The sequence below is a fragment of the Rhodococcus sp. NPDC019050 genome (genome assembly GCF_055664235.1).
Window position 1 is genome coordinate 230,687 of the sequence record NZ_JBVOON010000002.1, and the last position, 57,671, is coordinate 288,357.

At 68.2% G+C, this 57,671-nt stretch carries 53 protein-coding genes (2 of these 53 running past the window's edge); 26 read left to right on the forward strand and 27 right to left on the reverse strand.

The annotated features are described in order from the left end of the window. Both AC0B44_RS03670 and AC0B44_RS03675 read right to left on the reverse strand, forming a co-directional pair. Positions 1-332 carry the 5' portion of an alpha/beta fold hydrolase gene (locus AC0B44_RS03670; protein WP_471901567.1) on the reverse strand. 706 nt of this gene lie to the left of the window's left edge, so only the first 332 of its 1,038 coding nucleotides appear in the window; it begins with the start codon at positions 330-332; its stop codon lies off the left edge, out of view. 191 nt (positions 333-523) lie between these two features. After that, a complete protein-coding gene (locus tag AC0B44_RS03675) occupies positions 524-1,540 on the reverse strand; it encodes a proteasome assembly chaperone family protein (RefSeq protein WP_471901568.1) in 1,017 nt (338 codons plus the stop codon). Positions 1,541-1,918: 378 nt separating this feature from the next. On the opposite strand from AC0B44_RS03675, the gene AC0B44_RS03680 reads away from it, so the two are divergent. Together AC0B44_RS03680 and AC0B44_RS03685 are read left to right on the forward strand one after the other, a co-directional pair. Continuing rightward, positions 1,919-2,494, forward strand: coding sequence for a DUF5642 family protein (locus tag AC0B44_RS03680; RefSeq protein ID WP_471901569.1), 576 nt, complete (start codon positions 1,919-1,921; stop codon positions 2,492-2,494). A 147-nt stretch (positions 2,495-2,641) separates the two neighbouring features. Then, positions 2,642-3,769, forward strand: coding sequence for a DUF4192 domain-containing protein (locus AC0B44_RS03685; protein WP_471901570.1), 1,128 nt, complete (start codon positions 2,642-2,644; stop codon positions 3,767-3,769). 1 nt (position 3,770) lies between these two features. On the opposite strand, the gene galE is transcribed toward AC0B44_RS03685, so the two are convergent. Further along, complete coding sequence (gene galE / locus AC0B44_RS03690) at positions 3,771-4,769, reverse strand: UDP-glucose 4-epimerase GalE (RefSeq protein WP_471901571.1); 999 nt, start codon at positions 4,767-4,769, stop codon at positions 3,771-3,773. A 51-nt stretch (positions 4,770-4,820) separates the two neighbouring features. Next, positions 4,821-5,507 (reverse strand): metal-dependent transcriptional regulator, encoded by a 687-nt coding sequence (locus tag AC0B44_RS03695; protein ID WP_471901572.1) that lies wholly within the window; start codon positions 5,505-5,507, stop codon positions 4,821-4,823. Between the two features lie 104 nt (positions 5,508-5,611). On the opposite strand from AC0B44_RS03695, the gene AC0B44_RS03700 reads away from it, so the two are divergent. Then, a complete protein-coding gene (locus AC0B44_RS03700; RefSeq protein WP_471901573.1) occupies positions 5,612-6,883 on the forward strand; it encodes an acetoin utilization protein AcuC in 1,272 nt (423 codons plus the stop codon). 55 nt (positions 6,884-6,938) lie between these two features. Next, positions 6,939-9,623 carry a bifunctional acetate--CoA ligase family protein/GNAT family N-acetyltransferase gene (locus tag AC0B44_RS03705; protein WP_471901743.1) on the forward strand — a complete coding sequence of 895 codons (2,685 nt, stop codon included), beginning with the start codon at positions 6,939-6,941 and terminating at the stop codon, positions 9,621-9,623. A 106-nt stretch (positions 9,624-9,729) separates the two neighbouring features. On the opposite strand, the gene AC0B44_RS03710 is transcribed toward AC0B44_RS03705, so the two are convergent. The 3 genes from AC0B44_RS03710 to AC0B44_RS03720 form a co-directional block, all read right to left on the reverse strand. Beyond that, the gene (locus AC0B44_RS03710; RefSeq protein WP_471901574.1) at positions 9,730-10,692 is read right to left on the reverse strand and encodes a sigma-70 family RNA polymerase sigma factor; all 963 of its coding nucleotides are present in this window, start codon (positions 10,690-10,692) and stop codon (positions 9,730-9,732) included. 171 nt (positions 10,693-10,863) lie between these two features. Then, entirely contained in the window at positions 10,864-12,342 is a 1,479-nt protein-coding gene (locus tag AC0B44_RS03715) for a DUF7782 domain-containing protein (RefSeq protein ID WP_471901575.1), read from the reverse strand. A 27-nt stretch (positions 12,343-12,369) separates the two neighbouring features. Beyond that, positions 12,370-12,729, reverse strand: coding sequence for a DUF3099 domain-containing protein (locus AC0B44_RS03720; RefSeq protein ID WP_471901576.1), 360 nt, complete (start codon positions 12,727-12,729; stop codon positions 12,370-12,372). A gap of 73 nt (positions 12,730-12,802) precedes the next feature. On the opposite strand from AC0B44_RS03720, the gene AC0B44_RS03725 reads away from it, so the two are divergent. Then, on the forward strand, positions 12,803-13,039 hold the full coding sequence (locus AC0B44_RS03725; RefSeq protein WP_471901577.1) for a DUF3039 domain-containing protein: 237 nt from the start codon (positions 12,803-12,805) through the stop codon (positions 13,037-13,039). On the opposite strand, the gene AC0B44_RS03730 is transcribed toward AC0B44_RS03725, so the two are convergent. Continuing rightward, positions 13,012-14,343: a YihY/virulence factor BrkB family protein gene (locus AC0B44_RS03730; protein WP_471901578.1), complete on the reverse strand. Its 1,332-nt coding sequence runs from the start codon at positions 14,341-14,343 to the stop codon at positions 13,012-13,014. The genes AC0B44_RS03725 and AC0B44_RS03730 overlap by 28 nt on opposite strands. A gap of 231 nt (positions 14,344-14,574) precedes the next feature. On the opposite strand from AC0B44_RS03730, the gene AC0B44_RS03735 reads away from it, so the two are divergent. Next, the gene (locus AC0B44_RS03735) at positions 14,575-16,302 is read left to right on the forward strand and encodes a DEAD/DEAH box helicase (RefSeq protein WP_471901579.1); all 1,728 of its coding nucleotides are present in this window, start codon (positions 14,575-14,577) and stop codon (positions 16,300-16,302) included. 210 nt (positions 16,303-16,512) lie between these two features. Here AC0B44_RS03735 and AC0B44_RS03740 read toward each other — a convergent pair whose 3' ends face one another. Beyond that, positions 16,513-16,713, reverse strand: coding sequence for a DUF7455 domain-containing protein (locus tag AC0B44_RS03740; RefSeq protein WP_471901580.1), 201 nt, complete (start codon positions 16,711-16,713; stop codon positions 16,513-16,515). A 291-nt stretch (positions 16,714-17,004) separates the two neighbouring features. Between AC0B44_RS03740 and AC0B44_RS03745 the strand changes: the two genes are divergently transcribed. Then, positions 17,005-17,349 carry a DUF952 domain-containing protein gene (locus tag AC0B44_RS03745; RefSeq protein WP_471901581.1) on the forward strand — a complete coding sequence of 115 codons (345 nt, stop codon included), beginning with the start codon at positions 17,005-17,007 and terminating at the stop codon, positions 17,347-17,349. Between the two features lie 74 nt (positions 17,350-17,423). Here the strand turns inward: AC0B44_RS03745 and AC0B44_RS03750 are convergent, their stop codons facing one another. After that, a complete protein-coding gene (locus AC0B44_RS03750) occupies positions 17,424-18,755 on the reverse strand; it encodes a replication-associated recombination protein A (RefSeq protein ID WP_471901582.1) in 1,332 nt (443 codons plus the stop codon). Continuing rightward, positions 18,755-19,114, reverse strand: a complete 360-nt coding sequence (locus AC0B44_RS03755; RefSeq protein WP_471901583.1) for an MmcQ/YjbR family DNA-binding protein — start codon at positions 19,112-19,114, stop codon at positions 18,755-18,757. Before AC0B44_RS03755 ends, AC0B44_RS03750 begins: the two co-directional genes overlap by 1 nt. Before the next feature lie 79 nt (positions 19,115-19,193). Here AC0B44_RS03755 and AC0B44_RS03760 point away from each other — a divergent pair, with 79 nt between their 5' ends. Together AC0B44_RS03760 and AC0B44_RS03765 are read left to right on the forward strand one after the other, a co-directional pair. Then, a complete protein-coding gene (locus AC0B44_RS03760) occupies positions 19,194-19,367 on the forward strand; it encodes a hypothetical protein (protein WP_471901584.1) in 174 nt (57 codons plus the stop codon). A gap of 67 nt (positions 19,368-19,434) precedes the next feature. Continuing rightward, positions 19,435-20,331, forward strand: a complete 897-nt coding sequence (locus tag AC0B44_RS03765) for a zinc-binding dehydrogenase (RefSeq protein ID WP_471901585.1) — start codon at positions 19,435-19,437, stop codon at positions 20,329-20,331. A 100-nt stretch (positions 20,332-20,431) separates the two neighbouring features. Here AC0B44_RS03765 and AC0B44_RS03770 read toward each other — a convergent pair whose 3' ends face one another. Both AC0B44_RS03770 and ppgK read right to left on the reverse strand, forming a co-directional pair. Then, a complete protein-coding gene (locus tag AC0B44_RS03770; RefSeq protein ID WP_471901586.1) occupies positions 20,432-21,793 on the reverse strand; it encodes an RNA polymerase sigma factor in 1,362 nt (453 codons plus the stop codon). Between the two features lie 133 nt (positions 21,794-21,926). Next, entirely contained in the window at positions 21,927-22,721 is a 795-nt protein-coding gene (gene ppgK / locus AC0B44_RS03775) for a polyphosphate--glucose phosphotransferase (protein WP_471901587.1), read from the reverse strand. A 173-nt stretch (positions 22,722-22,894) separates the two neighbouring features. Between ppgK and AC0B44_RS03780 the strand changes: the two genes are divergently transcribed. Further along, positions 22,895-23,773, forward strand: coding sequence for an inositol monophosphatase family protein (locus AC0B44_RS03780; RefSeq protein WP_471901588.1), 879 nt, complete (start codon positions 22,895-22,897; stop codon positions 23,771-23,773). A gap of 89 nt (positions 23,774-23,862) precedes the next feature. On the opposite strand, the gene cei is transcribed toward AC0B44_RS03780, so the two are convergent. Continuing rightward, positions 23,863-24,546: an envelope integrity protein Cei gene (cei, locus tag AC0B44_RS03785; protein ID WP_471901589.1), complete on the reverse strand. Its 684-nt coding sequence runs from the start codon at positions 24,544-24,546 to the stop codon at positions 23,863-23,865. A 381-nt stretch (positions 24,547-24,927) separates the two neighbouring features. On the opposite strand from cei, the gene AC0B44_RS03790 reads away from it, so the two are divergent. Beyond that, positions 24,928-25,230 carry a DUF4193 domain-containing protein gene (locus tag AC0B44_RS03790; RefSeq protein ID WP_072698476.1) on the forward strand — a complete coding sequence of 101 codons (303 nt, stop codon included), beginning with the start codon at positions 24,928-24,930 and terminating at the stop codon, positions 25,228-25,230. 116 nt (positions 25,231-25,346) lie between these two features. Here AC0B44_RS03790 and AC0B44_RS03795 read toward each other — a convergent pair whose 3' ends face one another. Then, positions 25,347-25,781 carry a DUF3093 domain-containing protein gene (locus AC0B44_RS03795; RefSeq protein WP_471901744.1) on the reverse strand — a complete coding sequence of 145 codons (435 nt, stop codon included), beginning with the start codon at positions 25,779-25,781 and terminating at the stop codon, positions 25,347-25,349. A 149-nt stretch (positions 25,782-25,930) separates the two neighbouring features. On the opposite strand from AC0B44_RS03795, the gene dut reads away from it, so the two are divergent. After that, complete coding sequence (gene dut, locus AC0B44_RS03800; RefSeq protein ID WP_471901590.1) at positions 25,931-26,401, forward strand: dUTP diphosphatase; 471 nt, start codon at positions 25,931-25,933, stop codon at positions 26,399-26,401. Between the two features lies 1 nt (position 26,402). Then, complete coding sequence (locus tag AC0B44_RS03805; RefSeq protein WP_471901591.1) at positions 26,403-27,368, forward strand: DUF3710 domain-containing protein; 966 nt, start codon at positions 26,403-26,405, stop codon at positions 27,366-27,368. Here AC0B44_RS03805 and AC0B44_RS03810 read toward each other — a convergent pair. After that, a complete protein-coding gene (locus tag AC0B44_RS03810; RefSeq protein WP_471901592.1) occupies positions 27,365-28,129 on the reverse strand; it encodes an alpha/beta fold hydrolase in 765 nt (254 codons plus the stop codon). The genes AC0B44_RS03805 and AC0B44_RS03810 overlap by 4 nt on opposite strands. Positions 28,130-28,262: 133 nt before the next feature. Here AC0B44_RS03810 and AC0B44_RS03815 point away from each other — a divergent pair, with 133 nt between their 5' ends. Together AC0B44_RS03815 and AC0B44_RS03820 are read left to right on the forward strand one after the other, a co-directional pair. Continuing rightward, positions 28,263-28,640 (forward strand): OB-fold nucleic acid binding domain-containing protein, encoded by a 378-nt coding sequence (locus tag AC0B44_RS03815; RefSeq protein ID WP_471901593.1) that lies wholly within the window; start codon positions 28,263-28,265, stop codon positions 28,638-28,640. A gap of 85 nt (positions 28,641-28,725) precedes the next feature. After that, positions 28,726-29,424: a DUF3159 domain-containing protein gene (locus AC0B44_RS03820; protein WP_471901594.1), complete on the forward strand. Its 699-nt coding sequence runs from the start codon at positions 28,726-28,728 to the stop codon at positions 29,422-29,424. Between the two features lie 20 nt (positions 29,425-29,444). Here AC0B44_RS03820 and eutC read toward each other — a convergent pair whose 3' ends face one another. The 4 genes from eutC to AC0B44_RS03840 all read right to left on the reverse strand — a co-directional run bounded on the left by eutC (position 29,445) and on the right by AC0B44_RS03840 (position 33,123). After that, positions 29,445-30,218: an ethanolamine ammonia-lyase subunit EutC gene (gene eutC / locus AC0B44_RS03825; protein ID WP_471901595.1), complete on the reverse strand. Its 774-nt coding sequence runs from the start codon at positions 30,216-30,218 to the stop codon at positions 29,445-29,447. Next, on the reverse strand, positions 30,215-31,627 hold the full coding sequence (locus AC0B44_RS03830) for an ethanolamine ammonia-lyase subunit EutB (protein ID WP_471901596.1): 1,413 nt from the start codon (positions 31,625-31,627) through the stop codon (positions 30,215-30,217). The genes eutC and AC0B44_RS03830 overlap by 4 nt, the downstream gene beginning before the upstream one ends. 142 nt (positions 31,628-31,769) lie before the next feature. Then, positions 31,770-32,423 (reverse strand): potassium channel family protein, encoded by a 654-nt coding sequence (locus tag AC0B44_RS03835; protein WP_471901597.1) that lies wholly within the window; start codon positions 32,421-32,423, stop codon positions 31,770-31,772. Between the two features lie 34 nt (positions 32,424-32,457). Then, on the reverse strand, positions 32,458-33,123 hold the full coding sequence (locus tag AC0B44_RS03840) for a potassium channel family protein (RefSeq protein ID WP_471901598.1): 666 nt from the start codon (positions 33,121-33,123) through the stop codon (positions 32,458-32,460). Positions 33,124-33,305: 182 nt separating this feature from the next. Between AC0B44_RS03840 and AC0B44_RS03845 the strand changes: the two genes are divergently transcribed. From AC0B44_RS03845 to dxs, 5 genes are all read left to right on the forward strand, one after another. Next, positions 33,306-35,303, forward strand: coding sequence for an APC family permease (locus AC0B44_RS03845; RefSeq protein ID WP_471901599.1), 1,998 nt, complete (start codon positions 33,306-33,308; stop codon positions 35,301-35,303). Next, on the forward strand, positions 35,300-36,592 hold the full coding sequence (locus tag AC0B44_RS03850) for a class I SAM-dependent RNA methyltransferase (protein WP_471901600.1): 1,293 nt from the start codon (positions 35,300-35,302) through the stop codon (positions 36,590-36,592). The genes AC0B44_RS03845 and AC0B44_RS03850 overlap by 4 nt, the downstream gene beginning before the upstream one ends. Before the next feature lie 129 nt (positions 36,593-36,721). After that, positions 36,722-37,186, forward strand: coding sequence for a MarR family winged helix-turn-helix transcriptional regulator (locus AC0B44_RS03855; RefSeq protein WP_471901601.1), 465 nt, complete (start codon positions 36,722-36,724; stop codon positions 37,184-37,186). Beyond that, positions 37,183-38,790 (forward strand): MDR family MFS transporter, encoded by a 1,608-nt coding sequence (locus AC0B44_RS03860; protein WP_471901602.1) that lies wholly within the window; start codon positions 37,183-37,185, stop codon positions 38,788-38,790. Before AC0B44_RS03855 ends, AC0B44_RS03860 begins: the two co-directional genes overlap by 4 nt. A 157-nt stretch (positions 38,791-38,947) precedes the next feature. Beyond that, complete coding sequence (dxs, locus tag AC0B44_RS03865; protein WP_471901603.1) at positions 38,948-40,933, forward strand: 1-deoxy-D-xylulose-5-phosphate synthase; 1,986 nt, start codon at positions 38,948-38,950, stop codon at positions 40,931-40,933. A 13-nt stretch (positions 40,934-40,946) separates the two neighbouring features. Here the strand turns inward: dxs and AC0B44_RS03870 are convergent, their stop codons facing one another. From AC0B44_RS03870 to AC0B44_RS03880, 3 genes are all read right to left on the reverse strand, one after another. After that, positions 40,947-42,371: a sugar porter family MFS transporter gene (locus tag AC0B44_RS03870; RefSeq protein ID WP_471901745.1), complete on the reverse strand. Its 1,425-nt coding sequence runs from the start codon at positions 42,369-42,371 to the stop codon at positions 40,947-40,949. Between the two features lie 156 nt (positions 42,372-42,527). Then, the gene (locus tag AC0B44_RS03875) at positions 42,528-44,669 is read right to left on the reverse strand and encodes a 3-hydroxyacyl-CoA dehydrogenase NAD-binding domain-containing protein (RefSeq protein ID WP_471901604.1); all 2,142 of its coding nucleotides are present in this window, start codon (positions 44,667-44,669) and stop codon (positions 42,528-42,530) included. A gap of 2 nt (positions 44,670-44,671) precedes the next feature. After that, on the reverse strand, positions 44,672-45,892 hold the full coding sequence (locus AC0B44_RS03880) for a thiolase family protein (RefSeq protein WP_471901605.1): 1,221 nt from the start codon (positions 45,890-45,892) through the stop codon (positions 44,672-44,674). A gap of 354 nt (positions 45,893-46,246) precedes the next feature. Between AC0B44_RS03880 and AC0B44_RS03885 the strand changes: the two genes are divergently transcribed. Both AC0B44_RS03885 and AC0B44_RS03890 read left to right on the forward strand, forming a co-directional pair. Then, on the forward strand, positions 46,247-47,056 hold the full coding sequence (locus tag AC0B44_RS03885; protein ID WP_471901606.1) for an oxygenase MpaB family protein: 810 nt from the start codon (positions 46,247-46,249) through the stop codon (positions 47,054-47,056). Continuing rightward, the gene (locus AC0B44_RS03890; protein WP_471901607.1) at positions 47,053-48,063 is read left to right on the forward strand and encodes an alpha/beta hydrolase fold domain-containing protein; all 1,011 of its coding nucleotides are present in this window, start codon (positions 47,053-47,055) and stop codon (positions 48,061-48,063) included. Before AC0B44_RS03885 ends, AC0B44_RS03890 begins: the two co-directional genes overlap by 4 nt. Positions 48,064-48,099: 36 nt before the next feature. On the opposite strand, the gene AC0B44_RS03895 is transcribed toward AC0B44_RS03890, so the two are convergent. The 3 genes from AC0B44_RS03895 to AC0B44_RS03905 are packed head-to-tail and all read right to left on the reverse strand — an operon-like array spanning position 48,100 to position 51,510. Continuing rightward, positions 48,100-49,395: an HRDC domain-containing protein gene (locus AC0B44_RS03895; protein ID WP_471901608.1), complete on the reverse strand. Its 1,296-nt coding sequence runs from the start codon at positions 49,393-49,395 to the stop codon at positions 48,100-48,102. A gap of 58 nt (positions 49,396-49,453) precedes the next feature. Continuing rightward, on the reverse strand, positions 49,454-50,884 hold the full coding sequence (locus tag AC0B44_RS03900; protein WP_471901609.1) for a WS/DGAT/MGAT family O-acyltransferase: 1,431 nt from the start codon (positions 50,882-50,884) through the stop codon (positions 49,454-49,456). A 53-nt stretch (positions 50,885-50,937) separates the two neighbouring features. After that, entirely contained in the window at positions 50,938-51,510 is a 573-nt protein-coding gene (locus AC0B44_RS03905; RefSeq protein WP_471901610.1) for a DUF3000 domain-containing protein, read from the reverse strand. Between the two features lie 132 nt (positions 51,511-51,642). Between AC0B44_RS03905 and hemE the strand changes: the two genes are divergently transcribed. The 4 genes from hemE to AC0B44_RS03925 are packed head-to-tail and all read left to right on the forward strand — an operon-like array spanning position 51,643 to position 57,144. Then, entirely contained in the window at positions 51,643-52,740 is a 1,098-nt protein-coding gene (gene hemE, locus AC0B44_RS03910; protein WP_471901611.1) for a uroporphyrinogen decarboxylase, read from the forward strand. Then, positions 52,737-54,095, forward strand: coding sequence for a protoporphyrinogen oxidase (locus AC0B44_RS03915; RefSeq protein ID WP_471901612.1), 1,359 nt, complete (start codon positions 52,737-52,739; stop codon positions 54,093-54,095). Before hemE ends, AC0B44_RS03915 begins: the two co-directional genes overlap by 4 nt. 5 nt (positions 54,096-54,100) lie before the next feature. Then, on the forward strand, positions 54,101-54,796 hold the full coding sequence (gene hemQ / locus AC0B44_RS03920) for a hydrogen peroxide-dependent heme synthase (RefSeq protein ID WP_471901613.1): 696 nt from the start codon (positions 54,101-54,103) through the stop codon (positions 54,794-54,796). Positions 54,797-54,855: 59 nt separating this feature from the next. After that, complete coding sequence (locus AC0B44_RS03925; protein WP_471901746.1) at positions 54,856-57,144, forward strand: molybdopterin-dependent oxidoreductase; 2,289 nt, start codon at positions 54,856-54,858, stop codon at positions 57,142-57,144. 42 nt (positions 57,145-57,186) lie between these two features. Here AC0B44_RS03925 and AC0B44_RS03930 read toward each other — a convergent pair whose 3' ends face one another. Then, positions 57,187-57,671: the final stretch of an L-lactate dehydrogenase gene (locus AC0B44_RS03930; protein WP_471901614.1), read on the reverse strand. Its footprint extends 487 nt past the window's final position; only the last 485 of its 972 coding nucleotides appear in the window; the start codon falls outside the window, past its right edge; it ends in the stop codon at positions 57,187-57,189.

Sequence of the window (57,671 nt, forward strand, 5' to 3'; positions counted from 1 at the left end):
GAGTGCCCGACCACCGTGACCTTGTCGATTCCGAGCACCGACAACAGGTCGCGCATGCCGTTGGCGTAGGCAGCGACCGAGTAATCGGCTCGTGGCTTGTCGGAGCGACCGTGCCCGAGCAGGTCGGGGGCGATCACGGTGTACTTCTCCGCGAGGTGCGGGATCACCTCCTGCCAGGTCGACGAGTCGTCGCCGATCCCGTGGATGAGCAGCAGCGCAGGCCCGCTGCCGGCCATCCGGAAGGCGCGTCGGTACCCGTGGATCGTCCGGAAGACCATGCGCGGTTCCTTGTCGGGAACCGGCCGGAGCTTCCTCGAGCGCGCTATGGCCATGACCGTCTCCTACCGACATGGGGAGGCACCTACGCGCGGCCGTTTGCTCGACCGTGACGGCATCGCCACCCGGAGTCACTCTCGCATGCCGAGAGAGCGTACCGAGTGTAGGTGACTCGGAGGGACACGATCGTAACGGTCATGAAACGTCCCACCATGGACACGCCGCCTCGTGACATACCCCCGTACGGTCAGTCCGGCCGGTCGGTCTCGTCGTCGCCGCGCCCGTCGGTGTTCTCGTCGACCCCCTGGCCGGTGTCCTCGTCGACCCCCTGGTCGGTGTCCTCTTCGCCGCGCTGGTCGTATTCGGCGAGGAAGCGCTCGAACTCCGCACCGAGTTCCTCCCCGGTCGGAAGATTCTCGTCGGTGGGAAGGGGAGCGGTCTGCTGTTCCTGCGCGGCCACATAGCTGTCGTACTGCCGCTCGAGCGCCTGGACGACCGACTGCACTTCCTCGTTGCCCTCGATGTGCTCGTCGATCTGCTCACGGACCCGTGCCGCCGCCTCGTCGAGCGCGTGCAGCGGAATGTCCAGATTCCCGATCTCCGCGACGTGGGTGAGCAGCGTTTCCGCGGCGGCCGGGTAGTCCGTCTGAGCCAGGTAGTGGGGCACGTGCACCGAGAATCCGACCGACTCGTGTCCGTGCTGCGCCATCCGGAGTTCGAGCAGCGACGACGCGCCCGCGGGGATCTGCAGTTCACCGGACCAGCGATGGTGACCCGCGATGAGATCCTTGTTCGTCGAATGTGCGGTGACCGAGAGCGGCCGCGTGTGCGGGGTCGCCATCGGAATGGAATTGAGACCGATCGTGCGCCGGACGTTGAACTGCTCCGCGAGCAGACGTACCGCCGTGATGAACCGTTCCCACTTGAGGTCCGGTTCGCTGCCGGCAAGCAGCAGGAACGGGGTGCCGGCGTTGTCGATCAGGGCGTACAGATTCAGTTCGGGCGCCGCATAGTCGGAAAAGTGGTCCGACTTGAACGTCATCAGCGGGCGCCGGGACCGGTAGTCGATGAGATCGTCCACCGCGAAGGACGCCACGAGTTCGGTCTCGAGCGTCTCCCTCAGGTGCGTGGTGGCAAGCCGCACGGAGTGTCCGGCGTCCGCGAACCCCTCGAGGCCGTGAACGAGAACCGGACCCTGCCCGTCGGCGGTCATGAGTTGTGGAGCAGGAAACTCCAGCTCGTACATCCGGGACTGCTCGTCCATTGGGGAACCACTCCGATCACACTGCGCCGTCGTAGCCTTCCCGCCGGTGCAGCACCGGCGTGGCATGGTGGTGTCCGAGTCTAATTGAAGCGGCGGTGGCGATTTCCCGGGTCCGGGCCCGCTCGACTGTGGACGACGGAGGTTCAGGTGGCGAAGCGCGGCGCTCCACGACGCACGAGCACGCACGACCGCTGCCCGGTGCCGGTGGCCACGCGACGTCCGGTCGCCGCCGCGCTCCTCCTCGCGTGCGCATCGTTCCTGGCTGCAGCGTGTACGAGCACGGTTCCCGGCGTCGCTCGCCCGGTGGACTCGGCGCCCTCCGGGAGCCCACCCGCGACGGTGTCGCCGGGTCCCGGCCCATCGGCCGGAGGGGGTGCGGTGCCCGGGGCCCTGCTGTTGCCGGCCGATCGCTTCCCCGAGACCTACAGCGCCGTGATTCTGGAACCGCAGGCCGTCGCGCAGGCCGCGCCGGATCTCACCGGTATCCCAACCGGCGCCCGGGTCGACCCCGCGGGCTGTCTGCCGCCGTCACAGGACTACGGGCCGGCGGGTACTGCCATGGCGGTCGGCACCGACACCGCAGGCCGTGCCACGCTCAGCGTCGAAGTGGTGACCGCTGCGGCGACACTGGGGGAGTACCGCTCTCACGTCGCGGAATGTGGACGGGTCGAGGCCACCCATCGAGGTGCCACCGCGACCGTCACCACTGTGCTCGAGCCCGACCCTCCGGTCCTCGTCCCGGGTTCGGAGACGCTGGCCTTGTCGCGGACGGTCCGGTCCGGGCACGGCGGGGACCTGCTCACCCAGTCGATGATCACGCGCACGGCACAACTCGGCGACGTGCGTGTGCTGGTGACCTACATGACGTTCGAATCAGGTGCTCCGGACGTCGAAAACCTCGATCGCGCGTACGCGGACGCGGTGCGGTACGCGCTCGAAGGGCGCCCACGGTAGAGGCCGACGCCGACGCGCAGCCCGCCCTGCCCGGTGGGGCCGCGCGACGTTCGCGCAGTTGTCCACATCGGTCTCGGCGATCCCCAGACGGGACGATCCGGCGCCGCGCGGGCCGGTTCGGTCACCGCCTCGGGGGACGGTTCGGACATGACCACACCTACCTCGTCCTCGCGTCCGCTCCGCCTCACCGACATCGGAGATCTGATCGCGGCGGTGCCCGCGCTGCTCGGGTTCCGTCCCACGCGTTCCCTCGTCGTCCTGAGCCTGTCGCCCGCGACTGCGGGGCCCGGCGCGGGCGGGGCCGCCACGATCGGGGCGGTGATGCGCCACGACCTGTTGCTGGACGGACCGCGGCACACCGCGCCGGACCCGATGCACGACGCGTTCCGCCGATTCCGCGCCGTGTGTTCACGGGAGGGAGCGGACTCCGTGATCGCGCTGCTGGTCGACGACCGCCTCACCGACCCGCACGGACCCGACGCCGAGCGCGCCCACACGATCGTGGAGGAGTTCGCCGCATCTCTCGCCACCGCGGACATCACCCTCGGCGGCGCGCTGGCGGTCCCCGCCATCGATGCCGGGGCGATCTGGTTCGTTCCCGGTCGCGGGGAATGCGGAACAGTGCCCGACCCCGACACCTCCGTCGTGGCGGCCGCGCGGGTGTTCGACGGCAACCCGATCCGGCGGGCCCGCAGCGAACTCGTCGCCCTCCTCGAGCCCTACCCGGCAAAGTTCCGGGAGGAGGTGGCCGACTGCCTCGACGAGGCCGCCCATGCCCGGGACCTCGCATACGAGCGCGCCGAGCGGGCCGGGGGAGCGGAGTACGCCGACCGGACCGAACTGCAGACGCTTCTGTCGTTCGTCGCCGGAAGCGCCGACAGCGACGGGATGCTTCCCCGTGACTACGCCGAACTGGCCGTGATCCTTGCGAACCGGACGGTGCGTGACGCGGTGCTGGCGCTCGCGGCCGGACCTCTGGCGTGCGCCGCGGAACGCCTGTGGGTGGATCTTGCACGCGCCCTTCCCGATCCCGAGCGCGCCGATGCGGCCGCTCTGGTGGCGTTCGGTGCATACGTGCGCGGCGACGGGCCCTTCGCCGGAGTCGCGCTCAAGGCCGCGCTCGAATCCGATCCCCGGCACCGGCTTTCGGATCTGCTCGACCAGGCTCTGCAGGCGGGCTTGCGGCCCGAGTCCATCCGGGGACTCGCGGCGACCGGATACGAGATCGCCGCGAGACTCGGCGTCGAGTTACCGCACGACGGGTGTGCGGATTGAGTCAGCCGCGACGGGCCGCATGGGAACGTTCACCCAGACTCTGTGCGAAATCCCAGGCATCCGCGACGATCTCGTCGAGATCGGTGTGCTTGGGCGTCCATCCCAGTTCGTTCACGGCGCGGGCGCTCGACGCGATCAGCACCGCAGGATCGCCGGCGCGCCGCGGGGCGTCGACGGTCGGGATGGGCAGCCCGGTGACGCGTTCGCACGCGGCGATCACTTCCCGGACACTGAATCCTTCGCCGCTGCCGAGGTTGTAGATGCGATGGGTCCTCGGCTCCGATCGGGTGAGTGCCAGCACGTGCGCGTCGGCGAGATCCTTCACATGGATGTAGTCGCGCACCGCGGTGCCGTCCTTGGTGGGCCAGTCGGTGCCGAACACCGAGATGTGGTCGCGCTGTCCGAGCGCCACCTGCAGAACCAGGGGGATCAGGTGGGTCTCGACGGTGCGGTTCTCACCGGCCCCGCCGTACGCGCCGGCGACATTGAAGTACCGCAGGCTCGTCGCTGCCAGTCCGTGTGCGTGGGCATACGACGAGATGGCGTGGTCGATCGCCAGTTTCGACGCGCCGTACGGGTTGGTGGGCCGGGTCGGGGCATCCTCGACGATCGGTACCTCGTCGGGCTCGCCGTAGGTCGCGGCGGTGGACGAGAAGACGAGGCGCGGGGTGTGCGACCGGCGGATCGCCTCGAGCAACGTCAACGTGGTGACGACATTGCCCTGCCAGTACTTCTCGGGCTGTTCGACGGATTCCCCGACCAGCGACTGCGCTCCGAAGTGCAGTACGCCGTCGAAACGGGGACCGTCCTCGCCGGTGCCGAGCACGTCGGCCGCGACCGTCGCGATGTCGCCTTCGACGAATTCGGCGCCGGCGGGGACGGCGTCCGCGTTCCCCGTGGACAGGTCGTCGACGACGACCACCTCGTGGCCTTGTTCGAGCAGCACCGTGCTGCACACGCTGCCCACGTACCCGGCACCGCCGGTCACCAGAAGTCTCACGCTGGGAATCCCCTCTTCACAGGCCCACGCGGGCCTGCGAAGAGGTCTGCGTCAGACCTGCTTCACCTGCACTGCGTGGGCCATCTCGTCGGAAAGCTCGAAGCTGTCGTGCCCGGCCGTCGTGATGGTCACCGAGCCCGGGCGCGTCTCGACTGTAACGCGCGCGTCCGGAACCACTCCGGCCTCGCGGAGGCGGGCAATGACCTCCGGGTCGGACTGGACGTACTCGGCCAGTCGCCGCACGACCACCGCGGTCGGCTTCCCATTGGTGATCTCCGTCAGGCGGACCAGTTTCTCGTCGGGTGCCGCGTGCTTGTCCAGGCCGAGCTGTGCCAGGCCGGGAATCGGGTTTCCGTACGGGGAGGTCGTCGGGTTGTTGAGCACCTCGACCAGGCGCCGCTCGACCTCCTCGCTCATCACGTGCTCCCAGCGGCACGCCTCGGCATGCACGTTCTCCCAGTCGAGGCCGATGACATCGACGAGGAGACGTTCCGCGAGACGGTGTTTGCGCATCACAGAGACCGCGAGGTCGCGGCCTTTCTCGGTCAGCTGTAGGTGGCGGTCTCCGGCAACGCGCAGCAGGCCGTCCCGCTCCATGCGGGCGACCGTCTGGCTGACGGTGGGTCCACTCTGCTCGAGGCGTTCGGCGATGCGCGCACGCAACGGCACGACGCCTTCCTCTTCCAGATCGTAGATCGTCCGGAGATACATCTCCGTGGTATCGACCAGGTCCTTCACTCTCACACCCCTTCGTCTGCGCCGATTCTAACCGTGCGAATAGGGCGGTGGGGGCGCCCGCAGTTGCTCGCGCGTCCAGGCGGCGACCAGTAGCGTCTGTGTCCATGACCACTAGCTCCACCGCCGAGGGCGGTACGACACAACTGGGCGGCGATCGAGTGGTGGTGTGGAGCCCCGATTACCTCGATTATCGGTGGGGTCCGACACACCCCATGAACCCCACGCGTCTCGATCTCACCATGGCGCTGTCGAAGAGCCTCGGTCTACTCGAGGGTGTCGAGACCGTGCATCCCTCTCCGGCGGACGATGCCGACCTCCTGCGGATCCACACCCCGGCCTACCTCGACGCCGTCAAGCGAGCGGGTGCTGTCGAACCCGGCACCGATCCCGTCGCCGACGCACCCCACGGCCTCGGTACCGACGACAACCCCATCTTCCCGCGCATGCACGAAGCGAGTGCGACTCTCGCCGGCGGCACCCTCGCTGCCGCGCGGGAGATCGCGTCCGGACGCACCCGGCGCGCGGTGAGCATCGGGGGCGGCATGCACCACGCCATGTCCGACTGGGCTGCTGGGTTCTGTGTCTACAACGACGCCGCCATCGCCATTTCGTGGCTTCTCGACAACGGCTACGACCGCATCGCGTACGTGGACGTCGATGCGCACCACGGGGACGGTGTGCAGCACGCCTTCCTCGGCGACCCGCGGGTGCTGACGATCTCCCTGCATCAGCATCCGGCGACCTTATGGCCCAACACCGGTTGGTCGAGCGAGATCGGCGCGGGTGCGGCCGAGGGCACATCGATCAACATGCCTGTGCTTCCCGGAACCGTGGATTCGTTGTGGCTGAGGGCTTTTCATGCGATCGTGCCCGGCGCGCTCGCAGCGTTCCGCCCGCAGATCCTGATCAGCCAGTGCGGCGCCGACAGTCACCGCGAAGACCCGCTCGCCGATCTGTCCCTGACGGTGGACGGTCAGCGCGCGTCCTATCTCGCGATGCGCGACCTCGCGGACCGTCACTGCGAGGGCCGCTGGCTCGCCGTCGGGGGCGGTGGCTACGGGCTGGTCCGGGTCGTGCCAAGGGCGTGGACCCATCTCATCGCCGCGGCGCTCGACCGGGAAGTCGACCCCACCACCGCAGTGCCGGAGGAATGGCGCGAACGCGTCGGGGCCCTCGCTCCGGGCGTGGACCTGCCGACCGTCATGGGGGAGGATGCGGACGTGTCCTACCTCCCGTGGGACGGTCCCGGAGGTACCCCGGAAACCGGGGTAGCGTCGCTCGACCGGGCGCTCACCCGCATCGACTCGGCGATCGTCGCCACGCGCCGAGCAGCCTTCCCGCTGCTCGGCCTGGACCCGGAGGACCCGCGTGACTGAATCCCGGCAGGTACCGGCGGACTCGGATGTCGAGCCCGCGAAGACCGAAGCGGAGATCGCCGCCGATGCCGCACGCGAGCGCGCACTGGCCGTCGCCCGCGACTATCCGCGGCACTGGGTCGCCGACGTCCTCGCCTCCGACGGTGGGGTCGTGCACCTGCGCCCCATCGTTCCCGAGGACGCCGACCGCATCGTCGAGTTCCACGGCAAACTCTCGGAACGAACCCGCTATCTGCGCTACTTCGGGCCGTATCCCACGATTTCGAAGAAGGACCTGTTCCGGTTCACCGTCGTCGACCATCACACGCGTGTCGCCTTCGTCGCGCTGCTCGGGGACGAGATCATCGCGGTCGGCCGGTACGAGGGACTTCCGAGCGAGGGCGACGGTTTGTCTGCGGAAGTGGCGTTCACCGTCGCCGACGCACACCAGGGGCGTGGCCTGGGGCCGATCCTGCTCGAGCATCTGGCCGGCGCGGCGGCCGAGAACGGCCTGCACACCTTCGTCGCGGAGGTGCTCGCCGAGAACCGCCACATGATCACCGTGTTTCGCGAAGCGGGATACCAGGTCAGCCGCAGTTTCGAGGGCGGCGTCGTCCGACTCGAGTTCGCAATCGATCCCACCGAAGCTCTCGTCTCGGTGCGGAACGCCCGCGAACGCGCCGCCGAAGCGCGCAGCGTCCGCAACATCCTCGGACCGGGCAGCGTCGCGGTGATCGGCGCATCCACCGACAGTCGCAAGGTCGGCAACGCGGTCCTCGTGAACATGCTGCGGAGTGGGTTCACCGGACCGGTGTACCCGGTCAACGCGGAACACCGCTCCGTGCGCGGCGTGCGCGCCTACCCGACGGTGCGCGACATCCCGGACGAAGTGGACCTCGCCATCGCCGCGGTGCCGGCCGAGTCCATCGACGCGGTTCTCGACGACTGCCTCGCCAAAGGCGTCAAGGCCCTGCTGGTCGTGTCCTCGGGATTCGGTGAGACCGGGCCGGAGGGCCGAGACGCGGAACGTCGGCTCGCGCTGGCCGCCCGCTCCCACGGCATGCGCCTGATCGGACCCAATGCTCTCGGCGTCGCCAACAACGATCCGTCGATCCTGCTCAACGCGACCCTGGCACCCGTACTCCCGGCCCCCGGGAACGTCGGGTTCTTCTGCCAGTCGGGCGCCCTCGGTATCGCCATCCTCGACGAGGCCGCCAAGACCGGAGTGGGGTTGTCGTCGTTCGTTTCCGCCGGCAACCGCGCCGACCTGTCCGGCAACGACCTGCTGCAGTACTGGGACACCGATCCGGCGACCGAGGTGGTGTTGCTGTACCTCGAGAGCTTCGGCAACCCGCGGAAATTCTCGAGGATCGCCCGGCGGGTGGCGCGCAGCAAACCGATCGTGGCGGTCAAGAGCGGACGTCACGCCGTACCGCCCGCCCTCGCGGCGCGCACCGGCGAGATGGACGACAGCATGGTGCGCAGCCTGTTCGAGCAGGCCGGTGTCGTGCAGGTCGAATCGATTGCGCAACTGTTCGATTCGGCGCTGCTGTTCGGATATCAGCCACTTCCAGCCGGGCCGCGGGTCGCCGTGATCGGCAACTCCACCGCCCTCGGCGTGCTCGCGGTCGACGCGGCGCGAGGGGAAGGACTGGTGGCGCCGGAGTCGGTGGACCTCGGGCCGCAGGCGAGCCCGGACGAGTTCGCCGAGGCTGTGGCGCACGCCCTGGATTCGGCGAACATCGACGCGGTGATCGCGGTGTTCGTGCCCCCGGTCGCGGTCGACGTACAACCGTTCGCGAAGGCACTGCGGGACGCGGTCTCTGAATCTGAAAAGCCCGTCGTGACCACGTTCCTCGCCACTGAAGGCATCCCCGACGTTCTCGCCGTCCGGGATTCGGCCGGCAATCCCACCCGGGGATCGGTGCCGTCGTACCCGGGGCCGGAACGTGCGGCCAAGGCACTTGCGCGGGCGTGGCGGTACGCGAAGTGGCGCAGTCGTCCGCCGTCGCAGGTCGTGCGGCCGGCGGGGATCGATCCCGAACGCGCCCGCGCGCTCGTCCAGGGGTGGCTCGAGACCAGCCCCGAGGGCCGCTACCTCTCCGACACGGAGGCGGCGTTGCTGCTGTCCTGCTACGGCGTGCAGATCGCGGATTTCCGGGCGGTGACCACCGAGTCGGAAGCGGTCGCCGCAGCCAAGGAGATCGGTTTCCCGGTCGCGGTGAAGGCCACCGGTGCCCAGTGGCGGCACCGCCCCGACCTGACCGGCGTGCGACTGGATCTCGTCGACTCGGAATCGGTACGGATCGCGTATCGCGACCTCGCGGCGATCTCGGGTGAACCGCTTCTGCACGTGCAGAAAATGGCGGTCAAGGGGATCGGCTGCGCGATCCGCGTGCAGGACGATCCGTCGTTCGGTGCACTGATCTCGTTCGGTCTCGCCGGGGTCATCTCCGATCTGCTCGGCGACCGGGCATTCCGGGTGCTGCCGCTCACCGAGGACGAAGCGACCGAGCTGATCGACGCTCCCAAAGCTGCGCCGCTGCTCTCCGGGTACCGCAACGCGGCTCCGGTGAACAAGGCCGCCCTGGTGGACGTGGTGCAGCGGATCTCCGCTCTTGCCGACGATCTGCCCGAGGTGCGCGATCTCGTGTGCGAACCGCTTCTCGCATCCCCGGTGGGGGTGGAACTGACCGACGCGCATGTCCGCATCGGCCCGGAACCGCATCCACTCGATCTGGGTCCGCGCCGCCTCCGCTGACCGCGGGGGCGCAGGGGCTGCTCCGGGAAGGGGCAGCCCTACAGACAGGACGATCCCCGAGGACCCAGCCCGGTCCTCGGGGATCTTTCACCGCTGACGCGCCCGGTCAGCTGGCATATGCGCGAAGGCGATCTGCGCGTTCGCCCTCGCGAAGCTTGCCCATCACTTCGCGCTCGATCTGGCGGACCCGCTCGCGCGACAACCCGAACAGCTTGCCGATCTGATCGAGGGTGCGCGGCTGCCCGTCGTCGAGGCCGTACCGCAGGCGGATGACCTGCTGCTCACGTTCGTCGAGGGTGGACAGCACGGTCCGAACATCGCTGTGCAGGAGGCCCGCGATGACCGCATTCTCCGCCGAGGTGGCCTCGGCGTCCTCGATGAAGTCGCCCAGCGGGGCTTCCTCGTCGTTGCCGACCGGCATGTCGAGGCTCACCGGGTCGCGGCTGTGGTCGAGCAGATCGGCGATCTTCTCGACCGCGATGCCCGACTCGCTCGACAATTCGGCGTCGGTCGCTTCCCGGCCGAGCTGCTGGTGCAGTTCACGCTTGATCCGCGCCAGCTTGTTGACCTGCTCGACGAGGTGGACGGGGAGACGGATGGTGCGGCTCTGGTCGGCCATGCCACGGGTGATCGCCTGACGGATCCACCAGGTGGCGTAGGTCGAGAACTTGAAGCCCTTGGCGTAGTCGAACTTCTCCATGGCGCGGATCAGGCCGAGGTTGCCTTCCTGGATCAGGTCCAGCAGGGGCATCCCGCGCCCGGTGTAACGCTTCGCGAGCGAAACCACGAGACGGAGATTGGCTTCGAGCAGATGACTGCGGGCCTCCTGGCCTTCACGCACGACGATGGACAGGTCGCGCTTCTTCGCCGCGGTGAGACGCTTCTTGGTCTCGAGCACGTGCTTGGCATACAGGCCGGCCTCGATCCGCTTGGCAAGCTCCACCTCATCGGCTGCCGTCAGCAGTGCTGTCTTGCCGATGCCGTTCAGGTAGACGCGGACAAGATCAGCGGCGGGGCTCTGGCTGTCGATGTCCGAATCGACGCGAGCGGTTGTTGCGGGGCGTGCCATGACGTGCCTCCTCATCGGTGGTGTCTTACAGGGTTCAACGCCCGGAAGCCCGGTGATAGTTCCCGGAGGAGTGTGAGCGCCACCGCACTGACCTGCGTAAACCTGCCGCCGGTCCTGAGAAGTTGCTGAGAGATCGTCCGTGTGCTGCTCGGAGGGGTGCGCCGGCGCGGATCAGGCCGGTTCGACGAGACCGTGCCGGACCAAGCCCTGCACGAGCGCGACCGCCTGGGCCGTCAACTGCTCCTCGTCCTCGCCGTGCGCGGCGGCGAGCAGCGACACGAGGTCCTCCAACGGCAGGCCGTCGGCACGCAATCCGCCGAGGAGCGCTGCGGCGAGACTGTCGACTTCGTGCTGCCACCCCGGGCCGCTCCCACGGTGCACCCGCGTGACGGTCTCCTGCCAACCGTCCGCGCCCGGGAGGTACACCCGCTCGAGCGCCGTGTCGGGCCGCAGGGAGAACCGTGCCTCGAGCACGTTGTGGTTCCGGAGCCACTCCACGCGGCGGAAGTAGTCGACCGCTTCGTCTCCGAGTGCATCGGTGAAGGCGTGCCGGAGATCTTCGGCGAGTACATCCGAGGGGCTGTCCGTCCGCCGGAGGTAGACGAACCCGAAGCCGACGCCGTCGACTCCGTTGCGTTCGAAATGGTCGAGCCACCGTTCCGCCGTGGCCGCGCCCTCGGGGTCGCGCTCGTCGGCGTCACCGTCGCGCAGCCAGGTGCCCACGTACAGCGCCGGATCGGCGACGTCGCGCTGCACGATCCACGCGTCCACACCGTGCGCGGGCAGCCAGGAGGCGACGCGGGCGCGCCAGTCCTCGCCGTCGATGTGCACCCACGACGCGAGCATCGCGGCGGTTCCACCGGGGTTCAGATACCGCGCGGCCTCCGAGATCATCAGTTTGCTGGCGCCATCGAGGTCGAGTCCGGAGTCGCGGTAGCTGTGCTCGACACCGCCGGTGCTGACCACGAACGGCGGGTTCGCGACGATGCGGTCGAAGGTCCGTCCCGCCACCGGGTCGAACCACGATCCTTCGAGCAGTTCGAGGTCGACCTCGTTGAGCAGCGCGCCGGCGGCTGTGAGCGTCAGGCAACGCTCGGTGATGTCGGTGGCCGTCACCGTGTCCGCGTAGTCCGTTGCGCGGATCGCCTGGACGCCGCAGCCCGTGCCCAGGTCGAGCACCGAGCCGACGTGATCGGTGGGGGTGGCGTGCAGCAGCGACAGCGATGCCTGGCCGACGCCGAGGACGTGGTCGGGGCGGGTGACAGTGGGCCGGATCGAGCCGTCGAGGTCCGACAGGAGCCATCGGTTGCCCGTACCCGGATCGAAAGGACGCAGATCCAGTGCTGCACGGACCCCGTCACCGTCGCGTTCGAGAAGCCCCGCCCGGATCGCCTCGTCCGGCGAGACCGGCGCGAGCGCGCGAGCTACATCGTCCTCGGGGCAGGTGTCCTGGAGCAGGAACAGGCGCACGAGCAATCCGAGATCGCCCGCGCCGCGGGCCGCGCGCCGGGCCGGTACGGGTTCGCCGCGGCCGAATGCGGCATGCGCTTCGGGTCCGAGCAGTTCCCGCACGGACTCGAGGTCGTAGTGGCATCGGCGAAGCGCCGTGCGCACAGAAGGGCAGATCGACAGAAGCAGGTCGCGGTCCACCCGTGCATTCTCGCAGGGGGCCGACCGCTAACCGTCGATGACCCGGTGGTCGCGCGCCTCGATCGCGGGGTTGGTGTCATAGCGGCCGTCCCAGCGGCTCGGCTCGTCCTTGCTGCGCGGCGGCCGGTCGTTCGCGACCAGGACGGCAACCCACGGAAGCGGGATCGACAGACCGATGATCGCCATCGATATCCACGGATTCTGGAATACGCCGTACGCGATCGCCGCCAGGATGAGTGCGGGGATACGGAACGACATCAACGTGAGGTATTTGCGGACCCGCGCTCGGTGCTGGTCCTCGAGAGACGACGACGCCTCCGTGATCAGAACCGGGTTTTCGGGCGATCCGCTGTCGGGGGACCCACCGAAACCTGAAGTTCTTGCCATAGCCTCCACCTTCCCACGCCCGGTCCTCATATGCACACGCGCATCTCCGGTCGTCGTGCGGCATCATGGATGCGTGAGCACGGATACCAAGGAACGGCCGGATACCACCACCGACGAGACGACCGAAGACGATACTCCCAAGTTCTTCCACTACGTGAAGAAGGACAAGATCGCGGAAAGCGCGGTTATGGGGACTCAAGTCGTCGCGCTGTGCGGTGAGGTATTCCCGGTCACTCGATCGCCGAAGCCCGGTTCGCCGGTGTGCCCCGAGTGCAAGAAGGTCTACGAAGGCCTGCGCAAGGGCGAGTGAGCGTCGGGCACGGTCCCGGCAGCCGGATCCAGAGGCAGCAGATCGGCATCGTCGGCCGGGGGAGAGTGCTCTCCCCCGGCTTCTTCTGCATGTCCGGGCGTTTGTGAGGGAGGGGGTGCCGCGCCGTCCGAGCACTCCCGGTCGTGGCACTCCCGGTCGGGCTCCGTGCGCTCGTTCAGGCAAGTGATCGGGGCATCGACGTCCCGGGCGTCCGGCGGGCTGTGGCTGTCGATCGGGCACGCCTCCGGCTCCTGATCTCCCGGTCGCAGCAGGTCGGAGATCCGGATCGGGCTCGCCGTGGTGATCCGCCGCGTCAAGTTGGTGACCGCACCGAGTTCGGGCGACGGCTCTTGGTCGGCTTGCGCAGAGAGCCACTCCTTCCATTGCTCCATCCTCGTCGCCCTGGCCGGCCAGAACTCCTGGATGGTCGCGTTGAACTCTGCGCCCAGCACGACGGCGAAGCCCAGGAAGAACGTGAAGAGCAGGAACGCGATGGGCGCCGCCAGCGCGCCGTAGGTGTATCCGGTCGACGTGATGATCGTCAGGTACCAGCGGAGCCCGATACTCGCCGCGATGAAGAACGCTCCCGCGACCAGCGCACCCCCGAGCAACCGGTGCCAGGGCAGCGACTTCGGCAACGCCACCTTGTACAGCGTGGTGAGGCCGACCAGCAGCAGAAGCCCCACCCCGGGGTAGTAGAACGTGTCGACGATCGTCGACCCGAGGTTGTACCAGGAATCGGGCAGCAACCGGCCGATCATCGTCGGCCCGAGAGCGACCAACGGCAGTGTGAACACCGCGAGGATGAGGAACATCACGTAGAGCAGCAACCCGAAGATGCGCTGCCAGATCGGGTTGCGGTGGTTCTGCTGATGATGGGCTTCTACGATCGAGTCGACGAAAGTCGAGATCGCCGAAGAACCGGCCCATAACGAGAGCAGGAACCCGACCGACATCACGTCGGCGCGGCCACGGTTGAGTACGTCCTCCACCGTGGGCTGGATGATCTGGTCCACGACGCTGTCGCTGAACGCTGTTCGGGTGAACGTGACGATCTTGGACGTGATGATGTCGACGGTGTCCGGTCCGAACCATCCGCCCACGTATCCGAGGCTGCCGAGGAGTCCGAGCAGCAGCGGCGGCAACGACAGCGTCTGCCAGAAGGCCGCCGTCGCCGCCTTGCTGAAGATGGAATGGGACCACGCCATCGACAAGGTGTGCCACACGACCTGCCCACTCCGGCGTACCGCGTGCCGTGCGCGGCCGCGGGAGTTCGACGAGGCGGATCGGGTTGTGTCGTTCATCTACTTCCAGCATTCCCGACGACAAGGTGTTGTGCGTGCTGCCGGGCGGGTTGGGTGCAGGGAAAGTCTGCCACGATCCGTCCCGGGGTGATCTTCGGCGCGCGGTTCGTGGCCGGGATCGGTGCGCCGAGACGTTAGGCTTCAGGACGGTCGACGTCCGGTCGAGGCGAAAAAGTCGTGGCACCGGCGGAGGTCGATCAGAGCTATGCGGACAAGGAGCACGAGAAACCGGTGAGCATCGAAACCGTCGGACAAGCTACGACCTCCGCCCCCGGGGGACAGCTTCGCGCCTGGCAGCGTCGCGCCCTGACGAAGTACCTAGCGACCAAGCCCCGTGACTTCCTCGCGGTGGCAACCCCGGGCGCGGGTAAGACGACCTTCGCGCTGCGTGTGGCATCGGAACTGCTTCGCGACCGCACCGTCGACCAGATCACGGTTGTCGCGCCGACCGAGCACCTCAAGCACCAGTGGGCAGCGGGCGCCGCCCGCGTCGGCATCGCCCTGGACTCCAACTTCTCGAACTCGACCGGCCAGACCTCGAGCGATTTCCAGGGTGTCGTCGTGACGTACGCACAGGTGGCGTCGCACCCGTTCAAGCATCGGGTGCGCACCGAAGCGCGCCGGACTCTGGTGATCCTCGACGAGATCCACCACGGCGGTGACGCAAAAAGCTGGGGCGAAGGCATCCGGGAGGCGTTCGGCGACGCGACCCGGCGGCTCGCACTGACCGGTACGCCGTTCCGCAGTGACGACAGCGCCATTCCGTTCGTCACATACGAACCGAACGGCGACGGGCTCATGCAGTCCAAGGCCGACCATTCCTACGGCTACGCCGATGCCCTCGCGGACGGCGTGGTGCGGCCGGTGGTCTTCCTCGCGTACTCGGGTGAGGCTCGATGGCGCACCAACGCGGGGGAGGAGTTCACCGCCCGCCTCGGTGAGCCGTTGAGCGCCGAACAGACGGCAAGGGCCTGGCGCACCGCACTCGACCCGGACGGCGACTGGATCCCCGCCGTCCTGCGCGCGGCGAACACCCGGCTCGAACAACTGCGCTCCGGCGGTATGCCCGACGCGGGCGGACTGGTCATCGCGACCGATCAGACCGTTGCCCGCGCCTACGCGCGGACACTCGAAGTCCTCACCGGCGAAGCGCCGGCCGTCGTCCTGTCCGACGATCCCACCGCGTCGAAGCGGATCTCGGAGTTCAGCGCCAGCACCCAGCGCTGGATGGTCGCCGTGCGCATGGTGTCCGAAGGCGTCGACGTCCCGCGCCTCGCGGTGGGGGTGTACGCGACGAGCGCGTCCACACCGCTGTACTTCGCGCAGGCGATCGGACGGTTCGTGCGTGCACGGCGCAAAGGCGAGACCGCAAGTGTCTTCCTCCCGTCGGTTCCGGTCCTGCTCGACCTCGCCAGCCAGCTCGAGGCGCAACGCGACCACATCCTCGGCAAACCGCACCGCGTCAAGGAGGGGTTCGACGACGAACTGCTCGCCGACGCGAACCGCCGCAAGGACGAGCCCGGGGAGGACGAGAAGGCGTTCCAGTCGCTCGGCGCCGACGCCGAACTCGACCAGGTCATCTACGACGGTTCCTCGTTCGGCACTGCGACGTTCTCCGGCAGCGACGAAGAAGCCGACTATCTCGGCCTGCCCGGTCTGCTCGACGCGGACCAGATGCGGGCGCTCCTGCGGCAACGTCAGGAACAGCAACTCGACAAGCCGAAGCAGGCACCCGCGCACGAACCGCCGCCGCAGGTCGCGGAGCGGGTCGCGACCGCCGATTCCCTGGCGCAGCTACGGCGCGAGCTGAATTCCCTCGTGGCGGTGGTCCACCACCGCACGGGTAAGCCGCACGGTGTCATCCACGGGGATCTCCGCCGGCAGTGCGGGGGCCCACCCACCGCGATGGCCACCGTCGAGCAGTTGCGTGATCGGATCGCGATCCTGCGAAGCTGGTGACAAACGAGAAGCGGGGGCGCCCACAGCAGGTGGGGGCCCCCGCGGGGGCGGGGGGGGGGGGGGGGCGCCCGGCGGGTCCCACACGCGGGGGGGGGTAGGGCTCCGCGGGCCCCCCCCCCCCCCGCCCGCCCCCCCCCCCCCCCCCCCCCCCCCCCCCCCCCCCCCCCCCCCCGCTTCCGGGTCGGGTGCCGTGTGGCTCCTGACGGAGGGTCACACGGTCGCGTCGGATTCTTCCTCGCTGGCAATCGTCGCTCCGAGTTCGCGGAGACGATCGGCGTGCTCGTTGGCGTGGTGGCCACAGAACAACAACTCGCCACCGGCCGGAAGTACGGCGCGGACACGAGCGGCAGCGTTGCACCGATCGCAGCGATCTGCAGCGGTCAACTTCGGGCTGGTCAACGTACCGGGCATGACTCCTCCAAACTGGCTACCGCTGAAATCGGGTGCCTGGGGTCTGGTCCGCCGCGCCGGGGGTAGCGCGGTGGATCTACTCTGACAGACGTTTCGGGTCGATGGGTTGTTCCCCCGGGTGCCCAATGGTGGTGCGGTTCACGCATGGACCTGCGAAAAGGGCTCCGACGTGGCGCTTTGTCCCAGGTTGTGTTCGCTGACAGCGCAGCGCGCGTGAGCGAGTCCACCCGGGGTAGGGCGGCCGGGAGCGGTTGCGGTGCGCACCGAGGCGGCTACGGCGAGAATGATCCGATGACCGACACCCTCCTGCACATCTGTTCGCGCGACGAGTGGAGCCGGGCTCGCGAGGCCGGGGCAGTGCGGCCGCCATCGCTGAGCGAGACCGGATTCGTGCACCTGTCGACGCCGGGCCAGGTACATCTTCCCGCCAACCGGTTGTTCACCGGGCGGACCGACCTGGTGCTGCTGCACGTGGACCCGTTCACCCTCACCGACCCGGTGCGTTATGAGCCGGGTGTCCCCGGAGACCCGGAGTCGATGCGGTTCCCGCACCTGTACGGGCCGCTGCCGGTCGCGGCGGTCGTCGCGGTCTCCGACTATCGGCCCGGCACGGACGGTCTGTTCGCGCCCCTGTGAACGGCCCGCTCGCGGTAGTTGCCCTCGGTGAGACAGCGCAGCTCGAGAGACGAGATCGGTCACGGTGGAAAAGCTCAGTCGGTGGGAGAAATCGGGGTGGCGTCGTCCTCAGAGGTGGAGGACGCGGCGCGTAGCTGCGCCCACTGGTTCAGTCGTTCGGTGACGGCGCGTTCGTATCCGCCGGTGGTGGGTTCGTAGAACGTCTCGCGGGGCATGTCGTCGGGAAAATAGTTCGCGCCGGAGAAGCCGGTGTCCGTGTCGGGGTCGTACCGGTAGCCCTTGCCGTAGCCGAGGTTCTTCATCAGCCGTGTCGGGGCGTTGAGAATGTGCGCGGGCGGCATGAGCGAACCGGTGCGCTTCGCGGCGGCCCGCGCCGTGTCGAAGCCCCGGTACACGCCGATCGACTTCGGTGCCGTGGCGAGATACAGCACCGCCTGGGCGATCGCCAGCTCCCCTTCCGGGGAACCCAAGCGTTCGTACACATCCCATGCGGCCAGAGCCTGCTGGACTGCGTGGGGGTCGGCCATCCCGATGTCTTCGTTAGCGAATCGAGTGATGCGGCGTGCGATGAACAGCGGGTCCTCGCCGCCGTCGAGCATCCTGGCGAGCCAATAGAGCGCTGCGTCCGGGTCGGAACCGCGCATCGACTTGTGCAGGGCGGATATGAGGTTGTAGTGGCCCTCCTGCGACTTGTCGTACAGGGGTGCGCGTTTCTGCACCGCGGCCGCGAGTGCGGCTGTGTCGACAGGGGCGGGGAGGTTTCGGATCTGCTCGATCATGTTGAGCAGGTACCGGCCGTCGCCGTCGGCCATCGCGATGAGCGACCGGCGGGCGTCGTCGTCGAGCGGGAGCGGTGCGCCGAGGAGTTCCTCGGCGCGGCCGATGAGGGTGTCGAGTGCTGCCTCGTCGAGGCGTTTGAGGACGAAGACCTGGCAGCGGGACAGGAGTGCGCCGTTGAGTTCGAAGCTGGGGTTCTCCGTGGTCGCGCCCACGAGGATGACGGTGCCGTCTTCGACGTAGGGCAGGAACGAATCCTGCTGGGCGCGGTTGAACCGGTGGATCTCGTCCACGAACAGCAGGGTCCCCCGCCCGATGTCCCGTCGCTGCTTCGCCGCCAGGAAGACCTTCCGGAGGTCGGCGACCCCCGAGAACGTCGCCGACAGCGGTTCGAACACGAGATCGGTCTGCTCGGCGAGGAGCCGGGCGATGGTCGTCTTCCCGCATCCGGGTGGTCCCCACAGCACCATCGACACCAGCCGGCGCTCGTCGATCATGTGCCCGATCGGGGCATCGGCTGCCAGGAGGTGGTCTTGGCCGACGACCTCGGTGAGGGTGCGCGGCCGCAACCGGTCGGCCAACGGCCGAGAAGTGTCGTCCGGTTCGAAGAGCGACGATTGCCCGCTCATCACGGATGCTCTCTCGTGGTGTGGTCGCCGGCGAGCTCATAGGAGTCGAGCACGAGCTTCTCGACCAGCTCGGCCGTGATGCCGGGGCCGGGTCCGATCGAGATCCAGTGGTGCTTGTCGAGGTAGTGCCCCGTCGTGATGGTGTCGTGCGTGCGGCGCAGCGCGTCACCGCGGTGCGGGTCGGCTTTCACGGTGATGATCTGCAGGTCGGCGTCGTCCTCGGTGACGATGAGGAACACCTTCTTCCCGACCTTCCACACGTCCAGATACGGCGTGAACGGACGCCCGTGAGTGACGTCCTCCAGCGACGCCGCCGTATCGCGGGCGATCTGCTGCAGGCGTGACCCCGTGAGCGTCACCGGGTGTCCTGCCCGAAGGTTTCTCTCACGCCCTGCCTCACTCTCCGGACGGATCAACCATTGCGCGTACTGCGCACTGATGTACGCATTAGGGTACCTACCAGTAGTCCGCACCATCGGCACCACGAGCCCCATCCTCGACGAGATCAGCCTCTACATGCTCGACCGGGTCCTCCCGGCCGGAACCGCGCTCACCGTCAACGCACACGAAGGTGCATCACCATGCCTGACACCATGCGCGCAATCCGCCTGACCGCCCCGTCGACACCGACGGGCTCACCGTCAGCGAGGTCCCCGTCCCCGAGGTCCGAACGGGATGGGTGCGTATCCGCGTTAGGGCGTTCGGGGTCAACGAGTCCGAGGTCACCAGCCGCAAGGGCGAATCCAGCCCCGACTTCACTTTCCCCAGGATTTTGGGCATCGAAGCCGTGGGCGTCGTCGATGCCGTCGGCGACGGCGTCGACCTGGCTCCCGGGCAGAAGGTCGCCACCATGATGGGCGGCCTCGGCCGAAGTATCGACGGCAGCTACGCCGAATACACCCTCGTCGACGCGGCGAACGTGATCCCGTTCGACACCGACCTGGGATGGGACGTCGTCGGCGCACTCCCGGAGATGCTGCAAACCGCGCACGGCTCGATCACCACCGGGCTGGGGTTGAAGTCCGGCCGGACCGTGCTCATCCACGGCGGAACGTCCACCGTGGGGCTGACGGCCGTCGCGATCGCGCACCACCTCGGCGCCACGGTCATCGCCACGACCCGGAACCCTTCCAGGGCCGAGCTCCTCACCCGTGTCGGCGCCGACCACGCCCTCGTGGACGACGACACCCTCCCGGACGCGATCCGCGCGATCGCACCGGAGGGAATCGACGCAGCACTCGAGTTCGTGAGCGCCACCTCACTGCCGGATGTGCTCTCCCCCACCCGCGCCGGCGGCACCGTCTGCTTCGTCGGCGCGCTCAGCGGCGCCTGGACCATCCCCGACTTCGACCCGTTCACCATCCACAACGGAGTGCGCCTCACCAGCTATGCCGGTGAAGCCAGCGACCTCCCCGCCGAGGCGCTGGACCAGTACCTGCGCGCCATCGAAGCCGGCACCATGAACGTCGTCGTCGCCGAAGCCTACGGAGGGCTCGAGAAGGTCGCCGACGCACACCGCAACGTGGAGTCCCGTCACCAGCCCGGAAAGTACGTCATCGTCCTCCCCGAGGCATGAGGCAGCGCCGGGTCACGGGAGGGAGCATGTCCCCGAGCGTAGATACAACTGTGTCCCGACCCGCCGTCACGGCAGGTCGGGGCACGGTTGTCGGGAACTGCTAGTCGAGGTAGTCGCGCAGTACCTGCGAGCGCGACGGGTGCCGCAGCTTCGACATGGTCTTCGACTCGATCTGGCGGATGCGCTCACGGGTCACGCCGTAGACCTGACCGATCTCGTCGAGCGTGCGCGGTTGGCCGTCGGTGAGGCCGAAGCGCAGCCGAACGACGCCCGCCTCGCGCTCGGAGAGCGTCTCGAGGACGGACTGGAGCTGGTCCTGCAGCAGCGTGAACGACACGGCATCCACCGCGACGACAGCTTCGGAGTCCTCGATGAAGTCGCCGAGCTGGCTGTCGCCTTCGTCGCCGATCGTCTGGTCGAGCGAAATGGGTTCACGCGCGTACTGCTGGATCTCCAGCACCTTCTCGGGCGTGATGTCCATTTCCTTCGCCAACTCTTCCGGGGTGGGCTCGCGCCCGAGATCCTGGAGCAGTTCGCGCTGGATGCGACCGAGCTTGTTGATGACCTCGACCATGTGCACCGGGATGCGGATCGTGCGGGCCTGGTCGGCCATCGCACGCGTGATCGCCTGCCGGATCCACCACGTGGCGTAGGTGGAGAACTTGTAGCCCTTGGTGTAGTCGAACTTCTCGACGGCGCGGATGAGACCGAGGTTGCCTTCCTGGATCAAGTCCAGGAACGCCATTCCGCGGCCGGTGTAGCGCTTGGCAAGCGAGACCACGAGTCGAAGGTTCGCTTCGAGCAGGTGGTTCTTGGCGCGGTTGCCGTCGCGGCAGATCCAGTTCATATCGCGACGTTGCGCCACGGGCAGCTTCTCGCCCTTCTCGGCGAGTTGCTGCAGACGGTAGACCGCGTAGAGACCCGCCTCGATGCGCTTGGCGAGCTCGACTTCTTCCTCGGCGTTGAGCAGGGCAACCTTGCCGATCTGCTTCAGGTACGCACGAACCGAGTCCGCGGAGGCGGTGAGCTCGGCATCCTTGCGGGCCTGACGCAGCGCCTCGGACTCTTCTTCGTCCCAGACGAAGTCGCCCGACGCCTTGTCCTTCTCGGTCGGCTCTTCCTCTTCCACCACCACGACATCCTCGGTGGTGGCGAGTTCGCCTTCGTTGATCTCGAGGTCGGCGAGATCGGCTACGTTGGCGGCGTCGAATTCTTCCTCGCCCGCCGCTCCGGTGGCCTTCTTGGCCGCGGTCTTCTTGGCGGGAGCCTTCTTTGCAGCCTTCTTGGCGGGAGCCTTCTTTGCTGCGGCTTTCTTGGCGGGAGCCTTTTTCGCTGCGGCCTTCTTCGCTGGGGGCTTGGTGCTCGGCGCGGTGTCCTCAGCGTCTGGGGCGGCGCCGGAGGCGCCTGCAACTGGTGCGGATTCGTTCTTTGAATCAGCGGTGTGGATGTCGGTGGCTGCCACGTACGCCCTTTCGTGACGAGGTAGTGCGGCGTCGCGCCAGAGGTGTTCCGGCGGAGAGGTCTGTCGGGATCAGGCCGGTTCCGGCCGGCTGAGGACCATTGTAACGATTCCGCCCGGAGAGGATGAGCGCGACTCAGGGAGTTACGCCGGTTTTTGCTGCATATGCCGCTCCGACGATCCCCGCACCGTTGCGCAGTTCGGCCGGCACGACGGGAGTTCTGTTCGTCAACAGCGGGATCCACTTGTGATGTTTGCGGCTGATCCCGCCGCCCGCGATGAACAGGTCGGGCCACAACAGCGCCTCGTAGTGCTCGAGAACTCCGGAGACTCGTTTGGCCCACTGCTTGTACGACAGGCCGAGCTTGTCCTTCACCGACGACGCGGCGATGTGCTCCGCTTCGTGCCCGTCGATCTCCATGTGGCCGAACTCGGTGTTGGGAAGCAGGACGCCGTTGTGCAGCACGGCGGAACCGATGCCCGTGCCGAAAGTGAGGAGGATGATCACTCCGTCGGTGTCCTTCGCGGCGCCGTAGCGGTCCTCCGCGATCCCGGCGGCGTCGGCGTCGTTGAGCACGGAGATTTCCTGCCGGCCGAGTGCCTCGGTGAACAAGCCGATCGCGTCGGTGTCGATCCACGACGAGTCGATGTTCGCGGCCGTGCGGACGGTGCCACCCATGAGAACCGACGGCAGGGTGACTCCCACCGGGCCGGACCAGTCGGCCTGCTCCACGATCTGGGCGACCGTCTCGGCAACCGACTCCGGCGTCGACGGCTGGGGAGTGGGGATCTTGATCCGCTCACCGACGAATTGCCCGGTGTCGAGATCCACCACCGCACCCTTGATGCCACTGCCACCGACGTCGACCCCGAACCCCAGGTTCGACGACTGCACCGAATCCAACGAACCCGACGGGGTGTCCTGGGTCATCGCGTATTCCTCTCGTTCGCATCGTCCGTCCGGGCGGAACCCGAACTGCGCGCCTGTCGCAACGATAGTGTGGCCCGCCGCGGCCCGGGGCGGTGAACCGGTTTAGGGGTAGCTCGCCGCGCGCGACGCGCCGTGCACTGGTGCGGTGGGAGCGGGTGTGTTCGGATGATCAGATGCCTGTCGAGCGAAGCTTCACGGAACAGCAACTGTCCGCCCTGCGCGAGGTGGCCGTCACCGTCGCCCGCGAAGCCGCCACGCATGTCCGAGCCCGGCGGGGTGAACTCTTCGGTCCTCCGGGGTCGGATGACGGAGATTCGGTTCGCACGAAATCGACGCACACCGATCCCGTGACCGTGGCGGACACCGAGAGTGAAGAACTGATCCGCGCCCGCCTGCGGGATCTGCGGCCCGGGGACGCGTTCCTCGGGGAGGAGAGCGGGGGCAGCGAGGTCGCGGGCACGGGGGAGACCGGGGTGCGCTGGGTCGTCGATCCCATCGACGGCACCGTCAATTTCGTCTACGGGATCCCCGCGTCGGCGGTCTCGGTCGCCGCGCAGGTGGACGGTCGATCGGTGGCGGGGGCGGTGGTCGACATCGCGTCCGGCGACACCTATTCGGCAGCCGAAGGTCTGGGCGCCACCCTCGAGGACGCACACGGCCAGGTCACGGCGCTGCGCTGCAACCCGGTGACGGACCTGCGTCTGTCGCTCGTGGCGACGGGATTCTCGTACTCGCCGGAGTGGCGCGGCCGTCAGGGTGCGATCGTGGCGGGGCTGCTGCCACAGGTCCGTGACATCCGGCGGATCGGCGCGGCCGCACTCGACCTCTGCATGGTGGCCGCCGGTCGCGTCGACGCCCACTACGAGCACGGACTCAATCCGTGGGACTGGGCCGCGGGTGCGCTCGTCGCGGCGGAGGCCGGGGCGGCGCTTCGGCTACCCCTGGGCTTCGGCGACGCCGGCGAGGTCACCGTCGCGGCTGCGCCCGGAATCGCAGTTGCATTCGACGAGTTGCTCACGGAATTAGGCGCAAATCACAACATGCCGAATTGAGTAATCCGCCCGAATCACCCAAATGTCAGTTGCCGCGGTCACGTGAATTGTGACCGTCGTCCCCATTTGCACCCGAAGTGAAAAAGTAATCAGCAGCGCGCATTGCGGGCAGCGGTGAGAAGGTCGATGTCGAGCGGCGCGGGACCCTCGCCCGTCGGGACCTCACGCAAGGTCCGCAGGACCTCTTCGGCGTCGGCGGAGGGGGAGAGGTCCTTGAAGTACGTGCCGAGCGCGAAGTCGACGGTGTCGTCCTCCCGCGTGTCCTGGATCAGCTCGGCGCACGGAGCGAGAAGCCACACCGAGCCGGCGGCGGCCTTGCCGGACTCGCCGAACCGGATCTGCCCCTGGCACTGCATGTTCTGATCCAGGTAGACGGGGTCGTTGCCGGCCTGCACGTCCGGTGCGCTCGCGAACCCGTAATCGCTCAACTGGGCGGCCACGTGCGTCGCTTGACCACGTTCGCCGTTGGCGTTGAAGACGCGCACGCGGGTGGATCCCAGGGGTGCGGGCTCGATGTCGAGCAGTGTCGAGCGATCCACGACGTCACCGAGGGGTGCAGGCCGCGCGCCGTCCGGGCCGGACACGTCGAGCGACGGAGGATTGCAGGCGACCGTGGTGGTCACGGGTTCGACCGAGCTGAACACCGTGCTCCAGACGGCGATCGTCGCGACTGCGAGAACGGCCGCGGCGATCGCTGCCGGTACCGTCCGGCGACGGCGGAACGGCCGGCCGCGCTTGTCGGTAGCGGTGCCTTGGGTGATCAGGGAAACCACGCCGCCCTGCCTCTCGTGTTCGTACCGGTGATGGTGCGCACTCACTCTAGAGGGCGAGTGCTCGAGCCGGTGCCGGGCTCCGGAGGTGTCCCTGTTCGGCGTCCGGGAATGTCCCGGGTTTCTGTGGTGTTGGTGACAATTACTCGACAATTGCCGCCCGGCTGCGAAATTGATTGCATATTTCCACGCGGCGTCGGCTATTGTTCGGCGGCCCGTGTCGTAGAAGTGGATACGAGCGGGTTGGGATTACACGTATTCGGGTAGGTCCGGGATCCGGAACTTATCCAGGGAACTTCATCACACCGTCGAGCGTTGCCTTGGCCGGGAGCATCATCCGTGCTTCTGCTGAGCGCCCGCACGAAGATTAGAAGGTAAGAGGACATGGCGACTGACTACGACGCACCGCGGCGGACCGAAAGTGACGAGGTGTCGGAGGATTCACTCGAGGAACTGAAGGCGCGGCGTAACGAAGCGCAGTCCGCTGTGGTGGACGTCGACGAATCGGACACCGCCGAGTCTTTCGAGTTGCCCGGTGCCGATCTGTCCGGCGAAGAGCTGTCGGTGCGCGTCGTGCCCAAGCAGGCCGACGAGTTCACGTGCTCGAGCTGCTTCCTGGTGCATCACCGCAGCAGACTGGCAACCGAGGAGAACGGCGTAATGATCTGCCGCGACTGCGCGGCCTGACATCCCCCTGCGACCGCGCGACATGACAGTGCCGCGTGGTCGCCCCATATGACGGCACCGGGTGGTTGCGGCGATGATTGCCGCACTCACCCGGACGTCCTCGTATCGTTCCCGGTCTACTTCTGCGGGGTCACGTCGCACCCGAGCGCAGCGAGCAGCTCGGCGGGACGCCGGGTACTGATCAACCAGTAGGGCGTCGGATCGTCGGGATCGTCCAGAACGACCAGGGCCATGGTCTTCACCCAGGGGCGGTGCTGCACGAACGCTGCCGGGTCGAGCTGACGCCCCATCGCCGCACTCTTCGCCGACGCCGGAACCACCACACCCCGCGAGATCACATCCACCGGCAGGTGCGCGCGCCCCACGACCAGTTCGCCGTCGACAACCTCCACCTTGCTGCGGGACAGCCAGATCAGTGCCCAGATCGGGAAGGGCAGCAGAAGGACGTAGGGCAGCCACGCGTAGAGGCCCGGCGCGCCCATGTGCAGCTCGGCCGCGAGCAGGCCGGCGATGCCGAGCCCGATGGGCCACCACCACCACGGCACCCACATCTGTTCGGAGAAGGTCGGGGCGCCGGTGGTCCGGCTGGGGGTCGCTCCGGAGCGAGAGGATCGAGACACAGGCCCAGGATAGTCGCCGTCCATCCGCGGCTTCGCGCCCGCAGCGGCGGCGCGCGATCCGCGGAGTAACCTCGGTCCCCGTGACCGATCTTCCGCGCATCCCGCTGCGTCGTCTCGACCCCGGGATCCCCGTGCCCACCCGCGCTCACCCCGGTGACGCGGGTGTCGACCTCTGCACGACCGTCGACCTGACCCTCGAACCAGGGCAGCGAGCTCTGGTCGGAACCGGTATCTCCGTTGCTCTGCCCGTCGGTACGGTCGGGCTCATCCATCCGAGATCGGGACTGGCTGCGAAGTTCGGCCTGTCGGTGGTGAACACTCCTGGGACCGTCGATGCCGGATACCGTGGAGAGATCAAGGTCTGCTTGATCAACCACGACACCGAAAGCGCAGTCGAACTGCGTCGAGGTGACCGGATCGCCCAGTTGCTGGTCCAGCGCGTCGAACTGGTCGACTTCGTGGAGGTCGACGAACTCGACGACACCGCGCGCGGAAGCGGCGGGTACGGGTCGAGTGGCGGACACGCGGGTCTCGTGAAGGAAGGTTCCTGACATGTTCGGACGTCGCAAGAAGCGTGGATCGGACGATGCCGCTCACGGCGAACAGTCCTATTCCGACGACAGCAGCTACCACGACGGTGCCTACGACGACGCACCCTACGACGAGGGCACCTATCACGAGGCCGGATACGACGAGTCCGGTTACGACGACTACGCGACCGGCCCCGCCGGCGACGCCGGCCCGTTCGACATCACCGAGATCGACGAAGAGAGCATCACCGGTTCTCGCCTCGACCTCGGATCCGTACTCGTGCCCCTCCCGCAGGGAAGCCAGATCCAGGTCGAGATGGCGCAGAACGGCGCGCCGCAGAATGTTCATCTGGTGACGCAGTACGGGCGGATCACCGTCTCCGCCTACGCCGCGCCGAAGTCGCCGGGGCAGTGGCGTGAAGTCGCCGCAGAACTGTCCGAGACGCTCCGGAACGACAACGCGACGGTGAGCATGGAGTCCGGGCCCTGGGGCCGGGAACTGCACGGCACGACGCCGAACGCCGATCTCCGATTCATCGGCGTGGACGGGCCGCGCTGGATGATCCGGTGTGTCGTCGCCGGTCCGACCGGCAATGCCGGCGCGGACTCGGAACTGGTGGCGATTGCGCGTGCGGTCGTCGCCGGCACCGTGGTGCGTCGCGGAACCGAGCCCTACCCGGTGCGCGCGCCCTTGCCGGTCGTTCTGCCGGAAACGCTCGCGAACCAGCTCGCGGCAGCAGCGCAGCAACAGGCGGCGCAGCAGCAGGCCGCGCAGCAGCAGGCCGGGGCGCGACAGCAACAGCCCCCGCAGCAGGCACAGGCTCCTCGGCAGGGCCGGCCCCCGCAGCAGGGTGTACCTCAGCCACGACAGGGTGGAGGGCCCGCGCCGCAGCCGCCTGCGGGGGCGTACCCGCCGCCGGTCGCCCGGCAGCCGCAGCCTCCGCGTCGCGGCGAGTCGGGTTCCGCCATGCAGCAGCTGGGCTTCTAGCCCGTGGCGCCGGTCCGGTCCTCTTCGGGGCGCGGACCGGCGCACGCTTCGTCGAGCGCCGCCAGGCACGATCCGCCCAGTCCGGTCGGATCGGCACCGATATCGGCCAGGCTCAGGGTCGCCAGTGCCGCCCGCGGGATCTCGCGCGCCCACTGCCGACCCGTTTCCAGCGGATGTACGGCGTCGTCCACCGCAGCCGCGACACCGACCGGCACCTGTAGCGCGCGAAGGCCGTCGACATCGAGGGCGTGCACACCCGCCGCTTCTTCGAGTGCGGACGGAAGGTCCGGCCACTGCGCTTTCCACGACCGGGTCAGTTCTGTGGCGAGCCACGCCGGGCTCGACGCCGCCATCGCGGCGGTCACAGCTTCCAGTCCGTGCGTACGCAACTCCGACGCGGTCCATCGCGCGCTCGCCGCAGCGGGCGCGGACCGCGGATCGCCGGTCCACGCGGGCAGGGCGGCCAGCACACCCACGGCGAGGTCCGGATGATTCGCCGCCCATTCCAGCGCGACTGCCGCGCCGATCGATACCCCGCCGACCAGTACCGGGCCACGGCGCGCCGCGGCGTCCATGGCGCGGACATAGCTGTCCACCACGCCTCGCGGGTCGGGCTCGACCGCGACGATGTCGATTCCCCGGGAGCGAAGTGGCTCACGGAACACCCGGTCGACGAAGTGCGCGTCGGAGCCCGTTCCGGGCAGAACGACGGCAACGCGGACGGTGCTGGAATCGACGGTGAGAGGCTCGGTGCGGGACATGTCACAATCCTGCCGAATGCCTGGAAACGGGCCGTCACCCGGTGTGCTTGTGCTTGCCCGGAATCGGTCTACAGTTGCGATCGAACGACAATTTCGGGCATTCACATGTGCCCACCGTGTACAGGAGCGCGCCATGCCACCCGCCGCGGCCGGTTACCTACGCCGGCTCACTCGTCGGTTGACCGAGGACCTCGAAGAACTCGACGCCGAGGAGATGGCCGAGTCGTCACATTCGACCGGTGCAGTTCCCGTCGTCCAGTGCACCCGCGGTCAGGAAGTCACCATGTTCGGCCGGCTCCGCAGCGTGGAGTCGTGCTCGAAGGCCGCCGCTCCGACAGTGCAGGCGGAGTTCTTCGACGGAACCGATTCCCTCCTGCTCGTCTGGATCGGACGCCGGCGTATCCCCGGTATCGAAACCGGTAAGACCCTGCTGGTACGCGGCCGCGTGGGCGAACGCGACGGCCGGCGCGTGATCTACAACCCGTACTACGAATTGCGCGGCCCCGCCTGACGATGCGGCATCCGGGCGCGGCGGTCGAGGTGTCGCCACCGGTCCGCACCGGGTACGTCCCCGCGAATGTGGCACTCTCGTAGGAGTGAGCGACATCAAGCAGCAGACGATGCTGGAGCAACTCGGTGGCATCAGCGGGTTGGTGTATTCGACGCTGCCGGTACTGGTGTTCGTGCCCGCCAACAGCTGGTGGGGATTGACGGTCGCCATCTGGACTGCGCTGGCCGTCGCCTGCGGCGTGCTGGTGTGGCGACTGATTCGGGGAACCCCGATCCAGCCCGCGATCTCGGGTTTCATCGGTGTCGCGGTGTGCGCTTTCATCGCGTACCGCACCGGTGACGCCAAGGGCTACTTCCTCTTCGGAATCTACGCGAGCCTCGTGTACGGCGGGGCGTTCGTCGTCTCCGTGCTCGTCCGCAGGCCACTCGTGGGTGTCATCTGGGGCATGCTCAACGGGCAGGGTTCCCGGTGGCGCACCCACAAGGACGCCGTTCGCGCGTACGACATCGCGACCGTCGCCTGGGCGCTGGTGTTCCTGGCGCGCTATCTGGTGCAGAACCACCTCTACGACGCCGACGAAACCGGATGGCTGGCCGTCGCCCGCATCGGAATGGGCTGGCCGCTCACCGGACTCGTACTGCTGGTGACCCTGTGGGCGGTGCGCAAGGCCGACCGCCTCGTCGAACCGGCCCCCGAACCCGCTCCTGAACCCGCGGCAGGTCCCCGTCATGCGCTCCCCGAGGATCGCCGCGACACGAAGCCTCCGTTCGACCGCGACGCGTAACCGTCCGCCGGATCGGCCGGCTACAACGCGCGCTGCTCCGCCGCGGTCAGCGACGGATCACGCGAGCTGTCCTTGAGCGTGACTCCCGAGGCACCGAGCCTCCGGGCGCCGTCCACGAGGGCAGCGACCACCCGCGCGGCCTGCTCACAGCTCATCCCGTGCGGCGGATGGATGTTCGACACGCAGTTGCGTTCGGAGTCTCGTCGGCCGGGCTCGGGGTGATGCGTCAGGTAGACACCGACACTGTCGGCAACCGAGAGTCCGGGACGTTCCCCGATGAGCACGAGCATCGTCGTCACGCCCAATTGCGCACCGATGTGATCGCCGAGTGCGACCCGCGCCTGGGTCGCGATCACCGGCGGCGCGAAGGTCAGGCAGGGAAGCGCCCGGACGATCGCGGCGGCGAGTTCGGGCCCGTGGGCGAGGGTCGCCGTGGACGACAATCCGTCGCACAGAGCGATTCCGATGTCGGCGCCGCTGTGCGGCAGCGCCGTACCTTCCTCCGGCCGGCGCCCCAGGTCGGGACGGCGGAGGTAGACGGCTCGATTCTCCGCCGCGCTGCGGACGGTCAGCGGGTCACCGAATGCGCGTCCGTCCTGCGCGCCTCCGAGGTCGAGGGCCCGCAACCGTTCCACGAGGGACGCCACGTCGAGCGGGGTATGGACGGCGTCTCGTGCCACAGCGTGTGCGGCGACGAACTCCAGGTGCCGCTGCGTGGGCAAGCCGTTTCCTGCCCGCCCCAGCCCGATCCGGGCCCGGGTGTGGCGTCGTAGTTCGTCCCACACGTCGGTCACAACGCACCTCCGAGTGCTCGCAGGGGCGACGCCGCCACATCGACCGGCAGGATGCGACCGGATTCGTCGGCCATCCCTTGCCCGCGGAGCCAGTCCTCGAATTCCGGACTCGGACGCAGGCCGAGCACCTCCCGCACGTACAGCGCGTCGTGGAACGAGAGCGACTGGTAACCGAGCATGACGTCGTCGGCCCCCGGCACAGTGATGACGAAAGCGGTTCCGGCGACACCCAGCAGCGTGAGCAGAGTGTCCATGTCGTCCTGGTCGGCCTCGGCGTGATTGGTGTAGCAGACATCGACGCCCATCGGCAGGCCGAGCAGTTTTCCGCAGAACTGGTCCTCGAGACCTGCCCTGATGATCTGCTTGCCGTCGTACAGGTACTCGGGCCCGATGAATCCGACGACGGTGTTCACCAGCAGGGGGTTCAGGTCTCGCGCTACCGCGTACGCGCGGGCTTCCAACGTCTGCTGATCGACCGGGCGTCCGCCGGTGCCCAGGTGCGTGCCGGAGGAGAGCGCCGAGCCCTGTCCCGTTTCCAGATACATGACGTTCTCACCGACGGTGCCCCGGCCCAGCGCCCGCGCCGCCTCGTTGCCCTGCCGCAAAAGCGCGAGATCCACCCCGAAACCGCGGTTGGCGCCCTCGGTGCCCGCGACGGACTGGAACACCAGATCGACGGGCGCGCCCTGCTCGATCAGGTCGAGGGTCGTCGTGACATGGGTCAGCACACACGACTGGACCGGAATCGAGAACCGCTGACGGATGTCGTCGAGGAGGTGGAGCAGGTCGGCGACCGCGTGCGGGGAGTCGCTTGCGGGATTGCTCCCGACCACCGCGTCGCCGCAGCCCATCAGCAGGCCGTCGAGTACCGCCGCCGCGACACCGTGCGGATCGTCGAGCGGGTGGTTCGGTTGCAACCGCGTCGACAATCGTCCCGGCAGGCCGACGGTCGTGCGGAAGGCGCTGGTCACGTTCGCGGCGCGCGAGACGGCGATCAGATCCTGGTTGCGCATGATCTTGGTCACGGCGGCGACCATCTCGGGGGTGAGCCCGGACGCGAGCGATCCGAGCACCGACGCGGAATCGGGCCGGGAGGCGACGGCGAGCAAGTGGTCACGGAGGTCGCCGACCGTCAGGTGCGCGACGGGGGAGAACGCCTCGGCGTCGTGCGTGTCGACGATCAGACGGGTGACCTCGTCCGTTTCGTAGGGGACGAGTGCGTCGGTGAGGAAGGTGGTCAGCGGCACCTCCGCGAGCGACCACTGGGCCGCCGCGCGTTCGGCGTCGGACTGTGCGGCGCACCCGGCGAGTTCGTCACCCGATCGTCGCGGGGACGCTTTGGCCAGCAGATCCACGAGACCGTGGAACTCGTGCGCGGCACCGGCGATCTGCTGCCGATACACGGTCATGGCTCGGTCACCTCCGGGTCTCCAGCCACGCCGCCCGGCGTCCTGGTCGGCACAGCGTAACGGCGTGGCCCGGCAGGCGCCGGTCGTGACGGGGAGGGCCCCGGTCTGCTCCGGCTACGCCGAGGGCGAGGGGAGAGGGCGGCTAGAGGCCGACGGCCGCGCGCAACGCGTCCTCGACTTCCAGCGATGCGACGAACAACAGTTCGTCGCCACCTTCGAGGGGATCGTCGGGTTGCGGGACGATCACCCGCTCACCCCGCAGGATCGTCACCAGCGCGGCGTCGCGCGGCAACTGCAGTTTGCGGACGGGCTTACCTGCAAGTGCGGTGGTGTCGGGAAGCGTGATCTCGACGAGGTTCGCACCCTTGCGCAGCGTCATCAACCGGACCAGATCGCCCACGGTGACGGCTTCCTCGACGAGCGCCGCGAGCATGCGCGGAGTGGACACCGCGACATCGACGCCCCAGGACTCGTCGAAGAGCCATTCGTTGCGGGGATCGTTGACCCGGGCCACGACACGTGGCACACCGAACTCGGTGGTGGCGAGCAGACTCAGGACGAGGTTGACCTTGTCGTCGCCGGTGGCGGCGATCACGACGTCGTAGTTCTCCAGACCGGCCGCTTCCAGCAGGCTGAGCTCGCAGGCATCGGCGTGGACCCACTTGGCTTCCGGCACGGCGGCGGGCTCGACATGGTCGAGTTTGCGCTCGAGCAGCATGACCTCGTGGTTGTTGCGCACGAGTTCACGGGCGATGGATCGCCCGACTGCTCCCGCGCCGGCGATGGCCACCTTCATCGACGGTTCCTCTCGGTTGACGGGGTCATGATGCTCAGTTGTCCTCCGGTGGAGGGCTTTCGGCCAGCGCGATCGCCTCGGCGGCAGAACCGGACACAGCGGCGATGTAGACCAGATCGTCGGCCTGGATGACGGTTCTGCGGTCCGGAAGCAGACCCGTTCCGAACCTGATGAGGAACGCGACGCGGGAACCGGTCGCCTCCTCGAGTTCGGTGACGCGCCGTCCCACCCAGTCCTCGTGGACGTCGACACCGGCCACGGCCACCGAACCCGTCGGATCGCGCCAGCGTGCGGTCTCGCTGTCGTGGGTGAGCGCGTGCAGGAACCGGTCCGTGGTCCACGGCACGGTCGCAACCGTGGGGATGCCGAGGCGTTCGTAGGCAGCGGCGCGCTTAGCGTCGTAGATCCGCGCGACCACCCGTTCCACGCCGAAGGTCTCGCGGGCGACCCGGGCCGAGATGATGTTCGAGTTGTCGCCCGACGACACGGCGGCGAACGCGTCGGCCCGTTCGATGCAGGCCCTGACCAGTACGTCACGGTCGAATCCCATCCCGACCACCGTGTGGCCCGGAAAATCCGGGCCGAGTCGCAGGAATGCGCTCGGATCGCGGTCGACGACCGCGACCTCGTTGCCGAGTCGCGCGAGCGCGGTGGCCACGGACGAACCCACCCGGCCACACCCCATCACCACCACGTACACGGGGACACTCCGTTTCTTCGGTCGTCGAGCGAGGCGGCCACGGTTCGCGGTCGCCGAACGGAAACCGTACCGCTCGGCGGTCGGGTGTGAGGTCGGACAGGACGGAACCGCGCGTGGTGTGTGCAATCGGACAGCGGCGTCCGATGCGGCGCTCCACCTGGCGGACGGCTTACGCTTTGCGGGTGTCCAAGCTTTCGACCGCCACGAAACGGCTCCTGCTGGGTCGCCCGTTCCGCAGCGACAGCCTCGGGCACGATCAGTTGCCCAAGCGGATAGCTCTCCCCGTGTTCGCGTCCGACGCGTTGTCGTCGGTGGCGTACGCCCCGGAGGAGATCTTCCTCGTCCTGTCCATCGCCGGACTGTCCGCCTACGCGTTCTCGCCGTGGATCGGGCTTGCGGTGGCGGTGGTCCTCGTGATCGTCGTCGCGAGCTACCGGCAGAATGTGCGCTCCTACCCGTCGGGGGGTGGCGATTACGAGATCGCGACGAAGAACCTCGGCGCCACGGCGGGTCTGACGGTCGGCAGCGCCCTCATGGTCGACTACGTGCTGACCGTCGCGGTGTCGTTGTCGTCGGCCGCCGCGAACATCGGGTCTGCGGTGCCTTTCGTTGCCGCGCACAAGGTGCTGTTCGCCATCGCGGCGATCGCCGTGCTCGCCGCGGTGAATCTGCGGGGCCTACGGGAGGCCGGCAAGGCGATCGCGTTCCCGACCTACGCCTTCGTGGGCGCCATGATGGTGATGCTCGTCTGGGGAGTGGTGCAGATCGTCGTGCTGGGCGAGGATCTGCGGGCCGAGTCGGCGGAGTTCGAGTTGGTCGCCGAACAGACCGACCTCACCGCGATCGCGTTCATCTTCCTTCTGGCGCGGGCGTTCTCGTCCGGCTGTGCAGCCTTGACGGGCGTCGAGGCGATCAGCACCGGGGTACCGGCGTTCCGGAAGCCCCGGGCCCGCAACGCCGCAACGACTCTGTTCCTGGTCGGCGCGATCGCCGTCACCCTCTTCCTCGGAGTGGTGTTCATGGCTCAGCGGCTCGGCGTGGTGGTCGCCGAGAACCCGGCGACGCAGCTTCGTGGTGCACCGGAGGGGTACGAGCAGAAGACACTGGTCGCTCAGCTCGCCCAGACCATCTTCAGCGACCTTCCGGTCGCCTTCTTCCTCATGGCGGTCGTGACCGCGGTGATCCTCGTGTTCGCCGCCAACACCGCGTTCAACGGCTTCCCGGTGCTCGCTTCGGTGCTCGCCCAGAATCGCTACCTGCCGCGCCAGCTGCACACCCGCGGCGACCGTCTCGCGTTCAGCAACGGAATCCTGTTCCTCTCGGGTCTCGCCATCATTTTCGTGTGGCTCTTCGACGCCGAGGTGACCAAGCTCATCCAGCTCTACATCGTCGGCGTCTTCGTGGCGTTCAGTCTCGGTCAGGCGGGGATGGTGCGGCACTGGACGCGGCTCCTCGCCACCGAGACCGACCCGGCGGCCAGGGGCCGCATGCAGCGGTCCCGGCTCATCAACGGGATCGGGTACGTGGCGACCACGGCCGTGCTCCTGGTCGTGCTCGTCACCAAGTTCACCGCCGGCGCGTGGATCGCCGTCGTGACGATGGTGGCGATCTTCGGTGTGATGAAGGCGATACGACGCCATTACGACGCCATCGCGGCCGAACTCGAAGGCGCGGAGTGGGAAGGGGTCCTCCCGAGCCGGACGCACTCGATCGTGCTCGTATCGAAGCTCCACCTGCCCACATTGCGCGCGCTGGCGTACGCGCGGGCGACCCGGCCGGACACCCTCGAGGCCATCACCGTGAACGTGGACGAGGAAGACACCCGCAAACTCGTCCGCGAATGGGAACGCAGCGACCTCACCGTGCCGTTGAAGGTCGTCGAGTCGCCGTATCGTGAGATCACCAGGCCCGTTCTCGACTATGTGAAGCGGGTCCGGCGTGACTCCCCGCGCGACGTGGTGACGGTGTTCATCCCGGAGTACGTGGTGGGGCATTGGTGGGAGCAGATCCTGCACAACCAGAGTGCGTTGCGCCTCAAGAGTCGTCTCCTCTTCCAGCCCGGGGTGATGGTCACGAGCGTGCCGTGGCAGCTGCGTTCGTCGGCGACGGTGGCGCGAGAACGGATCGATTCGGCGCCCGGAGCGGTGCGCCGGGGTCTCGACAAGGAGGAACAGCAGTGAGTCGGCAGGAACAGCAGGGCACGCGCACGGATTGGTCCGGACGCCGGGTAGAGGTGATCCTGGGCAATCCCGCACACGGCGGGTTCTGCGTCGCCCGGTCCGAGGGCCGGGTGATCTTCGTGCGCCACGGCCTTCCCGGTGAGCGAGTGTTCGCGCTGGTCACCGAGGACCGCGGCGGTTCGTTCTGTTTCGCCGACGCGGTGGAGATCCTCGAGGCCTCGGAGGATCGCGTCGACCCGACCTGTCCCGTGTCGGGTCCGGGCGGTGCCGGTTGCTGCGACATGTCCCACGCGTCCGTGCCGGCTCAACGACGCATCGCAGGTGCGGTGGTGAGCGAGCAGCTCCGCCGGCTCGGCGGCATCGAGCGCGACATCGCCGTGGAGGAGATTCCGGGCGGGGCGCCCGACGGCACGCTGTGGCGGACTCGCGTCCGGCTCGCGGTGGACGCCGCCGGCAACCCCGGTTACCGGCGCTACCACAGCAACGAGGTGATCCCCGAGCTCGCGTGCCCCCAGATCGACGCCGCGGCCTATCGCGGGCTGACCGACCGGGTGTGGCGTCCCGGGGCGGACCTTCAGGTGGTGCTCGACGCGAACGGCGATCGGCACATCGTGGAGATCGCGCCTCCCGCGATTTCGAACATCGGGCGTAAGAGCCCGGGTCGACGCGGCGCGTCCGCACGACGCGCCGCCACGAGCGCGCCGCGGGCGGAAAAGGTGGTCGAGGGTTCGGGGCGTCCGATCGAACGTGTCGGTGACCGTGAATGGGCCGTCGCGGCAACGAATTTCTGGCAGGCCCATCGCGGCGCGCCGACGACCTACTCCGAGGTGGTTGCCCAGTGGGCTCAGGCATCCGAGGGCAGCACCGTCTGGGATCTGTACGGCGGAGCCGGTGTTTTCGCGGCGGCGCTCGCGGGCCAGGTGGGCAGCCGGGGGAGTGTGGTGTCGGTCGAGTCGTCGCGCACCGCGGTGGAGGACGGGGCTGCGGCACTCTCGGACGTGGACCAGATTTCGTTCCGTCAGGGCCGCGTGGAGCGCGTGGTCGGTGACCTGCCTGCTCCGGAGGTCGTCGTTCTGGATCCGCCGCGCGCCGGTGCCGGTAAGGACGTGGTGGCTGCGATCGCCGAGGCGGGACCCCGCCGGGTCGTGCATCTCGGGTGCGACCCCGCCTCGTTCGGCCGGGACGTGGGCCTGTACCGGGCCCAGGGATACGAACTGACCGACCTTCGCGCTTTCGCTGCGTTTCCGTCGACTCATCACGTGGAGTGCCTGGCGTTGTTCACTCGCTGAACGGGAACGGACGAACCTCCGGGAACGAGCTTGTGAGGTTCGTCCGTTTCGCGAAGTATTTGGTTACAGCAAGCAACTATCTGCTATAGTTGCATGTTGTAATCAACTAATTCGTCTTCGGAGGTGCTCGTGTCCGTTCGGACCGAGACAGCGCACGAGCTCGTGGACACCATCTTTCTGCTCGGCAGGACGATGCGCTCGGCCATCGCACACAGCGAGACCGAAGTCCTTCCCAACGCGCTCGTCGGGGTGCTGATCCTCCTCGCGCGAGCGGGCGAGTGCCGCCCCAGCGAACTCGCCGCGGACATGTGCGTCAGCCAGTCGTCGCTCAGCCGGCAGGTCAGGGAACTCGTCGAACGGGGCCTCGTCGAAAGACACCCGGATCCCGACGACAAGCGGGCCCACATCGTCAGGTGTACACCGGCGGGAATGGAAGTCCTCGAAGCCGTCCGCGAACGGCGCACCGAGAGACTGACCGCCCAACTGACCGACTGGGATCAACAGCAGGCCACCGACGCGATCGAAGTCCTGCACCGTCTCAACGCTTCGCTGCTTCCGATAGCTACCGCCACAGCCCGAAGGACCACTTCATGACCACCACCGACTCCAGGGCCGGGGTAATGCCGCCTGGCCCCGATGCAGCGGCCGACGCGCCGATGACCCACCGGGAAATCCTGGTCGTTCTCTCCGGTCTGCTCGCTGCCCTCTTCACCGCCCTGCTGAGCAGCACCATCGTCTCGACTGCGCTGCCGACCATCATCGCGGACCTGAAGGGCACGCAGACCCAGTACGCGTGGGTGATCACCACAGCGCTGCTCGCAAATGCGGCGTCGACCCCTATCTGGGGCAAGTTCGCCGACCTGTTCAACAAGAAACTCCTGGTCCAGCTCTCCATCCTGGTCTTCGTCGTCGGATCGGTGCTGGCCGGCGTCGCGCACAACGTGCCTCTCCTCCTCGCCGCGCGCGTGGTGCAGGGCATCGGTATGGGTGGCCTGACCGCCCTGGTCGTGGCGATCATCGGCAGCATCATCCCGCCCCGTGAGCGCGGCCGTTACTCCGGCTACATGGGTGCCGTCATGGCCGTCGCGATGTCGGGTGGCCCGGTCCTGGGCGGCGTCATCGTCGACACGCTCGGCTGGCGTTGGTGCTTCTACGTGTGCGTCCCGATCGCCGTCGTGGCGCTCGTGCTGCTCCAGCGCACCCTGCACATCGAGACGGTCCGCAAGCAGAACGTCAACATCGACTGGATCGGCGCGACCCTCATCACCGCTGCGGTGAGCGTCCTGCTCGTGTGGGTGTCCTTCGCCGGCAAGGCCGGCTACTACGACTGGATCTCCACCGAGTCGGCCCTGTACGTCGGCGCAGGGATCCTGCTGCTCATCGCGACGATCGTCGTCGAGACGAAGGTCGCCGACCCGATCATCCCGCCGAAGATCGTCACCGAACGCACCACTGCGCTCGCGATCATCGCGTCCATCGCCGTCGGCGTCGGCCTGTTCGGTGCCACCACGTTCCTCGGTCAGTACTTCCAGACCGCCCGTGGCTACAGCCCCACCGAGGCGGGCCTGCTGACCATCCCCATGGTTGCGGGCACCCTGGTCTCCTCGATGCTCTCGGGTCAGCTGATCACCCGGTTCGGCAAGTGGAAGGGCTTCCTCATCGGAGGCGCGGTCCTGCAGCTGGCCGGATTCGCTCTGCTCGGGACCATCGACCACACCACCTCGTTGATCCTCATCAGCGGATACATCGCGATCGTCGGCCTGGGAACGGGCATGCTCATGCAGAACCTCGTGCTCGCGGTCCAGAACACCGTCAGCGTGCGCAACATCGGCGCGGCGAGCAGTTCGGTGGCCTTCTTCCGCACCTTCGGCGGCGCGATCGGCGTCTCCGTCCTCGGGTCGATCCTGGCCTCCCGTGTCGCGACGATCTCGGCCGAAGGTTTCGCCCGGCTCGGGATCGATGCCGGTGCCGGCGGAGGCGGAAGCCTCGACCTCGCAGCACTTCCCGCACCGGTCGTCGAGATCGTGCAGCACGCCTACGGTGACGCCACGGGCACGCTCTTCCTGGTGGCCGCAGCCTTCGCGGTGATCACTCTGATCGCGGTCGCGGTCATCCCCAACCGGGAGTTGCGCACCACCATCGACCTCGTCGAGAAGCCTTCGGGCGCCGAGGATCGGAAGAACTCGACCCAGGTGTGACACAGGTCGCCCACGGGGCCCGATGTAGTGACGACCACGGCATCGGGCCCCGTGTCTACGGAGTGCGCTCACCCCCTTGTGGCGATCGCTCCGTAGACTGGGGATCACTTGCTCGCGCGGCCACGCGCGAATCCCGAGCCGGAGGGAGTTTCTCCAGGTGGGTGTCCTGTCCCGCATACAGTCGCCCGACGATCTTCGTCGGTTGACCCCCACCGAGATCACGCAGCTCGCGGGGGAAGTCCGTAATTTCCTGGTCGAGAAGGTGGCTGCGACCGGGGGACACCTCGGGCCCAATCTCGGCGTCGTGGAACTGACCATCGCGCTGCACCGCGTCTTCGACTCGCCACGCGACCCGATCCTCTTCGACACGGGCCACCAGGCCTACGTGCACAAGATCTTCACCGGGCGCCGGGACAAGTTCGACACGCTGCGTCAGCGCGGCGGGCTGTCCGGATACCCGTCCCGGTCCGAGAGCGAACACGACTGGATCGAGTCGTCGCACGCGTCGGCAGCGCTGTCGTACGCCGACGGGCTCGCCAAAGCCTTCGCGCTGACCGAGGCGCGCGACCGCACCGTCGTCGCGGTCGTCGGCGACGGAGCGCTCACCGGCGGGATGTGCTGGGAGGCGCTCAACAATATCGCCGCCGGAGGCGACCGCTCCCTCGTCATCGTGGTCAACGACAACGGCCGTTCCTACGCACCGACGATCGGCGGCCTCGCCGACCGCCTTGCCGTGCTGCGTCTGACGCCCGGCTACGAGAAAGCCCTCGACAACAGCCGACGGGCCGTCAAGCGTCTCCCCGTGGTCGGTTCGGCCGCGTATTCGGTGCTCCACGGCATGAAGGCCGGCGTCAAGGACGCCGTCAGCCCGCAGGTTCTCTTCACCGACCTCGGTATCAAGTACCTCGGCCCGGTCGACGGTCACGACGAACCGGCGATGGAAGCGGCCCTGCGGCGCGCCAAGGCGTTCGGCGGGCCGGTCATCGTGCACGCCGTCACCCGCAAGGGCGCCGGCTACGCACCGGCCGAGAACCATCAGGCCGATCTGATGCACGCCACCGGCGTCATGGACCCGCGCACCGGTTTGGCCACCTCCTCGTCGTCCTCACCGGACTGGACGTCGGTGTTCTCCGAGGAACTGATCGCTCGAGCCGAAGGGCGCAACGACGTCGTCGCGATCACGGCAGCGATGCCCGGCCCCACCGGTCTCTCGAAATTCGCCGAGCGGTTCCCCGAGCGCACCTTCGATGTCGGCATTGCCGAGCAGCACGCCGTGACGTCCGCAGCCGGGCTCGCGCTCGGCGGACTCCATCCCGTCGTGGCCGTGTATTCGACGTTCCTCAACCGGGCGTTCGACCAGTTGCTCATGGATGTCGCGCTGCTGAAGCAGCCCGTCACGATGGTGCTCGACCGGGCCGGAGTGACCGGTTCGGACGGTGCCAGCCACAACGGTATGTGGGACTTCTCGCTCCTGGGCATCGTCCCGGGCATTCGTGTCGCTGCACCGCGCGACGGGGCGACGCTGCGCGAAGAACTCGCCGAGGCACTCGACGTCTCCGACGGCCCCACTGTGCTCCGCTTTCCGAAAGGCGCAGTGGGAGAAGATATTCCGGCGATCGAGCGGCTCGACGACACGGTCGACGTGCTGCGCATGCCCGACGAGCGGTCCGGCGACGTGCTCATCGTCGCGGTGGGCGCCTTCGTGCGCCTCGCGCTCGACGCTGCCGAGGTGCTCGCGGAACAGGGCATCGAGGTGGCGGTCGTCGATCCGCGGTGGGTGCTTCCCGTGCCCGAATCGATCACCGAACTCGCGCGCGATTTCCGCCTCGTCGTCACGATCGAGGACAGCGGTGTCCACGGTGGTGTGGGTTCCGCGGTCGCCGCTGCGCTCCGGGACCGCGAGATCGACGTCCGCACTCGCGCGCTCGGGGTGCCGCAACAGTTCCTCGACCATGCGTCGCGGTCCGAGATCCATCAGGAACTCGGGCTCACCGTCGAGGACGTCGTGCGCCGCATCGCGGACTGGGCTGCGGTTCCCCATCCTCTGAGTGCGTCGAGGGTGGACGGAAACGGTAGCGCCACGGCGGGTACCGGCGCCGCACCGGACGACACGGCTGCCGATCTCGAGAGGGAGGTCGGCTGACCCGCTCCTCGAGTCAGGTCTGCATGTCCTCGAGTTCCATCCCCTTGGTTTCGCGCACCTTCGATTTGACGAAGAAGAACGAGAGCAGGGCGAAGAGCGCGAACAGGCCGTAGAGGAACCACAGGCCCACCGTGGACGTGAGCGGTGGGAACGCCAGCGTCACGGTGAAGTTCGCAATCCAGTTCGCTGCCGTGCTGATGCCGAGCGCGACCGCGCGCATACGGTTGGGGAACATCTCGCCGAGCATGACCCACATGATCGGACCCCAGGTCGACGCGAAGAACACGACGAACGCATTCGCGCCGACGAGCGCGACGGCGCCCCACGGCGCCGGCAGGCTCACGTCGTCTCCACTTCCTTCGGCCTGGGAGAACGCGATCGCCGCCAGGAGCAGGCTGACGAACATTCCGAGCGATCCGGCCATCAGGAGCGGTCGGCGGCCGACCTTGTCCACGAACAGGATCGCGACTAAGGTCATCACCACGTTGATCAACGCCGTGATGACCGACGTCGTGAACGACTGGTTCTCGCTGAATCCGACCGACTGCCACAGCGTCGTCGAGTAGTAGAAGATCGCGTTGATGCCGACGAACTGCTGGAAGATCGCCATCGTGATGCCGACCCAGACGATCGGTTGCAGCCCGAACTTCGGCCCCCGGATGTCGCCGAACGACGCGGACGTTTCCCGTCGGAGCGTCAGGCGGATCTCGCGGACCCGTTCCTCCGGCCTCAGTTCTCCGGTCACGTTCGCGAGAACATCCGCGGCTTCCTGATCCAGGTGCTGCCCTACGAGATAGCGCGGCGACTCGGGAATCAGTACGGCGAGGACGCCGTAGACGACGGCGGGAACGATCCCGACCAGGAACATCCACCGCCAGGCCTCGAGGCCCCACCACAGATCGTTCGACGCGCCGCCCGCAGCATTCTGCAGCACCGCATCGGAGAGCAGGGCCGCGAAGATACCGAGGGTGATCGCGAGTTGCTGCAGCGAGGCGAGACCGCCCCGATAACGGGCCGGTGCGATCTCGGCGATATAGGTCGGAGCGATGACCGACGCGATACCGATACCCAGGCCGCCGAGGACGCGCCAGAGCATGAGGTCCGGGACACTGAATGCCAAGCCCGATCCGGCCGAGGAGACCAGGAACAGGACCGAGCCGAGGACCATCACACGCTTTCGTCCCCAACGATCGGCCAACCGGCCCGCGAACCACGCGCCCACCGCGCAGCCGAGCAGAGCGATCGCGACGGCGAAACCGGTGACGAATGCGCTGAGCCCGAAGTTCTGCTCGATCGAGTCCACTGCGCCGTTGATAACCGAGCTGTCGAACCCGAAGAGGAAACCGCCCACGGCTGCGGCGACGGTAACCGCGATGACCTTCGCGGCGTGACCGGACGAGGGTTGCGTCATGGAAAGCTCCTGGCTGACGTCGTGCACCACCGTGAGGTGCTGCGCGGTCGGAACGAAACCTACGACAACTGCTCATCGGGACACTACGCCGAGGCCGCTCGGCGGGCGGGTCCTTCACACGAAGAAAGCGTGCCACCCGAGGGGTGACACGCTTTCTTCGTGTGCGCGTGGAGCGCGCCGGTACTACGCGACGTCAGCGACGCCCGGAGCCAGGAAACGCTTGCCGTTGACGGCCTCCGACGTGCCGGTGCGATCCAGGTACGGCGTGATGCCACCGTTCCAGAATGCGAAGCCGCCACCGAGGATCAGGCACAGATCGATGTCCTCGGGTGCCGCGACGACACCCTCGTCGAGCATGATCGCGATTTCCTCGGCGAAGGCGCGGCGGGTGCGCTCGAGCACCTCGTCGGCGGTCGACGGCGAGTCGCCCTGCGGCCACAGTGCAGCGACCTCGGGATCGACGACCTGCTTGCCGTCGGCGTACGACCACACGCCGGGCTTGCGTGCCTCGACGAGTGCCTCGAGACCGGGCGACGAGACGAACCGGTCGGGGTACGCCGCCTGCAGGGTCTCCCCGGTGTGCAGTGCGACGGCCGGGCCCACCAGCGCGAGCAGCGTGAACGGCGACATCGGCATGCCGAGCGCACCGACGGCGTTGTCCGCGACCTCGAACGGAGTGCCCTCGTCCACCGCGGTCATGACCTCACCGAGGGTGCGGGTGACGAGCCGGTTGAAGACGAAGCCCGGCTTGTCGCCGCACAGCACCGCGGACTTCCTCAGCGACTTGGCGGTCGCGAAAGCCGTTGCGAGCGTGGCGTCGTCGGTCTTCTCGCCGCGGATGACCTCGAGCAGCGGGAGCACGGCGACCGGGTTGAAGAAGTGGAAGCCCACAACCCGCTCGGGGTGCTGCAACTCCGACGCCATCTCGGTGATCGACAGCGACGAGGTGTTGGTCGCGAGGATCGTCTCGGGCGTGATGTGCTGCTCGAGCTCGGCGAACACCTGCTTCTTGACGTCCATGTTCTCGAAGACGGCTTCAATCACGAAGTCGGTCTTCGCGAATGCTGCCTTGTCGAGCGAACCGGAGACGAGTGCCTTGAGGCGGTTCGCGGCGTCGGGGGACAGCCGGCCCTTGCCCTGGAGCTTGTCGATCTCGGTGTGGACGTAGCCCACGCCCTTGTCGATGCGGTCCTGATCGATGTCGGTGAGGATCACCGGCACCTTGAGCTGCCGGACGAACAGCAGCGCGAGCTGGCTGGCCATCAGGCCCGCACCGACGATGCCGACGCCGTTGATCTTGCGGGCGAGCGACTTGTCGGGCGCACCGGCGGGACGCTTGGCGCGCTTGTTGACCAGATCGAACGCGTACAGCCCCGCGCGCAGTTCGTCGGACATCAGCAGGTCGGCGAGCGCCTCGGTCTCGGCGTCGAAGCCCTTGCCCAGCGACTCGGGATCGGAGATGTCGGTGGTGCGGGCGAGCTCGAGGAGTTCGATCGCACGCTCGGCGGCGGGGGAGAAGCCGCGGGTCTTGCCGGCGACCAGAGCCTTGGCGCGAGCCATCGCGGCATCCCACCCGGCGCCGCGGTCGATCTCCGGACGCGACGGCACGATCTCACCCGCGAGGACCTTCGCGACCCACGCGAGCGACTGCTCGAGGAAGTCGGCGGAGGCGAGCACGACATCGGCGTATCCGAGTGCCTGAGCCTGCTTCGCCTTGATGGTGCGGCCGTTGTTCAGCGGGTTCTCGAGGATCAGGGTGACCGCGTTGTCGGGGCCCACGATGTTCGGGAGAAGCTGCGTGCCACCCCATCCCGGGACCAGCCCGAGCATGACTTCGGGCAGGCCGAGGGCGGGAACGTTGTCCGCGACCGTGCGGTAGTGCGTGTGCAGACCGACTTCGAGTCCGCCGCCGAGCGCCAGGCCGTTGACGAAGGCGAAGGTGGGGATCGACGTGTCGCGCAGGCGGCGGAACACGTTGTGTCCCAGGTTGCCCAGTTCCACGCCCTGCTCACGCTGCGTGACGGCGGGAACGCCCTTCAGGTCGGCGCCCGCCGCGAAGATGAACGGCTTGCCGGTGACTGCGATAGCGGCGGGATTCGCCGCGAACGCCTCGTCCAGCGCCTTGTCGAAGGCGAGCAGGCCCGCAGGCCCGAACGAGTTCGGCTTGGTGTGGTCGAAGCCGTTGTCGAGCGTGATCAGGGCAACAGGGCCCTCGATCCCGGGAACGGAGAGCAGCTTGGTGTACGCGTGGGTGACGACCTCGTCGGCGAACGCGGAGGCGATGCCCGTCGCGCCGTTCGCCCCGTGTGCGGTGTCCGATGTCATGGTTATGCGGCTCCGGATTCGTAATCGGCGTGGTTCGGGTTCTCCCAGATCACGGTGCCGCCCATGCCGAGACCGATGCACATGGTCGTCAGGCCGTAGCGGACCTCGGGATGCTGGGCGAACTGATGCGACAGCTGGGTCATCAGGCGAACGCCCGACGACGCGAGCGGATGGCCGCACGCGATCGCACCGCCCCACTGGTTGACACGCGGGTCGTCGTCGTCGATGCCGAAGTGCTCGAGGAACGCGAGCACCTGCACGGCGAACGCCTCGTTGATCTCGAACAGGCCGATGTCGTCGATGCTCAGACCCGTGCGGGCGAGAAGCTTCTCGGTGGCCGGGACGGGACCGATGCCCATGACCGCGGGATCGACGCCCTGGAAGGCGAAACCGACCATCCGCATGCCGACGGGCAGACCGAGCTCACGCGCGGTGTCCTCACCGGCGAGGATCGCAGCCGTGGCACCGTCGTTGAGGCCCGCGGCGTTGCCCGCGGTGATGCGGCCGGCGGGACGGAACGGCGTCTTGAGCTTCGCGAGATCTTCGATCGTCGTGCCGGGGCGAGGCGGCTCGTCCTCGGTGGCCAGGCCCCAGCCTGCAGCGGACTTCGTGGCGACGGGGACCAGGGTGTCGGCGATCCAGCCGGCCTTCTTGGCTGCGTCGTACTTGTTCTGGCTGTTGACGGCGTAGGCGTCGGTACGAGCCTTGGTGATGCTCGGGAACCGGTCGTGCAGGTTCTCGGCCGTGTTGCCCATGACGAGCGCGCTCGGGTCGACCAGCTTGTCGGCGAGGAAGCGCGGGTTGGGGTCTGCGCCCTCACCCATCGGGTGGCGGCCCATGTGCTCGACACCGCCGGCGATGACGACGTCGTACTGACCGAAGCCGATCCCCGACGCGGTGGTGGTCACGGCCGTCATGGCGCCTGCGCACATGCGGTCGATGGCGAACCCGGGAACCGTTTCGGGCAGTCCCGCGAGAATCGCGGACGTGCGGCCGATGGTCAGGCCCTGGTCGCCGGTCTGTGTGGTCGCGGCGACCGCGACCTCGTCCACGCGGGCGGGATCGAGCTGGGGGTTGCGGCGGAGCAGTTCACGGATCGCTTTCACGACCAGATCGTCGGCACGGGTCTCGGCGTAGATGCCCTTCGGCCCGGCCTTTCCGAACGGAGTTCGGATTCCGTCGACGAAGACGACGTTGCGTTGCGTTGAGGTGGTGGGAGCCACGCGGATTCCTCCTGATGGAGCGATACTCGCCGACACGTGCCGTGGCGAGGAGTGCTCGGCCACCTTCCGGCGACCGGTCTCGCGGACAAGCGTACATCGGCATTACCGGTGAGTAACTTACTACGTGCGATTTCGCGCCCCGTGCGCGGACCCGCCAACTGAATACGCCCGTGAACAGTGTGTTCGCGTTCACTGACGCATTCCGTCGAAGGTCGACGGGGCGACCCGGGTCCAAGTAGCCCGGACACTCGAAAGTTAACGGGAATTCTTTCGTGTTGGTGTTCGGCCCGACACCCGGGCCCCGGGGGTGGCCGCGTCTTGACACAAGCTGATCTGCGGATACATTCTCTGACCATGACGAGACGTCGGCCCGATGCCACGACGCAGGGCGTAGTGGGTGAGGCTGTGTTCCTCCTGAGTTCCCCGCGACGCTTCCTCACGGAGATCGCCCTCCCACCCGTCGGACGCGGGGTGGTCGAGCACAGCAAGGCACTGACGGATCCGATCGCGCGCTTCCGCAACACCAGCGCGTACATCTACCTGGTGGCTTTCGGGACGGACGACGAACGACGCGATGTGGTGCGGTTCGTCAACCGTGCTCACGCACCCGTCCGCGCGGACGGGTACAACGCGTTCGATCCGAAGTTGCAACTGTGGATCGCGGCCGTGATGTTCCACGGAGGCCGCGACATCTACGAGCGCTTCTTCGGGCCGCTCGCACGCGCCGACGCCGAGCGGATGTACCGGGAGTTCGCCGTATACGGCACCTCGCTCCAGGTCCCCGCCGAGTTGTGGCCCGCCGACCTCGCCGCATTCGAGGACTACTGGGACGGCGTCGTCACCGGTCTCGTCGTGGACGAGAGTGTCCGTGCCTACGCCGACGCGCTGCTTCGTGGGGGTTCCGCGCCGTGGCCGCTGCGCGCGGGGATGTCGCTGAACCGCTTCCTGACCCTCGGTCTGCTCGATGCCCGTATCCGAGACGCCTACGGATTCACCTGGACGGACGGGCAACAGCGCAGGTTCGACGCCGTGATGCGGATCGCGGTGCTGTTGTATCGAGCACTTCCGCTCGGGGTGCGCCACCTTCCCACGCGACTCGTCCTGCGCGACGCCCGCCGCCGGTTCGGGGCGGCGGCGCACGCAACCGGCGAGGCGGCCGCATGACCGGCGTGTCGGTCGGACGTCCCGGGGACCGCAGAGCCACGGGCCACGCCACCGTCGCAGTGGTGCCTCCGGAGCGAGGGAGCAGACGGAGCCGAGCACTCGCCGCGATGCTCGCCGTCAGCGGACGCGTCCTCGCGGACGTCGTGCCGCTCAGCAGCCTGCCGCTCGGCGCGCTGCGTGTCGGGCTGTCCACTGCCGGTCGCCTCGACCTCGCGTGCGGCACCCGGGTCGAGCATGATCACACGGGACCGGTTCCCGGGCGGTGGATCGTTCCGCGAGGGGCCGAGAGTTCGCGCCGGGTCCTCTACTACCTGCACGGCGGAGGGTTCGTCATGGGCTCGTCCGCGTCGCATGTCGGCGTCGCCGCACGGATCGCGCGTGCGGCCGGTGTCCCCGCCTTCCTGCCCGACTACCGGCGTGCGCCGGAACATCCGTTCCCCGCGGCCGCCGACGACACCCGCGCTGGCTTCGACCATCTGCGGGAACCCGGCTTCGCAGCCCGCGACATCGTGATCGCCGGAGACTCGGCCGGTGGGCACCTCGCCTACGGGCTCGTCGTCGAACTCGACCGCGACGGTGCCGACCTGCCCGCGGGGGTCGCCCTCATCTCCCCGTGGCTCGATCTGTGGCTTCGCACCGGATGGGAACGCGAAGCGGCCCAACGCGATCCGTTCCTGTCGGTGAAATTCGCCGATCGCGCACGACGCGCCTACGCTCCGGACGGCGACCCGGCCGACCCACGCCTCGACCTTCTCGCGGCGACTCCCGGAGCGCAGTGGCCGCCGTTTCTCATCCAGGGCGGTGCGACCGAAGCGATCACCGGCGACACGCAAGCGCTGGCCACAGCGCTCACCGCAGCGGGCGTGCGGCACGAACTGCAGATCTGGCCCGGGCAGGTGCACGTCTGGCACGCATTCCATCCCCTCGTCCCCGAGGCCGCCCTCGCCGCCCGCGCCATCGGGCACTTCGTGCGCGACTCTCTCGAGAGGGCAGGAACCGGACCCTGACCGCTCGGCGTCCGGGTGCTGCGAGCCCGCGGGCCGCTACGCCGACGGCGTGAGAGCCTTCGCGAGTCGTGGTGCCGTGAGCGCGCGTTGCCACGGACGGGCACCTCCGGCGGCGAGCCGACCCTCGATGTAGGCCTCGGCATCTGCACCCGCCGACTCGTCCCAGTCCCAGCACAGACGACGGACGAGCTCGGGGCTCACCAGGTTCTCCACGGGGACGGACACTTCCTCGCTCAGGGCGGCGAGTTCGGCTCGCGCTGCGGTGAGCCGTGCGGCCGCGTCGGGGTGGTGTCTGGCCCACCGTCCGACAGGCGGCGGGCCGGTCAACGGCGGAGTCATCGGTGGTAGTTCCGATTGGGGCAGGGAACGGGCACGTTCGATCGCCGCGAGCCACACCCGCGACGACCGGCGCTGCCGCGGCCCACCGAACACCGGAAGTGCGCGCAGATCGGAAAGGGTAGTGGGCTGGGCTTCCGCCGCCGCGATGATCGCGGAGTCCGGAAGGATGCGGCCGGGCGCGATGTCCCGGTGCGCCGCGATCTCGTCGCGGGCGGTCCACAGTTCCCGCACGATCGCGAGGCGGCGCGGGTCCTTGAGCGTGTGGATCTTCGACGTCCGCCGCCAGCGATCGGGCTTCGGCGCGGGCGGTCCCGCGAGCCGGATGTGCTCGAACTCCTGCGCAGCCCACTCCGTCTTGTGCTGGCGTTCGAGTTCCTCGGCCATCGCATCGCGTAGTTCGACGAGGATCTCGACGTCGAGCGCCGCGTAGTTGAGCCAGGTGTCGGGCAGCGGACGGGTGGACCAGTCCGCCGCGCCGTGACCCTTCTTGAGTTCGAGTCCCAAGGTGTCGGCGACGATGGCGGCGAGCCCGACCCGTGGGAATCCGGCGAGACGCCCGGCGAGTTCGGTGTCGTAGAGCGCGGCGGGATGGAGGCCGAGTTCGGCGAGGCCGGGCAGGTCCTGATCGGCCGAGTGCAGGACCCATTCGAGGTCGTTGATCACCTCGGCGAGCGGCGCGAGATCTGCCGCAGTCGGGATCGGGTCGAGAAGCACGGTTCCGGCGCCGTTGCGTCGCAACTGGACCAGGTAGGCCCGCGCGGAGTATCGGTAGCCGGAGGCTCGCTCCGCGTCGACCGCCAGCGGTCCGTGACCTCCGGCGAGGAGCGCGGCGGCTTCGGCGACACCCGCAGCGGTGGTGACGACCTCGGGCACCCCCTCCCGCGGTTCGAGCAGCGGAACAGTCGCCGGGGGTGTGTGCTCGTCGGGGGAATCACCGCCGTGGGGAAGGCTGTGATCGGGCACTACCGCCTCTTGGTCCTGGCCTGCAGACATGGCGTGACTCTATCGCTGTCTCGGGAACGGCGGATTGCGCCGCGCACGGAGTCGGCCGTCAGCCACTTACTTCGCCGGCCGGGGCGTCCTCTTCGGCGTCCGCTTGCAGGTGCTCGGCAGCCGAGAGCAGCGCGTCGAGCGCAGGAGCCAGATCGTCGGTCAGTGTCCACAGATCGGGGACCAGTTCCGGGCAGGTGATGAGGCCGACGTCGAGCTTGCCTTCGAGCGAGACCACCGTGATGTTGAGCCCGGCTCCGTGGAAGAGCGGCCCGAACGGGTACATCGCGGTCACGTGCGCGCCGAGGAAGTAGAGCGCCATCGGGGGGCCCGGCACGTTGGAGATCACCAGATTGTGGATCGCAGGGTGCCTGTCGGCGAGCCGCAATGCCGCGTACGTGCGCATGGCGGCACCGAACACCGACGCTCCCATGAACTCCGACCAGTCCTGCAACATGTTCGCGCCGAGCGCGGCGTTGTGGTCTTTCGCGACCTCGTTCGCCTCGGCGATCGCGCGCAACCGCTCGACCGGATCCTCGATCTGTGTGTGCAGGCTGGCGAACATCCCCGACACCTGATTGCGTCCGGGCCGGTCGGACTCCTCGTGCACCGAGACCGGCACCATCCCGATCAACGGACTGCCGGGAAGTTCGCCGCGCGCATCGAGGTAGTCGCGCAGCGCAGTCGCCACCACCGTCATCACCACGTCGTTGACCTTGACGTCGAAGGCGTTCTTCACGGTCTTCACCGCATCGAGGTCGAGCTGGGCGAACGCGACGGAGCGATGACCGGTGATCGTGGAGTTGAACGGGGTGCGCGGCGCGGTGAAGGGGGCCGGCATCGCGTCCCCCCGGCGCGCGCGAGCGACCCAGGACGCCAGCGACGACACGGCAGACGGAAGGATCCGGGCCAGGTGCAGAGGACGGAGGGCGACGTTCACCGCTCCGGTGACCGCGATCTGGATGTCGTTGCCGCCGCCGACGTTCGACGCGACGGCCTCCGGTCGCGGCGCCGCCGGGTCGAGGCTGCACAACTGGGCGATCATCGCCGCACCCGACACCCCGTCGACGCTCGCATGATGCATTTTCAGGATCATCGCGAGCGATCCGTCGTCGAGTCCTTCCACCACCCACATCTCCCACAGCGGCTTCGACCGGTCGAGCGGCTGCGCGGCGATGTGCCCGCACATCTCGGCCAATTCGGTCCGGGAGCCGGGGGAGGGCACCGCGACACGGTGCAGGTGACGATCGAGGTCGAAATCCTTGTCGTCGACCCACACCGGGTGGTCGATGTTGAACCTGTTGTCGGCGAGCTTCATACGGAAGGCGGGCACCGCGTCGAGCCTCGCCTCGATTTCCCGGCGCACGACCCGATAGTCGTATCCGTCCGGCACCGTGGAGGGATCGAGAATGAGCAACCCGCAGATGTGCAGGTGCTGACTGGGTGTCTCGAGGTAGAGGAAGCCCGCGTCTAGACCACTGAGGCGCTGCATCCACCCAGGCTAGAGCGGGCGGTCCGTCCTGAGGGCAGATTCGGGCGTATCAGTCACGACCGGAGTCGCGCCACACCGGTCGGTGGCAGCCCCGCGGCGTACCCGAGAACTTCGCAGAACGCTTCGACGTGCGGGGCGAGCACATCGGACCGAGGAGTCCACGACGCGCGAAGCTCGAGTTGATGCGCCCGAGGCGGGCCGGCGATGTCGCCGAAACGCACCGAACTCGTCGCCGTCACGGTTCCGCCGAGGGCGGTGAGCGGTTCGCCGTGCGCCTCGAGGGCATCGACGAGCCAACTCCACGCGACATCGGGAAGCAACGGGTCGGCGGCGAGCGAGGCGTCGACGTCGGCCTGGATGTACGCGACGAGTCGTGTGGTGCCGTGCCACGCTTCGTCACCGTTCGGGTCGTACAGCAGGATGAGACGCCCGAAGGCGTCACCTTCCGAGTCCTCGGGTACGCCTTCCGACTCGTCGTGCAGGACCTCGGCGCCGAGCGCGAAACTGTGCGGGGCGAGCCGTTGCGGTGGGCGGATCGGTGCCACCTCGATCTCGCTGCGGACGGTAGCCGCCTTCATCGCTGCGACTGCCGCGCGAAAGCGCGCCGGCTCGGGCGGAGTGGTCACGACATCGGACGTTAGTGCCGGTGATGCAGTGCACGCGGGAGGCGCGCCGGTTCCGGCGGGGCGGGTGAGCGTGGCAGCATGGGCATCGAACCGGGGTCCGATGAACCCGACGAGACCGAAGAACGAGGATCGATGACCGGCTTGGAAAACACGAACGTTGCGTCCACGGTGCCCGCGGAGTACCCGTCGCGCAGAGCGCTCCCGGATGCTCCGTTGCTGAACGCGGCCCGGGGGATGCAGCCGTCGCACCGCCCGGTGTGGTTCATGCGTCAAGCCGGGCGTTCGCTGCCGGAATACCGTGAGATCCGTGCGGGCGTCGGCATGCTCGAATCGTGCTTCGATCCCGAACTCGTCTGTGAAATCACCATGCAGCCGGTACGGCGGCACAAGGTCGACGCCGCCATTCTGTTCTCCGATATCGTCGTTCCGCTCAAGGCGGCCGGAATCGACCTCGACATCGTCGCGGGAACCGGGCCGGTCGTTGCCGAGCCCGTACGCACCGCCGCCGACGTCGCGGCGCTTCCGCATCTCGAAGCCGAAGAAGTCGGCGCGGTCGCGCGTGCGGTGACGATGCTGACGCGAGAACTGGGCACCACTCCGCTGATCGGGTTCGCCGGGGCTCCATTCACGCTCGCGTCGTACCTCGTCGAAGGCGGACCGAGCCGCAACCACGAGCGCACCAAGGCGCTCATGCACGCCGACCCGAAGACCTGGCACGAACTGCTCGGGCGTCTGACCGACATGGCCATCACCTTCCTGCGCGCGCAACTCGGCGCCGGCGTCGACGCGATCCAGTTGTTCGACTCGTGGGCCGGGGCGCTCTCCCTTGCCGACTATCGCGAATACGTCCTGCCCCACTCCGAACGCGTCTTCGCCGAACTCGCCGGGGCGCAGGTGCCGCGGATCCACTTCGGTGTGGGCACGGGCGAACTGCTCGGCGCGATGGGAGAAGCGGGAGCCGACGTCGTCGGAGTCGACTGGCGCATCCCGCTCGACGTCGCGGCGCAGCGCGTCGGCCCGGGCAAGGCACTGCAGGGCAACCTCGATCCCGCGCTGCTCTTCGCGGGCTGGGACGTCGTCGAGCGTGAGGTCCGGCGTGTCGTCGCCGAAGCCGACCGCGCCGTCGCGGGCGGCAGCACCGGCCACATCTTCAATCTCGGCCACGGCGTGCTGCCCGACACCGATCCCGAGATGCTCACCCGCGTCGTCGAGCTGGTGCATTCGTTGTGACCCGCTCTGTCGTCGCCGTTGTCGGTGGGGGCATCAGCGGTCTGGTGACCGCCTACCGGTTGCGCGGAACACTCGGTCCCGACGCACGGATCGTCGTGCTGGAGGGGTCCGAGCGACTCGGTGGCAAACTGCACACCGTCGATCTGGCGGGCGGACCCGTCGACGTCGGTGCGGAAGCTTTCATCGCGCGGCGGCCCGAGGTGCCGGCGCTGCTCGCCGAACTCGGTCTGAGCGACCAGGTGGTCACTCCGTCGGGTGCGCGGCCACTCCTCTACGCGGGGGGACGGCTGCACTCGTTGCCGACCGGCACTCTGATGGGAATCCCCGCCGGCGCCCGTGCGCTCGACGGACTCGTGGACGATGCGACGCTGCGGCGCATAGCCGACGAACCGGGTGTGCCGCTGGAGTGGAATCCCACCCGCGACATGTCGGTGGCCGCACTCGTCGGCTCACGGTTCGGCGAGCAGGTCGTCCGGCGCAGCGTCGATCCTCTCCTGGGCGGGGTCTACTCCGGCTTGTCCGACACCGCAAGCGTGCGGGCGACCGTGCCGACCCTGGCTGCCGCGCTCGACGCCGGCGCGACGAGCCTGACCGCCGCCGTCCAAGCGGCGCTGCCCGCCCCGTCGGACAAGCCTGTCTTCGGCACTCTGCGCGACGGATACGCGACGCTGCTCGAAGCGCTTGAAGACGCAGCCGCGGCGGAGATCCACCTGGCTACGACCGCATCGGGTCTGCGGCGCGACAACGGGCGGTGGTCGCTCGACCCCGTCGGCGACGTCGACGCGGTGGTACTTGCAGTTCCCGCCTCGGAGGCCGCGGCGCTCCTGCAGGAAGCTGTGCCCTCGGCTGCGAACCTGGCAGCGGAGATTCCCCTGGCGTCCTCCGTCGTGGTCGCCCTCGGTCTTCCCGGTTCCGCGGCGCTGCCGCAGAATTCGGGGATCCTGGTGGCCACCGGCGAGGAACTGTCCGCCAAGGCGTTCACCCTGTCGAGCCGGAAGTGGCCACACCTCGCGGAGCGGGAGGTGCTTCTCGCTCGCGCGTCGTTCGGGCGCTACGGCGACGACGCGCTCCTCTCCGCCTCCGACGAGCAACTCGTCACCCTCGCCCGGGCCGACCTGGCGGCGGTGACCGGTGTGGAGGACGAACCCGTGGCTGCCTACGTTCAGCGCTGGCACGGCGGACTTCCGCAGTACCGGGCCGGGCACAACGACATCGTCGCCTCCCTCGAAGCCGAACTCGAGGAGGTCGACGGACTCGAGGTCGCGGGAGCGATGCTGCACGGTGTGGGCGTCCCCGCATGCGTGGCCTCGGCAACCACCGCGGCGGCACGAGTCGCCGCACGAATGGCAGGATGAGCGGTATGGCACGTATCGATTACGACAAACTCAATTCCACCCTCCGTTACACCATGTGGTCGGTTTTCCAGGTGCAACCGGGTGTTCTCGACGACGACCGGGCCGCGGCGGCCCAGAACGCGAAGGACTTCTTCGCGCAGTACGACGACACGGACGTCACGGTCCGCGGCATCTACAACGTCGCCGGCACCCGCGCGGACGCCGATTTCATGATCTGGTCGCACGCCGAGCGGCTCGAGGATCTCCAGAAGCTGTACGCCGACTTCCGTCGCACCACCGACCTGGGACGCGCGAGCGCACCGGTCTGGTCGAACGTCGCACTGCACCGGCCGGCGGAATTCAACAAGAGCCACGTGCCGGCATTCATCGCAGGTGAGGAACCCGGCGCGTACGTGTGCGTCTACCCGTTCGTCCGCTCCTACGAGTGGTACCTCCTGCCCGACGCCGAGCGCCGCACCATGCTCGCCGACCACGGCAAGGCCGGACGCGGCTACCCCGACGTCCGGGCGAACACCGTGCCGTCGTTCGCACTCGGCGACTACGAGTGGATCCTCGCGTTCGAGGCCCCCGAACTCGACCGGATCGTCGACCTGATGCGCGACCTGCGCGCGACCGAGGCCCGGATGCACGTGCGTGAGGAGACGCCGTTCTTCACCGGTCCTCGCGTCGAGGTCGAGGCGCTCGTCGAGTCCCTTCCCTGAGCGTGACCGAACCGGCCGGGACCGCCGGCGGCGCGCTGCCCGGAGCGCGGTTCTCGCAGATGGCGCACTGGGGCATGTACTCGGCAGAGGTGCGCGACGGTGAGGTCGTCGCCGCGCACCCCTACGCCGGTGACACCGATCCGTCCCCGATCCTGCAGAACATTCCGGGATCGGTGCGGCACCGGTCGCGCATCGCCGGACCCGCGGTCCGGCGGGGCTGGCTCGAACACGGACCCGGTCCCAGCACAGATCGCGGCAACGACGAGTTCGTCGCGGTCTCCTGGGACGAACTCACCGAGTTGCTTGCCGCGGAACTGAAGCGCGTCGCGGAGCGGCACGGGAACCGCGCGATCTTCGGCGGTTCCTACGGGTGGTCGGCGCCCGGCCGCTTCCACCATGCGCAGAGCCAGGTACACCGCTTCCTCAAGATGTTCGGTGGATACACCCGGTCGGTCCACAGCTACTCGCTCGGTGCGACCGGTGTGATCATGCCGCGCGTCGTCGGTGCGCATTGGAAACTGTTCGCGCGCTCGACCAACTGGGACGTCATCGCCCGCGACACCGACCTGCTCGTGTCCTTCGGCGGTGTGCCCCTGAAGAACACCGGCGTCAACGACGGCGGCACCAGCGACCATCCGACGCGCAGCGCGCTCGACCGGATGCGCGCCCGAGGGGGCCGCATCGTGTCGATCAGTCCGCTGCGCGACGACGTCCACGGCGAGCACGAGTGGCTCGCACCGCGCCCGGGCAGCGACGTCGCGATCATGCTGGCACTGGCCTACGTGCTGGCCAACGAAGACCTGGCCGACCGCGATTTCCTCGAGCGCTACTGCACCGGATACGACCGGTTCGAGGACTACCTGTTCGGCCGGACCGACGGCGTTGCCAAGACACCGGAGTGGGCTGCGAACCTGTCCGGGCTACCGGCCGGCACCGTGGTCGATCTCGCACGCCGCATGGCGTCGGGTCGCACCCTGATCTCGGTGACCTGGTCACTACAGCGCGTCCGGCACGGCGAGCAGGCACCGTGGGCGGGGATCACACTGGCAGCGATGCTCGGCCAGATCGGCGTTCCCGGTGGGGGATTCGGCCACGGATACGGCTCCATGAACGAACCCGGACGCGCGCCTGTCCCATACCCGTTGCCCACGCTGTTCCAGGGCAACAACGACGTCGACGACTTCATCCCGGTCGCCGCGATCTCCGATCTGCTGCTGCACCCCGGCGAAGAATTCGACTACGACGGCCGGCGGCTGACGTTCCCGGACACCCGCCTCGTGTACTGGGCCGGCGGCAATCCGTTCCATCACCACCAGCACCTCGCCCGCCTGCGGCGCGCCCTGACCCGGCCGGACACGATCGTCGTCCACGACCCCTATTGGACGCAGATGGCGAAGCACGCCGACATCGTCGTGCCGTCCACCACCGCACTCGAACGCGACGACCTGTCGTGCACGCGCAACGATCCGCTGCTGGTGGCAATGCAGGCTGCCGCACCGCGATTCGCCGATGCCCGCGACGACTACGACACCTTCTCCGCCCTCGCACACCGCCTCGGATTCGGTGAGCGCTTCACCGAGGGACGCACGTCGGCGGAGTGGCTCGAACATCTCTACGGGCAGTGGCGAGGCTACGTCCTCGCCGACGACCGGCGCATCGAGGATCCGCCGCCGTTCGAGGAGTTCTGGCGTCGCGGCCACGTGCGTATGCGCACCGAGGACGACCTCACCCTGTTCGAAGAGTTCCGTGCCGATCCCGAGAAGAACCCGCTCCGTACACCCAGCGGTCGCATCGAGATCTTCTCCGCGGACATCGACCGCTTCGGGTACGACGATTGTGGAGGCCACCCCACGTGGTACGAATCGGAAGAGTGGCTCGGCAGCGAACGCGCACAGCAATTTCCGCTGCACCTTATCGCCAACCAGCCCAAGAGCAGATTGCACAGCCAACTCGATCACGGCGCGAACAGCCAGAAGTCGAAGATCCACGGCCGCGAACCGATCCGAATCCACCCCGAGGATGCGGCCGGGCGCGGAATCAGCGCCGGCGACGTGGTGCGGGTGCACAACGACCGGGGTTCGTGCCTGGCCGGAGCCGTGCTCGACGACGGAATGCTGCGCGGCGTGGTCCAACTCGCGACCGGGGCATGGTACGACCCGCTCGATCCGTCCGACCCGGACTCGATGTGCGTACACGGCAACCCGAACGTACTCACTCCCGATACCGGGACCTCGTCGCTGGCTCAGGGATGCACGGGTCAGCACGTGCTCGTCGACATCGAGCGGTTCGAGGGCGAACTGCCACCCATCCGCGCCTACGACCCGCCCACGATCCGGCCCCGCCTGTGATGTGAGGAGCCCGGCGGGCCGACACGTTGAGCGGGTTCGGTCCTACAGGCCGAGAGATTTCTGCACGTTGTGCAGCGTCGCCGCGGATTCCGCCAGCCCCGCCGCCTCGTCGGCGGACAGGGGAACCTCCAGAACCCGGTCGGCGCCGCCCGCATCGACGATCGTCGGCAACGACAGGCACACGTCGCGCACACCGTGGACCCCGGTCTGCCACGACGATACCGGCAGTACGCGCCGCTGGTCGCGCAGGACGGCCTCCACGATGCGCGCGGTCGACAGGCCGATGGCGAGGTTGGTGGCGCCTTTGCCCTGGATGATCTCGTAGGCGCTGCGCACCACCTCGTCGAAGATGTCCGCGCGCGTCCGGTCGTCGAACACCACGCGGCCGTCCACCGTGTACGAGTCGATGGGGATGCCGCCGACGGTCGCGCCGGACCACAACGCGAGTTCGGAGTCACCGTGCTCCCCGACGATGAACGCGTGAGTGTTCTCGATCGCGACGCCCGCCCGCTCAGCGATGAGATAGC

Excerpts from the sequence above, each read along its gene's own strand:
- AC0B44_RS03900 (WP_471901609.1), bottom strand. The coding sequence starts at position 50,884 with ATGCAGCGCCTCAGTGGTCTAGACGCGGGCTTCCTCTACCTCGAGACA.
- AC0B44_RS03795 (WP_471901744.1), bottom strand. The coding sequence starts at position 25,781 with ATGTGGGTGCCGTGGTGGTGGTGGCCCATCGGGCTCGGCATCGCCGGC.
- AC0B44_RS03750 (WP_471901582.1), bottom strand. The coding sequence starts at position 18,755 with ATGAGCGGGCAATCGTCGCTCTTCGAACCGGACGACACTTCTCGGCCG.
- AC0B44_RS03780 (WP_471901588.1), top strand. The coding sequence starts at position 22,895 with ATGCCTGTCGAGCGAAGCTTCACGGAACAGCAACTGTCCGCCCTGCGC.
- AC0B44_RS03740 (WP_471901580.1), bottom strand. The coding sequence starts at position 16,713 with ATGCCCGGTACGTTGACCAGCCCGAAGTTGACCGCTGCAGATCGCTGC.
- AC0B44_RS03810 (WP_471901592.1), bottom strand. The coding sequence starts at position 28,129 with ATGTCCCGCACCGAGCCTCTCACCGTCGATTCCAGCACCGTCCGCGTT.
- hemQ (WP_471901613.1), top strand. The coding sequence starts at position 54,101 with ATGGCACGTATCGATTACGACAAACTCAATTCCACCCTCCGTTACACC.
- AC0B44_RS03885 (WP_471901606.1), top strand. The coding sequence starts at position 46,247 with ATGACGAGACGTCGGCCCGATGCCACGACGCAGGGCGTAGTGGGTGAG.
- AC0B44_RS03835 (WP_471901597.1), bottom strand. The coding sequence starts at position 32,423 with ATGAAGGTGGCCATCGCCGGCGCGGGAGCAGTCGGGCGATCCATCGCC.
- AC0B44_RS03805 (WP_471901591.1), top strand. The coding sequence starts at position 26,403 with ATGTTCGGACGTCGCAAGAAGCGTGGATCGGACGATGCCGCTCACGGC.
- AC0B44_RS03925 (WP_471901746.1), top strand. The coding sequence starts at position 54,856 with ATGGCGCACTGGGGCATGTACTCGGCAGAGGTGCGCGACGGTGAGGTC.
- AC0B44_RS03895 (WP_471901608.1), bottom strand. The coding sequence starts at position 49,395 with ATGTCTGCAGGCCAGGACCAAGAGGCGGTAGTGCCCGATCACAGCCTT.
- AC0B44_RS03720 (WP_471901576.1), bottom strand. The coding sequence starts at position 12,729 with ATGGCAAGAACTTCAGGTTTCGGTGGGTCCCCCGACAGCGGATCGCCC.
- hemE (WP_471901611.1), top strand. The coding sequence starts at position 51,643 with ATGACCGGCTTGGAAAACACGAACGTTGCGTCCACGGTGCCCGCGGAG.
- ppgK (WP_471901587.1), bottom strand. The coding sequence starts at position 22,721 with ATGACCCAGGACACCCCGTCGGGTTCGTTGGATTCGGTGCAGTCGTCG.
- AC0B44_RS03760 (WP_471901584.1), top strand. The coding sequence starts at position 19,194 with ATGTACGCATTAGGGTACCTACCAGTAGTCCGCACCATCGGCACCACG.
- AC0B44_RS03685 (WP_471901570.1), top strand. The coding sequence starts at position 2,642 with ATGACCACACCTACCTCGTCCTCGCGTCCGCTCCGCCTCACCGACATC.
- AC0B44_RS03675 (WP_471901568.1), bottom strand. The coding sequence starts at position 1,540 with ATGGACGAGCAGTCCCGGATGTACGAGCTGGAGTTTCCTGCTCCACAA.
- AC0B44_RS03860 (WP_471901602.1), top strand. The coding sequence starts at position 37,183 with ATGACCACCACCGACTCCAGGGCCGGGGTAATGCCGCCTGGCCCCGAT.
- AC0B44_RS03830 (WP_471901596.1), bottom strand. The coding sequence starts at position 31,627 with ATGACCGTGTATCGGCAGCAGATCGCCGGTGCCGCGCACGAGTTCCAC.
- AC0B44_RS03890 (WP_471901607.1), top strand. The coding sequence starts at position 47,053 with ATGACCGGCGTGTCGGTCGGACGTCCCGGGGACCGCAGAGCCACGGGC.
- AC0B44_RS03710 (WP_471901574.1), bottom strand. The coding sequence starts at position 10,692 with ATGGCACGCCCCGCAACAACCGCTCGCGTCGATTCGGACATCGACAGC.
- AC0B44_RS03875 (WP_471901604.1), bottom strand. The coding sequence starts at position 44,669 with ATGACATCGGACACCGCACACGGGGCGAACGGCGCGACGGGCATCGCC.
- AC0B44_RS03815 (WP_471901593.1), top strand. The coding sequence starts at position 28,263 with ATGCCACCCGCCGCGGCCGGTTACCTACGCCGGCTCACTCGTCGGTTG.
- AC0B44_RS03700 (WP_471901573.1), top strand. The coding sequence starts at position 5,612 with ATGACCACTAGCTCCACCGCCGAGGGCGGTACGACACAACTGGGCGGC.
- AC0B44_RS03730 (WP_471901578.1), bottom strand. The coding sequence starts at position 14,343 with ATGAACGACACAACCCGATCCGCCTCGTCGAACTCCCGCGGCCGCGCA.
- AC0B44_RS03745 (WP_471901581.1), top strand. The coding sequence starts at position 17,005 with ATGACCGACACCCTCCTGCACATCTGTTCGCGCGACGAGTGGAGCCGG.
- AC0B44_RS03790 (WP_072698476.1), top strand. The coding sequence starts at position 24,928 with ATGGCGACTGACTACGACGCACCGCGGCGGACCGAAAGTGACGAGGTG.